The 53057-nt window shown below is 71.8% G+C and carries 61 protein-coding genes and 1 pseudogene (2 of these 62 cut by a window edge); 28 read left to right on the top strand and 34 right to left on the bottom strand.

The annotated features are described in order from the left end of the window. Positions 1–15 carry the start of a hydrolase gene (locus tag H8B08_RS05715; RefSeq protein WP_187449241.1) on the bottom strand. It extends 1263 nt beyond the left edge of the window, so the window shows 15 of its 1278 coding nt (coding positions 1–15); its start codon is at positions 13–15; the stop codon falls past the left edge of the window. A gap of 351 nt (positions 16–366) precedes the next feature. Between H8B08_RS05715 and H8B08_RS05720 the strand changes: the two genes are divergently transcribed. Beyond that, positions 367–984 carry a hypothetical protein gene (locus H8B08_RS05720; RefSeq protein ID WP_187449242.1) on the top strand — a complete coding sequence of 206 codons (618 nt, stop codon included), beginning with the start codon at positions 367–369 and terminating at the stop codon, positions 982–984. A gap of 188 nt (positions 985–1172) precedes the next feature. Here the strand turns inward: H8B08_RS05720 and H8B08_RS05725 are convergent, their stop codons facing one another. Beyond that, positions 1173–1625 (bottom strand): chemotaxis protein CheW, encoded by a 453-nt coding sequence (locus tag H8B08_RS05725; RefSeq protein WP_187449243.1) that lies wholly within the window; start codon positions 1623–1625, stop codon positions 1173–1175. Positions 1626–1804: 179 nt separating this feature from the next. After that, positions 1805–2230, bottom strand: a complete 426-nt coding sequence (locus H8B08_RS05730; protein WP_187449244.1) for a hypothetical protein — start codon at positions 2228–2230, stop codon at positions 1805–1807. Positions 2231–2336: 106 nt separating this feature from the next. Between H8B08_RS05730 and H8B08_RS05735 the strand changes: the two genes are divergently transcribed. The 3 genes from H8B08_RS05735 to H8B08_RS05745 all read left to right on the top strand — a co-directional run bounded on the left by H8B08_RS05735 (position 2337) and on the right by H8B08_RS05745 (position 3693). Then, positions 2337–2636: a putative quinol monooxygenase gene (locus tag H8B08_RS05735; RefSeq protein WP_187449245.1), complete on the top strand. Its 300-nt coding sequence runs from the start codon at positions 2337–2339 to the stop codon at positions 2634–2636. A 506-nt stretch (positions 2637–3142) separates the two neighbouring features. Continuing rightward, positions 3143–3529, top strand: coding sequence for a GreA/GreB family elongation factor (locus H8B08_RS05740; RefSeq protein ID WP_187449246.1), 387 nt, complete (start codon positions 3143–3145; stop codon positions 3527–3529). Then, positions 3526–3693: a hypothetical protein gene (locus H8B08_RS05745; protein ID WP_187449247.1), complete on the top strand. Its 168-nt coding sequence runs from the start codon at positions 3526–3528 to the stop codon at positions 3691–3693. The genes H8B08_RS05740 and H8B08_RS05745 overlap by 4 nt, the downstream gene beginning before the upstream one ends. Before the next feature lie 163 nt (positions 3694–3856). Here H8B08_RS05745 and H8B08_RS19090 read toward each other — a convergent pair whose 3' ends face one another. From H8B08_RS19090 to H8B08_RS05760, 4 genes are all read right to left on the bottom strand, one after another. Then, a complete protein-coding gene (locus H8B08_RS19090; RefSeq protein WP_255500693.1) occupies positions 3857–3979 on the bottom strand; it encodes a hypothetical protein in 123 nt (40 codons plus the stop codon). A 189-nt stretch (positions 3980–4168) separates the two neighbouring features. Further along, positions 4169–4528, bottom strand: a complete 360-nt coding sequence (locus H8B08_RS05750) for a hypothetical protein (RefSeq protein WP_187449248.1) — start codon at positions 4526–4528, stop codon at positions 4169–4171. A 93-nt stretch (positions 4529–4621) separates the two neighbouring features. After that, a complete protein-coding gene (locus H8B08_RS05755) occupies positions 4622–8806 on the bottom strand; it encodes a translocation/assembly module TamB domain-containing protein (RefSeq protein WP_187449249.1) in 4185 nt (1394 codons plus the stop codon). A 133-nt stretch (positions 8807–8939) separates the two neighbouring features. Beyond that, positions 8940–10724, bottom strand: coding sequence for an autotransporter assembly complex family protein (locus H8B08_RS05760; protein WP_187449250.1), 1785 nt, complete (start codon positions 10722–10724; stop codon positions 8940–8942). 217 nt (positions 10725–10941) lie between these two features. Between H8B08_RS05760 and H8B08_RS05765 the strand changes: the two genes are divergently transcribed. Continuing rightward, on the top strand, positions 10942–11502 hold the full coding sequence (locus H8B08_RS05765) for a YSC84-related protein (protein WP_187449251.1): 561 nt from the start codon (positions 10942–10944) through the stop codon (positions 11500–11502). A 195-nt stretch (positions 11503–11697) separates the two neighbouring features. After that, on the top strand, positions 11698–12099 hold the full coding sequence (locus tag H8B08_RS05770; protein WP_187449252.1) for a hypothetical protein: 402 nt from the start codon (positions 11698–11700) through the stop codon (positions 12097–12099). A 30-nt stretch (positions 12100–12129) separates the two neighbouring features. On the opposite strand, the gene arsC is transcribed toward H8B08_RS05770, so the two are convergent. The 6 genes from arsC to H8B08_RS05800 all read right to left on the bottom strand — a co-directional run bounded on the left by arsC (position 12130) and on the right by H8B08_RS05800 (position 15234). Beyond that, positions 12130–12546 carry an arsenate reductase (glutaredoxin) gene (gene arsC, locus H8B08_RS05775; RefSeq protein WP_187449253.1) on the bottom strand — a complete coding sequence of 139 codons (417 nt, stop codon included), beginning with the start codon at positions 12544–12546 and terminating at the stop codon, positions 12130–12132. A gap of 3 nt (positions 12547–12549) precedes the next feature. Beyond that, positions 12550–13245, bottom strand: a complete 696-nt coding sequence (locus tag H8B08_RS05780; RefSeq protein ID WP_187449254.1) for an MIP/aquaporin family protein — start codon at positions 13243–13245, stop codon at positions 12550–12552. Between the two features lie 11 nt (positions 13246–13256). Beyond that, positions 13257–13595, bottom strand: a complete 339-nt coding sequence (locus H8B08_RS05785; RefSeq protein ID WP_187449255.1) for a helix-turn-helix transcriptional regulator — start codon at positions 13593–13595, stop codon at positions 13257–13259. A gap of 52 nt (positions 13596–13647) precedes the next feature. After that, entirely contained in the window at positions 13648–14106 is a 459-nt protein-coding gene (locus H8B08_RS05790; RefSeq protein ID WP_187449256.1) for an ArsI/CadI family heavy metal resistance metalloenzyme, read from the bottom strand. Positions 14107–14163: 57 nt separating this feature from the next. Further along, positions 14164–14448, bottom strand: a complete 285-nt coding sequence (locus H8B08_RS05795; protein ID WP_187449257.1) for a helix-turn-helix transcriptional regulator — start codon at positions 14446–14448, stop codon at positions 14164–14166. Positions 14449–14619: 171 nt separating this feature from the next. Beyond that, on the bottom strand, positions 14620–15234 hold the full coding sequence (locus H8B08_RS05800; RefSeq protein ID WP_187449258.1) for an FMN-dependent NADH-azoreductase: 615 nt from the start codon (positions 15232–15234) through the stop codon (positions 14620–14622). A gap of 130 nt (positions 15235–15364) precedes the next feature. On the opposite strand from H8B08_RS05800, the gene H8B08_RS05805 reads away from it, so the two are divergent. Then, positions 15365–16276: a LysR family transcriptional regulator gene (locus H8B08_RS05805; RefSeq protein WP_187449259.1), complete on the top strand. Its 912-nt coding sequence runs from the start codon at positions 15365–15367 to the stop codon at positions 16274–16276. A gap of 109 nt (positions 16277–16385) precedes the next feature. Further along, complete coding sequence (locus H8B08_RS05810) at positions 16386–17015, top strand: exopolysaccharide biosynthesis protein (protein ID WP_222934337.1); 630 nt, start codon at positions 16386–16388, stop codon at positions 17013–17015. A gap of 26 nt (positions 17016–17041) precedes the next feature. Here the strand turns inward: H8B08_RS05810 and H8B08_RS05815 are convergent, their stop codons facing one another. Then, on the bottom strand, positions 17042–17374 hold the full coding sequence (locus H8B08_RS05815) for a hypothetical protein (RefSeq protein ID WP_187449261.1): 333 nt from the start codon (positions 17372–17374) through the stop codon (positions 17042–17044). Between the two features lie 129 nt (positions 17375–17503). Between H8B08_RS05815 and H8B08_RS05820 the strand changes: the two genes are divergently transcribed. Next, on the top strand, positions 17504–17830 hold the full coding sequence (locus H8B08_RS05820; protein WP_222934338.1) for a hypothetical protein: 327 nt from the start codon (positions 17504–17506) through the stop codon (positions 17828–17830). 117 nt (positions 17831–17947) lie between these two features. Continuing rightward, on the top strand, positions 17948–19063 hold the full coding sequence (locus tag H8B08_RS05825) for a sterol desaturase family protein (protein ID WP_187449262.1): 1116 nt from the start codon (positions 17948–17950) through the stop codon (positions 19061–19063). Positions 19064–19067: 4 nt separating this feature from the next. Here the strand turns inward: H8B08_RS05825 and H8B08_RS05830 are convergent, their stop codons facing one another. Next, positions 19068–21386 carry a PAS domain-containing sensor histidine kinase gene (locus tag H8B08_RS05830; protein ID WP_187449263.1) on the bottom strand — a complete coding sequence of 773 codons (2319 nt, stop codon included), beginning with the start codon at positions 21384–21386 and terminating at the stop codon, positions 19068–19070. A gap of 70 nt (positions 21387–21456) precedes the next feature. Then, positions 21457–22419, bottom strand: coding sequence for a YafY family protein (locus H8B08_RS05835; protein ID WP_187449264.1), 963 nt, complete (start codon positions 22417–22419; stop codon positions 21457–21459). Positions 22420–22522: 103 nt separating this feature from the next. On the opposite strand from H8B08_RS05835, the gene H8B08_RS05840 reads away from it, so the two are divergent. Next, positions 22523–22987, top strand: a complete 465-nt coding sequence (locus H8B08_RS05840) for a hypothetical protein (RefSeq protein WP_187449265.1) — start codon at positions 22523–22525, stop codon at positions 22985–22987. A gap of 71 nt (positions 22988–23058) precedes the next feature. Next, positions 23059–23697 carry an NIPSNAP family protein gene (locus tag H8B08_RS05845; RefSeq protein ID WP_187449266.1) on the top strand — a complete coding sequence of 213 codons (639 nt, stop codon included), beginning with the start codon at positions 23059–23061 and terminating at the stop codon, positions 23695–23697. Positions 23698–23732: 35 nt separating this feature from the next. On the opposite strand, the gene fixJ is transcribed toward H8B08_RS05845, so the two are convergent. Both fixJ and H8B08_RS05855 read right to left on the bottom strand, forming a co-directional pair. Further along, positions 23733–24335: a response regulator FixJ gene (gene fixJ / locus H8B08_RS05850; RefSeq protein ID WP_187449267.1), complete on the bottom strand. Its 603-nt coding sequence runs from the start codon at positions 24333–24335 to the stop codon at positions 23733–23735. After that, entirely contained in the window at positions 24328–25839 is a 1512-nt protein-coding gene (locus tag H8B08_RS05855; RefSeq protein ID WP_187449268.1) for a sensor histidine kinase, read from the bottom strand. Before H8B08_RS05855 ends, fixJ begins: the two co-directional genes overlap by 8 nt. Before the next feature lie 188 nt (positions 25840–26027). On the opposite strand from H8B08_RS05855, the gene H8B08_RS05860 reads away from it, so the two are divergent. After that, positions 26028–26732 carry an alternative oxidase gene (locus H8B08_RS05860; protein ID WP_187449269.1) on the top strand — a complete coding sequence of 235 codons (705 nt, stop codon included), beginning with the start codon at positions 26028–26030 and terminating at the stop codon, positions 26730–26732. A 193-nt stretch (positions 26733–26925) separates the two neighbouring features. Here H8B08_RS05860 and H8B08_RS05865 read toward each other — a convergent pair whose 3' ends face one another. Beyond that, entirely contained in the window at positions 26926–27108 is a 183-nt protein-coding gene (locus tag H8B08_RS05865; RefSeq protein WP_187449270.1) for a hypothetical protein, read from the bottom strand. Positions 27109–27373: 265 nt separating this feature from the next. On the opposite strand from H8B08_RS05865, the gene H8B08_RS05870 reads away from it, so the two are divergent. Continuing rightward, positions 27374–29209 carry a potassium transporter Kup gene (locus H8B08_RS05870; RefSeq protein WP_187449443.1) on the top strand — a complete coding sequence of 612 codons (1836 nt, stop codon included), beginning with the start codon at positions 27374–27376 and terminating at the stop codon, positions 29207–29209. A gap of 207 nt (positions 29210–29416) precedes the next feature. Here the strand turns inward: H8B08_RS05870 and H8B08_RS05875 are convergent, their stop codons facing one another. From H8B08_RS05875 to H8B08_RS05895, 5 genes are all read right to left on the bottom strand, one after another. Beyond that, on the bottom strand, positions 29417–30109 hold the full coding sequence (locus tag H8B08_RS05875) for a response regulator (RefSeq protein WP_187449271.1): 693 nt from the start codon (positions 30107–30109) through the stop codon (positions 29417–29419). Next, a complete protein-coding gene (locus tag H8B08_RS05880) occupies positions 30109–31635 on the bottom strand; it encodes a DUF4118 domain-containing protein (protein WP_187449272.1) in 1527 nt (508 codons plus the stop codon). The genes H8B08_RS05875 and H8B08_RS05880 overlap by 1 nt, the downstream gene beginning before the upstream one ends. 50 nt (positions 31636–31685) lie before the next feature. Next, the gene (locus tag H8B08_RS05885; RefSeq protein WP_187449273.1) at positions 31686–32429 is read right to left on the bottom strand and encodes an autoinducer binding domain-containing protein; all 744 of its coding nucleotides are present in this window, start codon (positions 32427–32429) and stop codon (positions 31686–31688) included. A gap of 118 nt (positions 32430–32547) precedes the next feature. Next, positions 32548–33045, bottom strand: a complete 498-nt coding sequence (locus H8B08_RS05890) for an MltR family transcriptional regulator (RefSeq protein WP_187449274.1) — start codon at positions 33043–33045, stop codon at positions 32548–32550. Positions 33046–33226: 181 nt separating this feature from the next. Then, the gene (locus H8B08_RS05895; protein WP_187449275.1) at positions 33227–33586 is read right to left on the bottom strand and encodes a GFA family protein; all 360 of its coding nucleotides are present in this window, start codon (positions 33584–33586) and stop codon (positions 33227–33229) included. A gap of 64 nt (positions 33587–33650) precedes the next feature. Here H8B08_RS05895 and H8B08_RS05900 point away from each other — a divergent pair, with 64 nt between their 5' ends. After that, entirely contained in the window at positions 33651–33902 is a 252-nt protein-coding gene (locus H8B08_RS05900) for a DUF2164 domain-containing protein (RefSeq protein ID WP_187449276.1), read from the top strand. Between the two features lie 4 nt (positions 33903–33906). Here H8B08_RS05900 and rraA read toward each other — a convergent pair whose 3' ends face one another. From rraA to H8B08_RS05915, 3 genes are all read right to left on the bottom strand, one after another. Further along, a complete protein-coding gene (gene rraA / locus H8B08_RS05905) occupies positions 33907–34380 on the bottom strand; it encodes a ribonuclease E activity regulator RraA (RefSeq protein ID WP_187449277.1) in 474 nt (157 codons plus the stop codon). Further along, a complete protein-coding gene (locus tag H8B08_RS05910) occupies positions 34380–36479 on the bottom strand; it encodes a M13 family metallopeptidase (RefSeq protein WP_187449278.1) in 2100 nt (699 codons plus the stop codon). The genes rraA and H8B08_RS05910 overlap by 1 nt, the downstream gene beginning before the upstream one ends. A 134-nt stretch (positions 36480–36613) precedes the next feature. Continuing rightward, the gene (locus H8B08_RS05915; RefSeq protein WP_187449279.1) at positions 36614–37417 is read right to left on the bottom strand and encodes a TrmB family transcriptional regulator; all 804 of its coding nucleotides are present in this window, start codon (positions 37415–37417) and stop codon (positions 36614–36616) included. A gap of 169 nt (positions 37418–37586) precedes the next feature. On the opposite strand from H8B08_RS05915, the gene H8B08_RS05920 reads away from it, so the two are divergent. The 6 genes from H8B08_RS05920 (at position 37587) to H8B08_RS05945 (ending at position 43293) form a co-directional block, all read left to right on the top strand. Beyond that, positions 37587–39977 carry a hypothetical protein gene (locus H8B08_RS05920; protein WP_187449280.1) on the top strand — a complete coding sequence of 797 codons (2391 nt, stop codon included), beginning with the start codon at positions 37587–37589 and terminating at the stop codon, positions 39975–39977. A 99-nt stretch (positions 39978–40076) separates the two neighbouring features. Continuing rightward, positions 40077–40412, top strand: a complete 336-nt coding sequence (locus H8B08_RS05925) for a GFA family protein (RefSeq protein ID WP_370545409.1) — start codon at positions 40077–40079, stop codon at positions 40410–40412. A 17-nt stretch (positions 40413–40429) separates the two neighbouring features. Further along, positions 40430–40732 (top strand): hypothetical protein, encoded by a 303-nt coding sequence (locus tag H8B08_RS05930; protein ID WP_187449282.1) that lies wholly within the window; start codon positions 40430–40432, stop codon positions 40730–40732. 404 nt (positions 40733–41136) lie between these two features. After that, positions 41137–41679: a DUF1579 family protein gene (locus H8B08_RS05935; RefSeq protein ID WP_187449283.1), complete on the top strand. Its 543-nt coding sequence runs from the start codon at positions 41137–41139 to the stop codon at positions 41677–41679. A 197-nt stretch (positions 41680–41876) separates the two neighbouring features. Further along, positions 41877–42644 (top strand): SDR family NAD(P)-dependent oxidoreductase, encoded by a 768-nt coding sequence (locus H8B08_RS05940; RefSeq protein ID WP_187449284.1) that lies wholly within the window; start codon positions 41877–41879, stop codon positions 42642–42644. Between the two features lie 13 nt (positions 42645–42657). Then, entirely contained in the window at positions 42658–43293 is a 636-nt protein-coding gene (locus H8B08_RS05945) for a GNAT family N-acetyltransferase (protein ID WP_187449285.1), read from the top strand. 9 nt (positions 43294–43302) lie between these two features. On the opposite strand, the gene H8B08_RS05950 is transcribed toward H8B08_RS05945, so the two are convergent. After that, positions 43303–44295, bottom strand: coding sequence for a hypothetical protein (locus tag H8B08_RS05950; RefSeq protein ID WP_187449286.1), 993 nt, complete (start codon positions 44293–44295; stop codon positions 43303–43305). A gap of 173 nt (positions 44296–44468) precedes the next feature. Between H8B08_RS05950 and H8B08_RS05955 the strand changes: the two genes are divergently transcribed. From H8B08_RS05955 to H8B08_RS05965, 3 genes are read left to right on the top strand one after another with little or no spacing between them, the layout of a single operon-like run. Beyond that, positions 44469–45302 (top strand): alpha/beta fold hydrolase, encoded by an 834-nt coding sequence (locus H8B08_RS05955; RefSeq protein WP_187449287.1) that lies wholly within the window; start codon positions 44469–44471, stop codon positions 45300–45302. A 57-nt stretch (positions 45303–45359) separates the two neighbouring features. After that, entirely contained in the window at positions 45360–45656 is a 297-nt protein-coding gene (locus H8B08_RS05960; protein ID WP_187449288.1) for a hypothetical protein, read from the top strand. Between the two features lie 60 nt (positions 45657–45716). Beyond that, a complete protein-coding gene (locus H8B08_RS05965; RefSeq protein WP_187449289.1) occupies positions 45717–47429 on the top strand; it encodes a DUF2334 domain-containing protein in 1713 nt (570 codons plus the stop codon). A 10-nt stretch (positions 47430–47439) separates the two neighbouring features. On the opposite strand, the gene H8B08_RS05970 is transcribed toward H8B08_RS05965, so the two are convergent. Continuing rightward, positions 47440–47640, bottom strand: a complete 201-nt coding sequence (locus H8B08_RS05970; RefSeq protein ID WP_187449290.1) for a hypothetical protein — start codon at positions 47638–47640, stop codon at positions 47440–47442. Between the two features lie 168 nt (positions 47641–47808). On the opposite strand from H8B08_RS05970, the gene H8B08_RS05975 reads away from it, so the two are divergent. The 4 genes and pseudogenes from H8B08_RS05975 (at position 47809) to H8B08_RS05985 (ending at position 50047) form a co-directional block, all read left to right on the top strand. After that, positions 47809–48261 (top strand): PA2169 family four-helix-bundle protein, encoded by a 453-nt coding sequence (locus H8B08_RS05975; protein ID WP_187449291.1) that lies wholly within the window; start codon positions 47809–47811, stop codon positions 48259–48261. 15 nt (positions 48262–48276) lie between these two features. After that, positions 48277–48366: pseudogene (locus tag H8B08_RS19095) on the top strand (hypothetical protein); the annotation flags it as partial. Positions 48367–48378: 12 nt separating this feature from the next. Then, the gene (locus H8B08_RS05980; protein WP_187449292.1) at positions 48379–48864 is read left to right on the top strand and encodes an ATP-binding protein; all 486 of its coding nucleotides are present in this window, start codon (positions 48379–48381) and stop codon (positions 48862–48864) included. Between the two features lie 226 nt (positions 48865–49090). Beyond that, on the top strand, positions 49091–50047 hold the full coding sequence (locus H8B08_RS05985; protein WP_187449293.1) for a DUF1353 domain-containing protein: 957 nt from the start codon (positions 49091–49093) through the stop codon (positions 50045–50047). Positions 50048–50072: 25 nt separating this feature from the next. On the opposite strand, the gene H8B08_RS05990 is transcribed toward H8B08_RS05985, so the two are convergent. From H8B08_RS05990 to H8B08_RS06010, 5 genes are all read right to left on the bottom strand, one after another. After that, entirely contained in the window at positions 50073–50570 is a 498-nt protein-coding gene (locus tag H8B08_RS05990; protein ID WP_187449294.1) for a response regulator, read from the bottom strand. A 321-nt stretch (positions 50571–50891) separates the two neighbouring features. After that, positions 50892–51617 carry a type 1 glutamine amidotransferase domain-containing protein gene (locus H8B08_RS05995; protein ID WP_187449295.1) on the bottom strand — a complete coding sequence of 242 codons (726 nt, stop codon included), beginning with the start codon at positions 51615–51617 and terminating at the stop codon, positions 50892–50894. Positions 51618–51738: 121 nt separating this feature from the next. Continuing rightward, complete coding sequence (locus H8B08_RS06000) at positions 51739–52458, bottom strand: hypothetical protein (protein ID WP_187449296.1); 720 nt, start codon at positions 52456–52458, stop codon at positions 51739–51741. 131 nt (positions 52459–52589) lie between these two features. Then, positions 52590–52859, bottom strand: a complete 270-nt coding sequence (locus tag H8B08_RS06005) for a hypothetical protein (RefSeq protein ID WP_187449451.1) — start codon at positions 52857–52859, stop codon at positions 52590–52592. A gap of 131 nt (positions 52860–52990) precedes the next feature. Beyond that, positions 52991–53057: the 3' portion of an aspartate aminotransferase family protein gene (locus H8B08_RS06010; RefSeq protein ID WP_222934339.1), read on the bottom strand. The gene runs 1523 nt beyond the window's last position; only the last 67 of its 1590 coding nucleotides appear in the window; the start codon falls outside the window, past its right edge; its stop codon occupies positions 52991–52993.

Genomic DNA, 53057 nt, shown 5'->3' on the forward strand with positions numbered 1-53057 from the left:
AGGGAGAATCCGCATGCGGGCTGGACACTAGCCGGAACGACGTTCGCGGTTCAACGCGCGGGCGCTTCCTTATTGGAAGCGGCGGGGTGTTCGGGCGCCTCCTTGACTGGGCGCATCCGAACAAGGGCCGCCAGGTGTTCGGATGAATTCCGCCTCGCCCCTACGCCTTTTTGGGTAGGCGGGCGCGCGGGGCCTGAGGAACTGGCAGGTACAGGGTCGGGTTGTGGGGCGCGGTTCGGGTGCGCGCTGAGCGGGGTTTCCCGCGACGGGGGCCGGGCGCGCCGAGGGAATACTTCTCCGGTTAGGGTTTGGCGGCCGATGCGGTCGCTCGCGCCGCGACGTTTCGTGTTCAGCAGGAGTATCGAGATGATGGAGACCCACACCGGTTTCGGCGGCTGGCAGGGCGCGCCGCAAGGCTTCGGCGGCCAGGGCTTAGGCGGCCAGCCGTTCGGCGGCACTGCGCCCGGCGCGCGGCTGGCCGAGTTCGCCGGCCAGGGCGGCGAGATCGCCGAGCTGGTGCGCACCCTGGTCGCCCAGCGCCTGCAGGCGAACGGCGGCCGTTCTCTGAATTTCGACATCGGCGACCTGGTGCGCGCGATCGTGGCGGTGCGGATGCAGACCGGCGAGCCGCTGCTCGGCGGGCCGGGTCCGGACATCGGCGACATCGTGCGCATGATCGTCGGCGCGCGTATGCGCACCGGCGGCATGGGCGGCCAGGGCGGTGACGTCGGCGACCTGGTGCGCGGCGTGATCGGTGCCCGGATCCAGGCCGGCGGCCCGCTGCTGGGCGGCGAAAGCGACGTCGGCGACCTGGTGCGCGCGGTGGTCGGCGCGCGGCTGCAGTCCGGCGGCCCGCTGCTGGACATCGGCGACCTGGTGAAGGCGATCGTGCTGACCCACGCCATTCAGGCGCGCACGGGCGGCGGCCAGGCGTTCGGCCAGGGCTTCGGCCAGCACATGGGCGGCTTCGGCTATACCCACTGAGGCTTCGCGGCGGGTTCCGGCCGGGCGCTCCGGCCGGGATCCGCCCCACCTCGTCACCTCGGGCTTGTCCCGAGGGCCCAGGGCGTCCCTGGGCGCGAACGGCGGCCGATTTCGTCGCGCCAAATCGGGTGGCGCGGTGCGATCGGAACGCTGGGCCCTCGGGACAAGCCCGAGGGTGACGATCTTGATCACGCCGCCCGGGCGATCTCCACGTCGGGGACCACGCGCTCCAGACTGAGCAGGCCGGCCATCCAGCCGTCCATGGCCAGCACCCCGTCGATCAGGTCCTCGCCGGCGCGGGCGATGTCGGGCGTCGGCTGCAACTGTTCGGCCGTCACGGTCAGGATGTCGGAGACGGCGTCGACCAGGAGGCCCAGCGCGCGGCCGTGAATCTCGCAGACCACCACCGCGCTGCGCGCGCCCGGCTCGTCGGCGGGCAGGCCCAGGCGCACGCGCAGGTCCACGATCGGCAGCACCAGCCCGCGCAGGTTGATCACGCCCTTGATGTAGTCCGGCGCGCCGGGGATCGGCGTGGCCGGCGTCCAGCCGCGGATCTCGCGCACGGCGGCGACCGAAACGCAGTAGTCCTGGCCGCCGACCCCGATGCGGATCAGCTCGCGGCCGGCCGAGACGATGTCCATCGGCGAATTCTCCTGCTCGTTCTGAGCGATGCGGTCAGGATGGCAGGCAACCGTTAGGTCCGGGTGAACAGGTGAGGGGCCGAAAATCCTCGTCCTCGACAAGCTCAGGATGAGGATTTCTACGCCGGCCTCCCGGTAGCCCTCATCCTGAGCCTGTCGAAGGACGAGGGCGGCTCCGCTCACTCCCCCGCCGTCCGCGGCAGGGTCGCCAGGTCCATGCCCAGTTCGGCGCAGCGGGCGGCGTACTGCTTGGCGCGTTCGGCCAGATAGGGGGTGTTGCGCGGCGTCGCGCCCTCTGCGGCGGCCACCTGGGGCGGGGCGGTCTCGCCCGGCGCGAAGGGCTGGTTCAGCTCGATCAGGAAAGGAATGTCCTCGTCGCCGCCGACCCGCAGCAGGCCGCAGGCGGTCTTGTGGTCGGGGGTCTCGGCCACGGCGACCACGCGGGCCTGGCGGCCGTCCGGCGCGCGGGCCAGGGCGGCGGCGGCGGCGTAGTCGGCCAGCGTGGCCGGCCCCTGGTCCGCGCCGCTCTCCGGGCGCTTCGAACACGCCGGCGCGGCCAGCAGCGCGACGGCGGCGGCCAGCCGGGCCAGCTTCAGCGTCTCCATGGCGATCCCCTGCGAGGCTCCGACGCATAAAGCTTTTCGAACCCGTGACGGTTGCGGCGGGGGCGGTTTTGCGGGAGGAGGCGGCCTCGGCTAACGGAGATCCGCGATGACCACCAAGGCGCTCTACGCCCGCCTGGAAGCCAAGCCCGGCAAGGAGGCCGCGGTCGAGGCCCTGCTGCGCGACGCCCTCGCCCTGGCCCGGGCGGAGCCGCAGACCACCGCCTGGTTCGCCATCCGCATGGGTCCGACCTCGTTCGGGATCTTCGACGCATTCCCGGACGAAGAGGGCCGGCAGGCCCACCTGGACGGCGAGATCGCCAAGATCCTGATGGCCCGCGCCGACGAGCTGTTCGAGCACCCGCCGGCCATCGCCGAGTTCGACGTGCTGGCGGCCAAGCTGCCGTAACGCTCAAGAATTCCGTCATCCCGGCCGCAGCGGAGCGAAGCGCAGCGGAGAGCCGGGACTCAGCAGGCGCGGGGCTCGTTGCAGGGCGTCGCGCAGTGTCGCTTTCGCGCTCGCCGGGGCCCGGATAAGCGCTGCGCGCTTTCCGGAATGACGGACGTGTGAGGGGCCGCAGCTTGACACCCCCGTCCTCGCGGGCCACGCTCAAGTCGTCATGCGCAAACGTATCGCCTTCGCGCGTAAATCGCATCATGCGGGCCGCCTGCTCGAAGGCGCTCCACCCCGGGCCTGAGCGTTTCAGACCCGGGGACGACTTCCCGTTGCTTTCATCATAGCTGACCATGGCCTGGACTGATCTGTCCGGGCTGCGAGAGCGCATGTCTTACACCTGCCGCGCGCGGCCGGCGTTCTGTCCGTTCTGCGGACGGTCTTCGCTGTCTCGCGCCTGTTTGCTTTGCGGGGCGCTTCCAGCCGAGCCCCGCCGCCGACCCGCCGCCAGAGGAACTCCGATGACCGAGCGTCCGCCCCTCCACCTCGCCGAAGCCGACTTCGACGCGCTCAGCGTGCTCGTCGGCGACCATCCCTCGACCGACGCGCCGGGGCCGGCCCTGCTGGCCGAGGAACTGGCGCGGGCGAAGGTGGTGGCCGAGGCCGACCTGCCGGCCGGGGCCGTGCGGCTGGGATCGGAAGTGGCCTATTTCGACAGCCGCTCGAAGATGATCCGCCGCGTCGTGCTGGTCGCCCCGGCCGAGGCCGACCTGACCGCGCGGCGCGTGTCGGTGCTGACCCCGGTCGGCGCGGCGCTGATCGGCCTGTCGGCCGGCGACGCCTTCTGCGACGACAGCGGCCGTGAGCTGCGGGTGATCGAGGTGGTCGCGCCGGGAGCGCTGGTGTGAGGGGACGTACCGCCCGGCGTATCCTGGCCGACGAGACCGGCGCGCCGCGCCCGCCGGTCTACCTGCGTACCTTCCCGGCGCGCCGGCGCGCGCGCTTCCCCTGGCTGGGCGTCCTGCTGCTGCTGATCGCCATCGGCGCCATCGCGGCGACGGCGTTCGTGTAAGGTTTTTGGCGCCGCGTTGCGGAGGTGGTTTCCGCACCCTTTCGCGGCCCCATCTCATCCGTGTGCCCCGGCGAAAGCCGGGGTCCAGGTGAAACCCGCTAAGCGTCGAGGCTGAATCTGGGTCCCGGCTTCCGCCGGGACAGACGGAGAAAGTCGGGGAGCTCTAGGTCTGAGAGCAGGCCGAACCTGCGAACAGCTCGGCGCAGGTCAGCACGCCGTCGCGATCCACGTCATCGGCGGCGAAGTCGGCGCGGAACAGGGCCGACAACCGACGGCTAAGCTTCACAGTTCCGCCACAGTGACGGGGAACCTTCGCCGTCTGCGCTTGGTTGGGCGCAGGATTCGAGGAAGCGCCAAGCTGGCGGCGCGGTTCGATGGCCGAGACGTCGGCCCTCCGTCGACCGCGTCGGCGTTTCCACCCCAACTCGGATCAGGCGCGCGCCGGGGCCGCTTCCGGGGCCGCGCCGCCTCCCTCTCAGCTCAGCGCGTGCACGAACGGCGCGGCCAGGCGCACGGCCGCGGCGGCGACGTCGATCAGGCGCGCGGCCGGCAGGCCCGCGCCGAGCACCGCCGGCACGAAGGCGGCGACGGCCAGGGCCAGGCCGATGGTCTGGCGGGTGCGCCGGGCGTCCCGCTCCGGGGCGGGGTCCAGCGCGCCGGTCTTGCCCAGCGCCTGGAAGGCGATGACCGAGCCGATCAGGCCGGCCAGCACCACCGCCACACCGGCCGAGACCGCGGCGCTGTCCGCCTCGCCCATGGCCGTGAAGGCCGCGCCGACGCCGACCAGGGCGTTGGCGCCGATGTAGACCGCCTTGGCGTCGTCCCGAGAAATCATGCCGCCCCCGCTGTGCCGCGAGGTTGCTGCTACGCCCGGCTCGGGAGTCGCGCCACGCGCCCGGGCGTCGCAGGGGAGGGGCTCGGGAAGGGGCTAGCGCGACTCCTTCCGCCACCGCACCGAGAGGGTCGCGGCGCCGGTGGCGGCGATGCGGGAGACGATCGACAGGTTGCGCCGGGCGCGCCATTCGGCCTCGACCGCCGAGCCTTCGACGCCGCCGCCGATGATCTCCAGATAGATGTCCTCGGTGACGTACTTGCCGCCGGCCACGGTCATGCCGGACTCGTCGCCGCCGCCGAAGGTCAGCCGGTCGAGGCCCGCGAACTCGCGCAGGTTGCCGAACACGTCCAGGCCGCCGCCGCCGGCCATCGACGCCAGCGCCGAGGCCAGCTGGGCGGCTTCCAGCGGCGACAGCTGCGAGGCCGAGCGGCCGAACAGCACCTGGGACAGGATCTCGTCCTGGGGCAGGGCCGGCTCGGAGGTCAGCTTGACCTCGGGCTCGGCCGCCGTGCCGCGGATCTCGACGATGGCGGTCAGCGACGGGTCTTCGCGCACCGCGCGCAGGTTCAGGTCGATGGCCGCCAGATTGGTGCTCAGGCCCACCGTGCCGCCCTCGTCGAACACGAAGCGGGCGCCGGCGAACTCCCAGTCGCCGCGCACGACGGTGGCTAGGCCCTTGAGTTCCGGCTGGGCGACCGTGCCGCCGACGTGGGCGTCCAGGGCCAGCTCCACGTCCAGGCCCCGGCCCCGCACGAACACGCGGTTGTCGGCCTTCAGGGTGACGTCCAGCGCCACCGACGGCCCGGCGCCGCGCGGCTGGATCATCTGCTGCTCGCCGACCGGCTTGTTGATCTCGATCACGTCCATCTTCACGACGCCGCCGCCGCGGCCGCCGATCCGGGTGGCCGAGATCTCGGCCTCCTGGACGGCCAGGTCGCCGACCAGGGCCAGCTTGCCGTCGGCGGCGCGGGTGACGGTCAGCGGGCCAGTGGCGCGGGCCTCGGCCAGGTCGTTGTCGATGATCCGGAAGTTGCGCAGCGAGACGGTGAAGCTGGAGGCGCCGCCGGCGCGCAGGTCCAGCCGGCCTTCGCCGGTGACCGTGCCGCGGCCGCCGTCGGCGGCGGTGAAGCTCTCCACCACCGCGCCGCCCTGGTCGAACCGGGTCTTCATGTCCAGCGCGGTCAGCTTCAGGCCGGTGGCGAAGTCCTCGAAGCGGCCGCCCTCCAGGTTGGCGTAGCCCTGCACCTTGGGCGCGTTCAGCGTGCCGGCCAGCGAGCCCTCGGCCGAGATCTGCCCCGACAGCCGCCGGTCGCCGCCCAGCAGCAGGTCCCAGATCGGCTGGATCTCGCCGGCCGCGGAGAAGCGGCCGTTCATCGGCTTGTCGCGCACGATAGCCAGGCGCAGCGGGCGGGCCGAGGCTTCCACGGGCAGCACCAGCGAGGTGTCGGCGCGCACGCCGCCCTCGTCGAAGGCGGACGCGTCGATCGCCAGGCTGCGGTCGGTGAGCCTGGCCTTCACGGTGGCGTCGACCGCCAGGCGGCGCGGGCCGTCGAGGCTGCGGGCGTCCTCCAGCTTGGCGTCCAGCGAGCCGCCCAGCTGGTCGCCGCGGCCGTGCAGGTCGACGCTGCCGGTGACCTTGCCCTCGAACCGGTCGCTCAGCGCGTTGAGCCGCACGCCGTCGACCTCGGCGCGGGCGTCGACGTTCTCGCCGGCCTGGCTGGCGTCGGCGGTCAGCCGCCCGCCGCCCACGCCGACGTCCAGCTTCAGGCTGCGGCCGTCCGGATCCAGGGTGACCACGGCCGGGGCCAGGGTGTTGAACTTGACGCCGCGCAGGGCGCCGTCGCCGGTCAGGCTGACGGTCTGGCGCTGGCCGGCGCGTGAATACAGGCCAGTGCCGTTGAACCGGCCGGGGTTCGGGCCGGCCACGTCGGCGGTGACGGTGAAGGGCAGGCGGGCCAGCGTGCCCGTGCCCTTCAGGCTGAGCGTCCGAAGCGCCCAGGTCGCGCCGCGCGGGCGCACGTCGGTCCCGGTGACGTCCAGCACGGCGGCGGCGGAGCCCGGCCCGTCGGTCAGGCGGACCGTCCCGCCCAGCTTGCCGGAGGTCAGGAACACGCCGGGGCCGGCGGCGAAGGTCAGGTCGGCGGCCGAGGGCGCGCTGTTGCGCAGCGCCAGGCTGCCCTTGGCCTGCACGCCTGCGCCGTCGACGTTCAGGTCCCGCAGGGTCACGCCGCCGGGCACGAACTGGAAGGCTGACGCCGCGCGCACCGGACCGTAGGCCGAGCCGCCGACCACGCCGACGCGCCCGTCCGAGCCGCGCGGGTCGCTCTGGAAGGTCAGGTCGACCATGGCGCCGGTAAGGGTGATGACCGGGGTGTCGATCTGCTGCAGCCGCGCCTTCAGGTCGATGCGGGGGGCGCCGAGATTGCCGGTCAGGTTTCCGGTCCCCTTGGCCTGGCCGGCGATTTCCACCGGGCCGGCCTGGAACGGGCCCTTGGCCGACCAGTCCAGCGCCAGGTTCAGGCTGCCGTTCAGGCCCATGCTGCCCTTGCCGTCGGCCTGGGCCGCCTTGCCCTCGAGCCGGGCGCGGTCGATCTCGATCACGTTCCGGACCAAGGCGCCGGTCGCGCGCAGGCGCGGCTCGGTCCCCATCAGCCGGTCGAACTGCGACAGGCCGGTGGCGAAGCGCCGGCCGCGCGCGTCGGCCGTGACGTTCCAGCGGTTCACGCCGTGGGGGCGGTTGCCTTTGAAGTCGGCGACGATCTCGCCCTTCGCGCCTTTGCGGATGGCCGACGGGTCGGTCAGGGTCGCCTGGCCCTGGAAGGTCAGGGTCCCGGTCAGGCCGCGCGCGCCCGAACCCTTGATCTTCAGGCCGGCGCCGGTCGCGTCCACGCGGGTCAGCAGGAAGCGCCCGTCCTTCAGGCGCGCCAGCTCGATGTCGGCGCGCGGACGCGGCCCGAACAGGCGGGGGAGCACGCCGGCGCCCGTGCCGCCGGTCCCGGTCAGCCTGGTCTTGATGTCCCAGCGTCCCGCCTTCCAGGCGACCTCGATCGGCCCGGCCGCCTTGCCCAGCCGGTAGCCGACCGCGGTGAACTGCTCGACGCTGGTGTCGCCGGTGAAGCGCCAGGCCTTCGGGTCGCCGTTCCAGACGCCCTTGATCCGCCCGGCCCCGGCCAGGTCGTGGCCGATCAGCCGGGAGATCGAGCCGGTGGCAACGTCCAGGCGCACGCCGTCGGGCGCGGTGCGGCCCTTGGGCTCGAACACGCCGAAGGAGCGGGCGGTCAGGTTGGGGGCCCGGGCTTCCCAGGCGACGGCGAAGCGGTCGGCCGCGCGGCGCTGGCCGGCCAGACCGAACTTGACCTCGTCGCCCAGCCGCCGGCCGAAGGGGGCGAACAGGTCGGAGCCGGCGAACACCATCCGCCCGCCGATCAGCGCGCCGCCGTCGTCCCAGCGGCCGTCGACCAGCAGGGGGGTGAAGGAGCCCGACTTCAGCAGGGCCTCGACCCGGCCGTCCTTGGTCGCGCCGCCGACCCTGACCTTCAGGGTGAAGGGCAGGTCGGGCGAGTAGCCGAGCGAGCCGGCGATGGGGCCGCCTTTCGATTCAATAGCTTGAACGTCGACCTTGAGCGTATTTTTCAGGTCGCCGCGCCCGCCGATCGACACGTCCGCGGTCACGAAGTCGCCCGGCCGCGAGACGCTCTTGGCGTCCAGCTTCACGGCCTTGGCGCCCAGGCGGTCGACGTCGGCCTCGCCGGCCACGGTCCAGCGGCCGTACTCCTTGGAGAAGTCCGGCAGCAGTTCGATCTGGCCCTCGAACCGGTCGATGTCGATCGACAGCGGCATGGGGGAGGGCGGCTCCAGCTGCGGCTCCAGCTCCGGACGGCGGATCAGGCGCAGCACCTCGGCGCTGATCAGCTCGGCGTGGAAGCGGCGGCCGATCAGCGGCGTCCAGCTCCAGTCGACGCGGACGTTTTTGGCCTCCAGCCACACGCCCTTGGCGTCGGCCACGGTCACCCGCTCCAGGGTGAAGTCGTTCCACAGGTCGCCCTTCAGGCCGTAAACGCTGAGCGTTCCGAAGCGGCCGACCTTCTTGCCCTGCACCAGGGTCAGGATCAGTTCGCGCCCCGGCTTGGAGACCAGGCCGTAGCGGCCGACCGCGAACACGCCGATCGCGAGCGCGGCCAGCACGGCCGCGGCGACGGCCAGCCACCACGCGGCGGTCCGGCGTCGCGTTTCGCGCTTTTTGGCGTCGCGCTCCGGGGCGGGGGTCTGGTCGGTCAAAGCGCCTGCCCCCGGCTACTGTGGAGCTTCCACGGTAAAGCTGCGGCGTACGGACAAGGTTCCGCCGCGGGGCGGACGCGTGAGCTTTCCTTCTCCCGAGAGGGGAGAAGGGAGATGGCGGCGCGAATCCCGCTCAAAACGCCTGCCCGATGCTGATGTAGATCTGGAAGTTCGGGTCGCCCTCGTCGGGGTTGACCGGCACGGCGACGTCGGCGCGGATCGGGCCGAACGGCAGGAAGTAGCGCACGCCCACGCCCAGCGAGAACTTGGCCCCGTCGAAGCTGGGCGACGGCTCCAGGCCCACCGCGCCGACGTCGCTGAACAGCACGTAGCCCCAGTTCTCGAAAATGCGCCGGCGCAGCTCCAGCGAGCCTTCGGCCAGCGACAGGCCGCCGCTGGGAGTGTTGTCGGGGAAGCGGGGGCCGACGCCCTGGTAGGCGTAGCCGCGCACCGAACCGCCGCCGCCGGCGAAGAAGCGTTCGGCCGTCGGCACTTCGGGCAGGGTCCCGCCGATCAGCGAGCCCAGCCGCAGGCGTCCGGCCACCACCGTGCGGCCCTGGTTGAACGGCACGTAGTAGGTGCCCTGGGCGTCGACCCGGGCGTAGGTCAGCTCCTCGTCGCCCAGCACCTGGGTGGGCTCCAGCCGGCCGTTGACCCGCCAGCCGCGCGTGGGGTTCAGAGGATTGTCGGAGCGGTCCAGCGAAAGGCCGCCGATCGCCCGCAAGGTGACCAGGTCGCGTTCGACCGTCGGGCTCAGGCCCGTGGCCGGATCGAACTCCGGCTCTTCGTTGTGGCTGGCCTCGACCTTCACGCCGTAGGTGATGAAGGAGGTCTTGCCCAGCCGGTGGGTGAGGGCGGCCTCGGCGCCCACGCCGGAGCGCACGTAGGCCTCGGTGTCCTGGTAGAACAGGCCGCCGGCCAGCCGCAGGGTGCGGCCGGGCTTTCGCCAGTGGGGCAGGCTGAGCGCGCCGCCGATGCGGCTCTCCAGCTCCGCCAGGCGCACCTCGGCGCTGAGGGTGTCGGCCCGGTGCAGACGGTTGTACCAGCTCCACTGGGTGTCCAGGCCGAAGCCCTCGGCGGTCGACCAGCCGAAGCCGGCCTCCAGCACGCGTCGCGGCCGGTCGGCCAGGCTGACCACCACCGGGCGTAGGCCCTGGGCGTCGGACTCCGGCGCCAGGGCCACGGTGACCGAGGTGTAGACCCCGGTGTCCAGCAGCCGCCGCTCCAGCTCGGCCACGTCGTCGGGATCGTAGACGTCGCCGCTCTTCCACGGCGCCAGGGCGACCACCCAGGCGGGGTTGGTCCGCCCCACGGTCTCCACCCGCACGCCGTCCAGGTGCACCAGCTCGCCCGCGGAGATGCGGAAGGTCGGCTGCACGGTCTCGGCGGCGTGGTCGACGATCACCTCGCGCGGCTCGGCCACGGCGTCGGCGTAGCCGTTCTGGTTCAGGGCCGAGATCACCCGGCCTTCGCCGGCGATCACGTCGGCGGCCCGGCCGGGCTCGCCGGGGCGCAGCTTGACGGCCGCGACGGCCGCGTCGGCGCTTTCCGGGTCGGGCGGCGGGGCCACCCAGGTCACCCGCGGGTCGGCCAGGCGGAACCGCGGGCCGGGATCGACGCGCACGACGGGCTTGGGCGGATCGCTGTCGGTCAGCGTCGGTTCGACCTCGTAGGCGTAGTAGCCTTCCGAGCGCAGGGCGGCGACGGCGTCCTCGGCCGCCTCGTTGGCGCGCTGGCGGGCCTGGAAGCGGCTGTCGGCGGGACGCTCGACCTCGCCGATCGAGCGTTCGATCCGCTTGCGCAGGTCGTCGTTGGTCACGCCCTCGACCGAAGCCTTGGGCGTGTCGGCGCGCGCCGGGGATCCGACGGCCGCCAACCCGAGCAGGGCCGAAGCCGCCGCCGCTTGCCCAAATCGCATCAACAAACTCGTTCCGCCCTGCCGCGCCGCCGCGCTTGTGCGAGCGGCTACGCTTCAAACCACGGTCTAGCTGGACAGTTCCATAACGGCGCGGCGCGAGTCGCAGAACCTCGGCGTCAGAGAATCCCCCGCATCGGGTCAGGTATGTACCCGATGGTCCCGCCGCTCCGGTCAGGGATGATCGCGCGCTTGCGGGGTTGGGCTCAGGAGAGAGTTCATGACCGAGGGACCATCGAACACGACCCGGCGCGCCGTCCTCGTGACGGGCGGCGCGATGCTGGCCTTGAGCGCCTGCGCCTCGGACGGCGGTCCCAATCCCAAGCTCCAGACTGAGGCGCACCAGGCCCTGCAGGAGCTGGAGAGCAAGAACCCCGCCGCCCGGGCGATCGCCGGCCAGTCGCGTGCGGTGCTGGTGTTCCCGCGCATCACCCGCGCCGCCTTCGTGTTCGGCGGGCAGGGCGGCCGCGGCGTGCTGTTCGAAGGCGGCCGGCCGGCGGGCGACTACCAGTTCACCGGCGTGACCTGGGGCTTCTCGGCCGGGGTGCAGGCGTTCTCCTACGCCCTGTACTTCATGAACGACCGGGCGCTGGCCTCGCTGAAGGACGCCAAGGGCTGGGAATTCGGGGTCGGGCCGACCGTGGTGGTGGTCGACGCCGGCAAGGCCGCCCAGCTGAGCACCACCACCGCCCGCGACGACGTCTACGCCTTCGTCTGGGGCCAGCAGGGCCTGATGGCCGGGGTGGACCTGCAGGGCTCGAAGATCAGCAAGGTGAAGTGAGGCTCCGGAGGAGGGGAGCGCGCGTTCGTACGCCTCCGCTCCTCCTCCCTTCGGCCTAGGGGCCGCACCTTTTCGGACGTACGCACGTTCATTGGAGCGTAAAAGGCGCCCCGACCACGCCTGGGCCGAAGACGGCGACGGGGGCTAGCACGCGTGGCTTTCGGCCCGGGATCGACGGGGACGGAGTATGTCCCGATGATCCTGCGTTCCTTGCTCGCGACTTCGACCCTTCTGGCCGCGACGGCCGCGCTCGGCGCCTGCGCCGGCGGACCGATGGAGCCGCCCAATCCGGTCCAGGTTTCCGAGGCCAGCTACGTCTGCGACAGCGGCGAGCGGCTGACCGCCCGGTTCGAATACGGCTCGCAGCGGACCCTGTTCCTGGGGACCGCCGACCTCGACGGGCGGGTGCTGAGCGCGCCGAAGAACGCGGTCGTGGTCATCGCCGACGACAGCCCGCCGGTGCGCATGGAGCAGGGGCCGTCGTGGACCGACACCGGCTTCGACTATCACGCCGACGGCGGCTACCGCTTCACCGGCGAGGCCGGCCGCGTGATCCTGACCACGCCGGCCGGCACGCAGTTCTGCCGGACGGGCTGAGGCGGCCAGCGGAGCTGGGGCGGTGAGCCGCTACTGCGGCGCCAGCTCCACCACTTCCCCGTCTTCCTTCACGAACCGATCGGGTCGGCGCTCCAGCACGTCGAACACGCGCTCGGAGGGGCGGGCCAGGACGACACCCTTCGGCGTCACCACGAAGGGGCGGTTCACCAGCACCGGGTGGGCGACCATCGCGTCGAGAACCTGATCGTCCGACGCCGCAGGATCGAGCAGGCCGAGGTCCGCCGCCGGCGTGCCCTTCTCGCGCATGGCCTCGCGGGCCGACAGGCCGGCCTCGCTGAACAGCTCGACCAGCTGTTCACGATCCCAGCCGTCCTGCAGGTATTCGATGACGGTCGGCTCGTATCCGGCCGCCCGGATCATGGCCACGGCGTTGCGGGACGTGCCGCAGGCCGGGTTATGGAAGACGATCACCGGAAAGGGGCTCATGGTTCACTCTGCAGGCTGGGACTGTTGAACGGGGGCGGGGTGGGGCCCGAGCAACCACCCGAACACGCCGACGGCGGCCAGGGCGCCCACCAGCTGGGCGAGGATGAAGCCGGCGACCGAGGCCGGAGCGATGCCGGCGAAGCTGTCGCTGAGCGCGCGCGCCACGGTGACGGCCGGATTGGCGAAGCTGGTCGATGCGGTGAACCAGTAGGCCGAGGTGATGTAGAGGCCGACCAGGGCGGGCACGGCCGACGGCCGGAAGCGCAGGCCGCCGAGAATGGTGGCGAGCAGGCCGAAGGTGGCCACCGCTTCGGCGAAGTCCAGCGCCAGGCCTTCGCGGGCCTTGGTCGAGACCTGCAGTACGGGCTCGGCGAACATCAGGTGCGCGGCCCAGACGCCGCCGATCGCGCCGACGAGTTGGGCCGCCACGTAGGCCAGGGCGATCTTCCAGCCCAGTTCGCGGCGGACCAGGAAGGCCAGCGTCACCGCCGGATTGAACTGGGCGCCCGAGACGGGCCCGAACACGGTGATCAGCACGACCAGGGCCGCCCCGGTCGCGAGCGTGTTGCCGAGCAGGGCCAGGGCGACGTTCCCGCCGGACAGTTGCTCGGCCATGATGCCCGAGCCGATCACGACGCAGAGCAGGGTGGCCGTGCCGAGCGCCTCGGCCGCGAGGCGGCGGGAAAGGCTGTACTGCATCGCGCGGCGCCTCAGCAGCAGGCCGCGCGGGCGGCGGTTTCGGACAGCGGGGCGCAGATCTCGGGCCGGCCGGCGCAGCAGTCCTCGACCAGGAAGGCCAGCAGGGCGCCCATGCGCGTGTAGTCCGCGCTGTAGATGATCGAGCGGCCCTCGCGGCGGGACTGAACCAGGCTCGCGCCCGCCAGGATGTTGAGGTTGGTCGACAGCGTGTTGGGCAGCGAGCCCGTGGCGCGCGCGATGTCGCCGGCGGCCATGCCGTCGGCGCCGGCACGGACCAGCAGTCGGAAAACCTCCAGGCGTCCCGGGTGGGCGAGGGCGGACAAGGCGGTGACGGCCACAGTAGATTCCATAATTCTGGATCTATCGAATTAATGGTCGGCCGTCACCCCTGGTCAGGTGTGCTCAGGCCGTCGCGCCGCAGCAGGCCTTCGCTTCAGCTTCCGCTTCGGGCGTGGCGAGCAGGTCCAGCGCCTCGGCGCGATCGTCGCCGTAGACGGCGATCTGGCGCATCGAGCGGAAGGTCTCCCACACCAGGCCGTCGGGGTCGGTGGCCCAGTGCTTGTCGCTCTCGGCGTAGCAGCACTTCGCGCAGGTCTCGTCGTGGGTGCTGATGTTGGCGGCGCCCAGCGCGGCGTACAGCGCCTCCAGTTCGCCGTCCTCCTCGGCCTGGACGCCCAGGTGGTTCAGGCCCGGCTTGCGGTCGCCCTTTTCCGAGATGGCGAAGTTCACGCGCGGGTCTTCCAGCATCCACTTGGCGTAGTCGGGCTTGTTCACCGTCGGCTCGGCCTGGAACAGGGCGCTGTAGAAGCCGATCGACTTCTGCAGGTTGCTGACGCTGACGTGGACGTGCAGGCGCTTCATGATTGTTCTCCTATAGAACCGGTTTTGTGGTGATGTTTGGGTAAAAAAGGGGGAGGGTCACGAACACCCTCCGAACCCTTCGCAGCAGCGCTCGATCAGGAACGTCCCGAGCGACTGGACGGCGTGGAAGTCGACCCGCGAACGGACCTCGCGTCCGACCTTCTCCTGGACCACCAGCCCCGAGCGCACGAGGGCGTTCAGGTGATGGGCCTGGGTGGAGAGGGCCAGGCCGGAATGCTTCTGCAGCTCCCCGACCGTCAGGCCCTCGGCGCCGGCCCGCACCAGCAGCCGCAGCAACTGCACCCGCGCCGGCGCGCCGAGGGCGGCGAACCGGTCGGCCATCTGAACTTCGAGAGCGGCGTCGTCACGGACCATAACATCCATATAACCGGGAATATCGTTTTGTCTAGTCCCTGCTGCTCGCAAAAGGAAAGGGCGCCGGCTCGAGGCCGACGCCCTTGGTCAGTTCCGCCGGCGCAGGGAGGGGGGAGGCGCCGGCGACGGGAGTGGCGGTCAGGCCGCCAGGGCGACGTCCGCGATGCTGCGGTGGGCGGCCTCGATGGCGTCGCGCTTGTGGTCGGGGCCCAGGTTGACGCCTTCGGCGCGGACGAACTCGACGTCGGTGACGCCCAGGAAGCCGAACACCGAGCGCAGGTAGCGCTCCTGGTGGTCGATCGCCTCCAGCGGGGTGCCGTTGTAGACCCCGCCGCGCGAGGACACGATGATCACCTTCTTGCCGCCGGCCAGGCCTTCCGGGCCGGCCTCGGTGTAGCGGAAGGTCTTGCCGGCCACCGCCACGCGGTCGATCCAGGCCTTCAGCTGGCTGGGGATCGAGAAGTTGTACATGGGCGCGCCGATGACCACGACGTCGGCGGCCAGGAACTGGTCCAGGGTCGCGTCGCTGGCGACCACGTCGCGCTGCTGGTCGGCGCTGCGCTGGTCTTCCGACACGGCGCGGGCGGCGAACAGGGAGGACGACAGGTGATCCAGCGGCTCGGCCGCCAGGTCGCGATAGGTCGTTTGCGCGTCCGGCGCGCGGCGGAGCTGCTCGGCCACGACCGCGGCGGTGAGGGCGCGGCTCACGGAGTCGCCGCCCATGATGCTGGAGTCCACGTGCAGGATGTTCATGCGCCACCTCTGAAAAACGTTCGCGACGGGGCGTCGCGGTGTGGCGTACATCTATTGCAACAGCATCAGATACATTAGATGGGGATATAAGAACTGAACGTTCCCCCGGTGGAACGATGCGTGGGGCCTCATGCGCGACCTGAACGACCTGTCCTTCTTCGTGGCGGTGGTGACCCACCGCGGCTTCGCGCCGGCGGCCCGCGCCCTGAACGTGCCGAAGTCGTCGCTGAGCCGACGGGTGGCGCGGCTGGAGGAGCGGCTGGGCGTGCGCCTGCTGGAACGCTCCACCCGCCGTTTCGCGGTGACCGAGGTCGGCCAGGAGTTCTACCGGCGCAGCCGCCAGGTGCTGGAGGATGCCGACGCGGCCGAGGAGGCGGTGGCGCGCGTCCGGGCCGAGCCGCAGGGGCTGGTGCGGGCCAGCGTGCCGATCAGCTTCGGGCCGCCGCTGGCGCGCGCCCTGCCGACCTTCATGGAGGCCCACCCGCGCCTGCGCTTGCAGATCGTGCAGACCAACCGTCGGGTCGACCTGATCGAGGAGGGCGTGGACGTCGCGCTGCGCGTGCGCGACCGGCTGGACACCGACGCCGCCTTCCAGCTGAAGCAGCTGGGCCGGAGCCGCAGCTTCCTGGTCGCCAGCCGCGACTTCCTGGACCGCCACGGCCGGCCCTCCAGCGTGGCCGACCTCGCCGGCCTGCCGACGCTGGGCCAGAACGAGGGGCCGGGGCCGGCGACCTGGGCGCTCAGCGGGCCGGACGGGGCGCTGCAGACGCTGAGCCACGAGCCGCGGCTGTCCTGCGGCGACTTCGCCGTGCTGCACCAGGCGGCGCTGGACGGCCTGGGCCTGGCCCTGGTGCCGGACATCGTCGCCTGCGCCGATCTGCGCGACGGCCGCCTCGAGCAGGTGCTGCCGGACTGGTCGGGCCGGGAAGGGATCGTCCACCTGGTCTTCCCCTCGCGCCGCGGCCTGCTGCCCGGCGTGCGCGCCTTCATCGACTTCCTGGCCGAGACCGTGCAGGCGGCGATGGGCGAGGGGCGGTGTTGAGGGGGCATCTGGGGGGACACAAACAGCGAGATTTCGACGCAAGGGCCTAGCGTAACCGCCGCCGCGGGCGCATATGCGGCCCCGCTGCACAGCGCGCCTTGGTGACCCCTTGAACAAAGCCGTCCATCCGCACCCCCAGGTCTCCGACCTGCTGGAGGGGCTCGCCCACCACGAGGGCGGGACCCTGACCGTGCGGGACATCCTCGACCATTTCGGCGAGCGGGCGTTCGGGGCCCTGATGCTGGTGTTCGCGGCGCCGCTGGTGCTGCCCATGCCGCCGGGCCTGTCGGCCATCCTGGGCGCGCCTTTGGTGTTCATCACCGCCCAGCTGGCCATGGGCCGGCCGCGCCTGTGGCTGCCGCGCATCCTGGCCGACCGCGAGTTCCGCACCGCCGACTACGCCGCCCTGGTCGACCGCATCCTGCCCTACCTGCGCAAGCTGGAGGGACGGCTGCGGCCGCGCATGACCTTCCTGCTGGGTTTCCTGGCCGAGCGGTTCGTGGGCCTGGTCGCGCTGATCCTGGCCATCATCGTCTTCCTGCCGGTGCCGTTCGGAAACATGCTGCCGGCGCTGGCCATCGCCGTGTTGGGCCTGGGCCTGGTCGAGCGCGACGGCCTGGCCACCCTGATCGGCTGGCTGGTGGCGGTGGCGAGCCTGCTGCTGCTGGCTTTCCTGGCCAAGGCCTTCGCCGCGGCCCTGGCGGCCTTCTTCCTCACGCTGGCGACCGACCCGATCTAACAATCGTCGCCCTCGGGCTTTGGGGCTCAGCCTCCGCCGCGCTTGCCCATGGGGTCGCTGATGCAGGCCTTGCGCACCTGGTCGTTCAGCTTTTCGCGTTCGTCGTCCTGGGCGGCGTCCATGGCCAGCGCGGCGGCCGTGCCGGCGAAGGGCGCGGCGAGGTTGCCTAGAAGGCCGACCACGCCGCGCTCCTTGCCCTTGTCGTCGTAACGAGCGACCGCCTTACGCGCGGCCACGCACTCGCGCGACGTCCATCGCTTGTCGGTGGTGTCGAGGTTGAGCACCGTCTCCTTGGGCGATGATACGCAGGCTCCCAGGCTCAGGCCCAGGAGGGCCACTGTGAACGCGTACTGCTTCAACACGCTACTCCGACGCCACTGTAACGCCGGTATCTAAATCGCGTCCGCGGTGGAGGTTCCGGCGCGCCCCTAAGGGAACGGCTCGGCCGTGCGCCCGTTACGATCGCCGTAGCGTTACGGAGTAGAGTAATGGCGACCGAACGAGTGACCGAGCGCAACGACGGTTCGACCCGCGAGCGGGTCATCGAGCGCAACGAGAATTCCGGAACCACGGTGGTCGAGCGCGGCGGCGGCGGAAGCGGCCTGGGCGCGGTCGTGGCCATCGTGCTCGGCCTGATCGTCATCGCCGTCGCGGCCTATTTCCTGAGCGGCTTCTATCAGCAGGAGACGGTCAAGACCGCCGCGGTCAGCGACGCGGCCGAAAGCGTCGGCCAGGCCGCCGACAACGTGGGCCAGGCCGCCCGCGACGCGGCCGACAGCATTCCGGCCCCGGCCGTCCCGGCCCCGTCCAAGTAGGTCTGAGCTCAGCCCGCCCCCGCGTGACGCCGGGGCGGGCCGCCTTGGGCGACAGGTCCCGTTAACCCCGACCGCCTAGAGCTGGGCGTCCGCAATCGCGGAAGGGGAGCGGCGGCCATGGTTCAATCAAAGCGTTCCTGGATCGCCTGCATCGCCTGCGGGCTGGGCCTGATGTCCCTGCTGGGCGTCCTCGCCTTCCATTTCCCGGCCCTGCTGACCAGCCAGCAGTTCCGCGCCGTCTACACCGAGCACTTCGCGCGCACCCTGCTGCTGACCGGCCTCGTGGCCGCCTTCGGCTTAGGCACCTTCGCCGTGTTGACCGGCCGCGACCGCAAGATCGCCCTGACCGGCGTGCTGAGCGCCGGCCTGGCCGTGCTGCTGGGCGGGGCCACGGTGCGCTTCGGCCCGATCGCGCAGACCCCGTTCTCGCTGGGCCTCGACTGGTTCCTGATCAGCCTGGTGATCTCCGCGATCGTCTTCATCCCGATCGAGCGGATGATGGCGGTCCGCCCCATGTCGCCTCTACGCCCCGAATGGCGCACGGACATGGGCTACTTCTTCATGAGCCACATGCTCATCCAGTTCATCTTCATCACCGTGACCGCGTCCACGGCGACGGTGGCCGCCTTCGCCGCCTTCCCGGCGGTCAAGGCCTTCCTGCAGGGCCTGCCGGTGTGGGTGCAGTTCCTGATGTGCGTGTTCTTCGCCGACCTGTTCCAGGCCGGCCTGCACCGCGCCTATCACAAGCTGGGCTTCCTCTGGCGCTTCCACGCCGTGCACCATTCCAGCCGCCACATGGACTGGCTGGCGGGCAGCCGGGTGCACCTGGTCGAGATCGTCCTGACCCGCTGTGCGGTGCTGCTGCCTCTGGTGGTGCTGGGCTTCTCGGCCGAGGCGGTGAACGCCTACGTGGTGCTGGCCGGCGTCCAGGCGGTGGTGGCCCACGCCAACCTGAAGCTCGACTTCGGCTGGCTGGAATACGTGGTCTGCTGCCCGCGCTACCATCACTGGCACCACGCGCGCGACGAGGCCTATGTCGACGCCAACTACGCCATCCACCTGCCGCTGATCGACATGCTGATGGGCACCTTCCGCCGCCCGCCGGCCGGGACCTGGCCGGAGGAATACGGCGTCATGGAGCTGGAGAGCGTGCCGTCCGGCTTCGTGGCCCAGCACGCCATGCCGTTCGGCAAGCAGCAGACCTTCGAGCGCTACGTGGGCGGCGAGGCTTAAAGGCTCAGCTCAACGCCCGCCGCGCCGCCTGGGTCAGCTCCTCGGCGCGGTAGGGCTTGCGCAGCACCTCCCATTCGCCTTCAGACGGGTCCAGCCGGTTGCTGGCGTAGCCGGTGGAGAGCAGGATCCTGAGGTGTGGGTATAGCCGGCGCGCCTCGCGGGCCAGTTCGACCCCGCTCATGCCCGGCATGACCACGTCGCTGAGCAGCAGCCGGACCTTCGGGTCGGCCTTCAGCGCCTCGAGCGCCGACGGACCGTCCGAAGCGGTCAGCACCACGCAGTCCATGTCCTCGAGCAGGCTCTGGACGATGCCCCGAACAGCCGGGTCGTCGTCGACCAGCAGCACGTGGCAGCGCCGCTCGAGCGGCTTGTCGATCGGCCGCGCGGCCGGGGCGGCGGCCTGAAGCGGCGCCTCGGCGGCGGGCAAGTAGAGGCTGACCGTCGTGCCCTGGCCGGGGGCGCTACGGATCTCGGCCCCGCCGCCCGACTGGCGGGCGAAGCCGTAGACCTGAGCCAGGCCCAGGCCCGACCCCTTGCCGACCTCCTTGGTGGTGAAGAACGGCTCGAAGGCGTGGGCGGCGACCTCCGGCGCCATGCCGGCGCCGTCGTCGCTCACCGACACACGGGCGTAGTCCCCCGCCGGCGCCTCGGGCAGGGCGTTCGCGGCCAGACGCACCCGTTCCGCCCGGATCCGGATCGAGCCCCCCGGGCCCAGGGCGTCGTTGGCGTTGACCGCCAGATTCAGCAGGGCCGCCTCGAACTGCACCGGGTCCAGCCGCGCGCCGCCGACGTCGGGTTCGATCTCGAGCGTCAGCGGCGTCGCCTCGCCGACCGCGCCGCGCAGCAGCGGCTCGAAGCCGTGGATCAGTCGTCCGAGGTCGACGGTCTCGGTGCGCAGGTCCTGGCGTCGCGAGAAGCCGAGCAGCTGGCGCGCCAGGCGCTCGCCGCGTCGGGCCGCCTCCATGGCCGCCTGCCCCAGGCGGTTGATGCGGTCGGTCTGATCGGGGCGGCGCAGGATCATGTCCAGCGCGCCGATGATGACCGTCAGCAGGTTGTTGAAGTCGTGCGCCACGCCGCCGGTCAGCCGCCCGACGGTTTCCAGCCGTTGCGCCTGGGCCAGGGCGGCCTCGGCGGCGCGGCGCTGCTCCAGGCTCGTCTCCAGCTCGCGCGTGCGCTCGGCCACCCGCCGCTCCAGGTCTTCGCGGGCCTCGACCAACTCGGTGATGTCCGTGGTCAGGGAGCCCACCCAACGCAGCCGGCCCTCGTCGTCCTTCAGCGGGAACTTGGCCGAGCGGACCGTGCGCCACTCGCCGTCCGGGCTGTGGCGAACGTGCCAGACGACCTCGGTCCGCTGGCCCTTCGCCGCCGCCTCGATCGCTCGGTCGACGCGGTCCTCGTCCTGCGGCGCGGACAGCTTGCGCCAGGCGCCGGGATCGCCCAGGCAGTCGGTGATCTTCCGACCGGTGACGCGCTCGAAGGCGGGGTTGAGGTACTCCAGGCGCTGGGTCTCGATGTCCATCAGCGCCACGACCTCTTCGGCGTGTTCGGCGAAGCGGCGGAAGCGCTGCTCGGAATAACGGCGCGCCGTCTGGGCCCGTCGCCGGGCCGTCACGTCGCGCAGCCGCCCGCCGATCCAGCGCAATCGCCCGTGCTCGTCGTGGACTGGAAAGCCGGTGAGATCGAAAATCCGCTCCTCGCCGTCGGGACGCAGATGGCGGTACTCCAGCTCGACCGGCTCGCCCCGGCGCATGGCGGCCCAGGCGGTGCGGACCTCGTCGGCGTCCGCGGGTCGCGCGGCGTGTCCGGCGAACAGCGGGTCGTCGAACAGGGCGGGACGGGCCAGGCCGAACACCTCCTCGAAGCGGCCGTTGACGTAGACCAAGCGGCCGTCGTCCGGATCGGCCATCCAGACCACGTCGCCGGTCGCCTCGGCCATGGCGTGGAAGCGCGCCTCGCTGTCGCGCACGGCCTCGCTCGATGCGCGCTGTTCTGTGACGTCGATCGCCGCGCCCGCGTGGCCGAGGTAGCGGCCGTGGTCGTCCTGGCGCGGCTCGGCGCTGTCGAGGACCCAGCGCCAGGTCCCGTCGCGCCGGCGCACCCGGTACTGCTGCACCAGCGGCGCGTGTTCGCGCATCGCCCGGGAAAAGCTCCGGACGTAGGCCTCGAGGTCGTCGGGGTGGATGTTGGAGGCCCAGGGCGGCTGCACGCCGGAAGTCCCGGCGCAGAAGTCCGCCCAGCGACGATTGCTCCACACGACGGCGCCGTGCGCGTCGGTTTCCCACATCATCGCCGGGGTCACGTCCGCCGCTCGGCCGGGGCGCATGGGGGCTCTCCCGCTCCCCTAGGTAACTGCTTGTACGGGCGATGGTTTCGACGTTGCCGGCGGGTATTGGTCACCGGTCCGCGTAGAGGCCGGCCAGCCTGCGGGCGGTGGCCGCCAACTCGGCGCGCAGTTCCGGCGGGTCCAAGACCTCGGCCTCCGGGCCCAGACGCAGGATCTCGCCGGCCGCGTGACGGACCGACTCAATTGGGATCGTGACGAGCCGCAGGCCCTGCGCGTCGGGCGGGCCGGCGAGCGCGCGTTCGGCCACGACGCGACCCAGCTGCGAGAGCCGGCGCAGGCCGGTTTCAGTGACCCGCAGAACCGCCTCGCCGGCGTAGATCTCCTGTTCGAAGGCGTGTGTCCGCTCGCTCCACCAGGCGCCGAGGTCGAACCCGGCCGGCCGGGCGAACCCTTCGTCGGTCCGGATCAACGCCAGAATGCTGGCGACGCGGTAGGTGCGCACGCTCTCGCCCGCGCGGGCGACCAGGTACCAGAGCCCCGCCTTCAGCACGAGGCCGAGCGGGTCGAGCGTGCGGCGCACCGGTCCCTTCCAGCTTTCGTAGTCGACCTCGATCCGCGTTTCGGCCCACAGCGCCTCGGCCACCGCCGTCAGGTGCTCGACCCGGTCGCCCTGCGCGTACCAGCCGACCGGGTCGAGGTGGACGCGCGCGCCCTTGCGCGAGGCCTTGTCGCGCCAGTCGGCGGGCAGGGCGGCGGTCAGCTTCAGCTGGGCGGCGGCGATCGCCGCCTGCAGGCCCAGCGCCTCGGCCGGACCGGGCAGGCCGGAGAGGAACAGCGCCTCGGCCTCGGCCAGGGTGAGGCCGGTCAGCTTGGCCCCGTAGCCGTCCAGCAGACGCACTCCGCCGTTGCGGCCGCGGTCGGCGTAGACCGGCACGCCCGCGGCGCTCAATTCGTCGAGGTCGCGGTAGACGGTGCGCACCGACACCTCCATCGCCGCGGCCAGGGCGCCGGCGGTGGTCGCGCCGCGGGCCTGCAGCAGCATCAGGATCGAGAGGAGGCGGCTGGCGCGCATTTTTCGATCCTAGCCCAGAAAAGCTGACATCCCCTGTCAGATTATCAGTCGTAGGCAGTCACCACGCCGGCCGCTTCGGTCCGGTGGAGAGGGAGACCGCCTGATGTCCGCGTCCGATTTCGACTTTCTCACCGGTTCCTGGGCCGTGCGGAACCGCCGCCTGAAAGAGCGCCACGTCGGCTCGGACGACTGGGACGAGTTTCCGGGCGTGCTGTCGTGCCGGCCGCTGCTGGGCGGGGTCGCCAACGTCGAGGAGATCGTCTTCCCGACCAAGGGTTTCTGCGGCGCGACCGTGCGCACCTTCGATCGCGCCGAGCGGCGCTGGTCGCTGTACTGGATCAACAGCGGCGAGGGCGGCCTCTATCCGCCGGTGCACGGCCGCTTCGTGGACGGACGCGGCGAGTTCCACGGCGACGACGCGGACGAAGGGCGCCCCGTGAAGGTGCGCTTTGTCTGGTCGGACGTGACGCCGGTCTCGGCGCGCTGGGAGCAGGCCTTCTCGACCGACGGCGGGCGCAGCTGGGAGGTGAACTGGAGCATGGAGTTCAGCCGCACGGGGTTCCAGTGAACCGCCGCGCCGTTCTCGCCGCCGCCGGCCTGGCGCTGGCGCCGTCCTCAGTCCTCGCTGGAGTCCTTTCCGTGCAAACCTGTCCGCCGGTCGTCGAACTGCGCCGCTACACCCTCAAGCCCGGCCGCCGGGACAATCTGATCGCGCTGTTCGAGCGCGAGTTCGTCGAGACCCAGGAGGCGGCCGGCATGACCCTGCTGGGCCAGTTCCGCGACGTCGACGCGCCGGACCGCTTCGTCTGGATGCGCGGCTTCCCCGACATGGAGCGCCGGCGCGAGGCGCTGAGCGCCTTCTACGGCGGGCCGGCGTGGAAGGCGCACCGCGAGGCGGCCAACGACACCATGATCGACTCCGACGACGTGCTGTTGCTGCGCCCGGCGGGCGCGCCTATGGCGGTCCCGGAACGTGCGACGGCGAGCGGGGAGGGGGCGATCACGGCCACCGTGCTCTACCTGGCGGAACCGGCCGACGCCGATCTGAAGGCGTGGTTCGAGGCGGACGTCCGGCCGGCTGTGGACGTGCTCGGCGCGTTCGTGACCGAGCCCGCGGCGAACAACTTCCAAGCCTTGCCGGTGCGCGAAGGCGAGGATGTGTTCGTCTGGCTGGCCCGCGGTGCGGAGCCGGAGCTTCCGATGTGGCTGAAACAACGGCTGGTGCGTCCGCCGGAGGTGATGCGGCTGGCCCCGACCGCGCGCTCGAGGGTGAGGTGAATTCTCCTTCTCCCGCAAGGGGAGAAGGAATTTGGCTACCCCGCCGCCAACGCCATCCGCACCAGCTCCGACAGGCTGCCGGCCTGCATCTTCGACATCACATGGGCGCGGTAGATCTCCACCGTGCGCGGGCTGATGCCCAGGTCGAAGGCGATCACCTTGTTGGCCTTGCCGGCGACCAGGCCGTCCAGCACCTGGCGTTCGCGCCCCGACAGGGCGGCCAGGCGCTCGCGCACGGCGGCCCGCTCGGCGTCCTGGCGCTCCAGGCCCTCGCGCTGGGTCAGGGCGGCGCGCACGGCGGCCAGCAGCAGCTCGTCGTCGAACGGCTTTTCGATGAAGTCGGCGACCCCGGCCTTCATGGCCTCGACCGCCAGCGGCACGTCGGCGTGGCCGGTGATCATCACGATGGGATGCGGCGCGCCCAGCGCCTTCAGCCGGCGCACCAGCTCAACCCCGTTCATCTGCGGCATGCGCACGTCGGTGACCACGCAGCCCGGCTCCAGCTCTTCATAGGCGTCGAGCAGGGCGGTGGCGGCGTCCCAGGTGCGCGCCTTCAGCCCGGCGCTCTCCAGCAGGAAGGCGATGGAGTCGCGCACCGCCGCGTCGTCGTCCACCACGTGCACCACCGGCTCAGTCATCGGCGTCCTCGTCGAATTGATCCGGGCCGACCGCCCGAAGGGTGAAGTTGAAGACCGTGCCGCCGCCGGGGTTCGGCTCGGCCCAGATGCGCCCGCCGTGGCTTTCCACGATGGTGCGCGAGATCGACAGGCCCACCCCCATGCCCTCGGCCTTGGTGGTGAAGAACGGCGTGAACAGCTGGGCGGCGGCCTCCGGGGCCAGGCCGGAGCCGGTGTCGGCCACGCTGACCTGGACCATGTTGTCGGGGGCGGGGACGGCGCGGATCTCCAGCACCCGCGTGGGCGCCTCGTCCATGGCCTCCAGGCCGTTGCGGATCAGGTTCAGCAGCACTTGCTGGATCTGCACCTTGTCGGCCAGCACCTGATCCACCTGCGGGTCCAGGGCGAAGCGCACGTGCACGCCGCGCTCGCGCGCCCCGACCAGGGCCAGGGCCGAGGCTTCCTCGATCAGGCGCGGCAGGTTCTCCACCCGCCGCTCGGTCTCGCCGCGGGCCACGAAGTCGCGCAGGCGGCGGATGATGTCGCCGGCGCGCAGGGCCTGCTCGCCGGCCTTGTCGACGGCGTCGGCGACGCGCTCGAACGGCGGGGGATCGGCCTTCAGCAGCCGGCTGGTGCCCTTCAGGTAATTGGTCACCGCCGCTAGCGGCTGGTTCAGCTCGTGGGCCAGGGCCGAGGCCATCTCGCCCATGGCGGTCAGGCGCGAGATGTGGACCAGCTCCGACTGCATCTGCTGCAGCCGCGCCTCGGTGTTGTGGCGGTCGGTCAGGTCGCGCACGAAGCCGGTGAAGAACCGCTGGCCGCCCGAGTTCATCTCGCCGACCGCCAGCTCCATGGGGAAGGTCGAACCGTCGCGCCGTTCGCCCACCACCACCCGGCCCAGGCCGATGATCCGCCGCTCGCCGGTGGTGAGATAGCGGGTCAGATAGCCGTCGTGCGCCTCGCGGTGAGGGGAGGGCATCAGCATGGAGACGTTGCGGCCGAGCACCTCGGCCTCGCTCCAGCCGAACAGGCGCTCGGCCGCCGGGCTGAAGGTGACGATCAGACCGGCTTCGTCGATCACCACCATGGCGTCGGGCACGGTGTCCAGGATGGAGCGCAGGTGCGCCTCGCGCGCGGCCAGGTCGCGTCGGTGGTCGTCGGCCCGGTCGCGGGCGCGCTGGTACCACTCGCCGCCGACCCCGAGCGAAGCGCCGAGCGCCACGAAGATCACCACGCTCAGCGCGTCGCCTAGATCGAGCGGGTTGGACAGCACCAGGCCCGCCGCCGCGCCCAGCACGGTCGCCGCCGCTCCGGTTCGCCAGCCGCCGAACGAGGCGGCCACCACCACGCCCGGCACGAAGAACAGGAACACCTCCCGGTCGTCCAGCAGCGGCGTCAGCGCCCAGCGCACGACCAGGGCCGCGGCCGCGAACAGCACCGCCAGCGCCAGGGCGACATAGCTCCGCCGGCCGGGACTCCAGGAGGTCGGGTCGAACCAGGACAGTTTAGGCAGTTCCCTCAGCATCGACGTCCCGACACGCGCGCGCGGTTCGGGACCGCGCCAATCTAGAGAAAACCCAACGCGCACGGAGACTAAGGGATTCCCCGTATGGCGAAGACCTGAATGTCGCCGTTCGGCGGCCAGGCGTACCTCTTCGCCAACACCGGCGCCGAGCCGGACCGGCCCTTCGGCGCCATCAGAGAGGTGCTCTCATGACCGCTCCCCTTGTCGACCTTTCGGTTCACCATCGGGCCCACGGCGCTTCGGACCGCGTGGCCTTCGGCTTCGTGAAGGCGCTGCGCTTCTTCGCCGACACCTTCTTCGCCAAGCGTTACGGCCACCGCGCGGTGGTGCTGGAGACGGTGGCGGCGGTGCCGGGCATGGTCGGCGCCACCTTCAGCCACCTGAAGGCCCTGCGCCGGATGCGCGACGACCGCGGCTGGATCAAGACGCTGATGGACGAAGCCGAGAACGAGCGCATGCACCTGATGACCTTCATCGAGGTGTGCAAGCCGACCCTGTTCGAGCGCGCGGTGATCCTGCTGGCCCAGGGCGTGTTCTACAACTTCTTCTTCCTGCTCTACCTGATGTCGCCCAAGACCGCCCACCGGGTGGTCGGCTACTTCGAGGAAGAGGCGGTGATCAGCTACACCCACTACCTCGCCGAGATCGACGAGGGCCGCTCGGCCAACGTGGCGGCGCCCGAGATCGCCAAGCGCTACTGGAATCTCCCCGACACCGCGACCCTGCGCGACGTGGTGCTGGTGGTCCGCGCCGACGAGGCCCACCACCGCGACGTCAACCACGACTTCGCCAACCAGTTGGCCGGCCTGCCGCAGGTCGCCATCGCCGAGTGCCCCCCGCACGCGGAGCTGACCCCCAACTGGAAGGCCGCGGCCTGGCCCAAGGCGGCCTGAGGTTCCAGGGCCGAGGGCTCCTCCAAAACTGAAAAGCGCGGGTCCCCCGTCCCGCGCTTCTTTTTTCGCCCCAAGCGAGGGCTCCAGCAGGAGGCCCGCTTTCGCGCCAAAGGGGGCGGCGCTTCGGCGGTGTCGTGCTGGAGCCCTCGTGCCGCCCGGGGTGGGCGGCGGCTCCCCGAGGGAGTTCCTGAAATCAGGGGCAGGGCGCGGCGATCCGGGCGCGCACGGGCGTCGCGCGCATCCGTCGGGCCACCGCCGTCAGGTCCGTGACGCCGGCGATCCGCACGCACTTCAGGTCGCCGTGCCGGTCGTCGACGACCAGTCCCTCAGCGGCGAGCGCCGCGTGCAGCGCGCGGGCGAAGGTTTCGGCGTCCATGTCAGGATCCTCGACGAGCGCCAGAATCCCGCTTTCTGGCGCGCGGGGCCAGTCCGTAGCTTTGCGGACGCCGGGTCGATCTTTATGCGGCCTTTATGCGGCGCGTCCCGGTTCGCCATCGAAACCCGCAGACGCCGGGCGCTAGAGCCCCCTTCGCCCGCAGTCGGGCGAAGGGGATACGTCCGTGGCCGTCGCCGTCGATCAATCAGATGCCGTAAATTCCGCCGTGCCGACCCATCCGCCCGGCCACGGGCTGTTCGCCCTGATGATCGGCGCGGTGGGCGTGGTGTTCGGCGACATCGGCACCAGCCCGCTCTACGCCATGCGCGAGGCGCTGAGCCACGTGCGCGGCGGCGCGGCCGAGCCGGCCGTGCTGGGCGTGGTGTCGCTGATCGTCTGGGCCCTGATCCTGATCGTCACGGTCAAGTACGTGATCTTCGTGCTGCGGGCGGACAACCGGGGCGAGGGCGGCACCCTGGCCCTGATGGCCCTGGCCCAGCGCGCGCTCGGCTATCGCTCGGTGTTCATCTTCGTGCTGGGCGTGTTCGGGGCGGCGCTGTTCTACGGCGACGGGGTGATCACCCCCGCCATCTCGGTGCTCTCGGCGGTGGAGGGGCTGCGCGACGCGCCGGGCCTCGGCCACGCCGTCGATCCGTTCGTATTGCCGGGCGCCGCCGCCGTGCTGGTCGCCCTGTTCCTGGTCCAGTCGCGCGGCACCGCCCACGTGGGGGCCCTGTTCGGGCCGATCATGGTGGTCTGGTTCCTGGCCATCGCGGGGCTGGGCCTGATGCACGTTCTGCAAAACCCGGGCGTGCTGCTGGCCCTGAGCCCGCACTGGGGCGTGCGGCTGCTGCTCGAGAACGGCGTGCTGGGCTTCGTGATCCTGGGCAGCGTGTTCCTGGCGGTCACCGGGGCGGAGGCGCTCTACGCCGACATCGGCCACTTCGGGAAGGCCCCGATCCGCGCGGCCTGGCTGGTCCTAGCCTTCCCGTGCCTGGTGCTGAACTATCTGGGGCAGGGGGCCGCCGTGCTGGCCGAGCCGAGCGCCCAGGCCAACCCGTTCTTCCGGATGATCCCGGAGGTCGCCTACTGGCCGATGCTGCTGCTGGCCACCGCCGCCACCGTGATCGCCAGCCAGGCGGTCATCACCGGGGCCTTCTCAGTCACCCAGCAGGCGGTGCAACTGGGCCTGCTGCCGCGCATCGACATCAAGCGCACCAGCGAGACCGTGGCGGGCCAGATCTTCGTGCCGCAGGTCAACGTGTTCCTGCTGGTCGGCGTGCTGTTCCTGCTGATCACCTTCCGGACCTCCTCGGCCATGGCCTCGGCCTACGGCATCGCCGTCACCGCCACCATGGTGATCACCGTGCTGCTGCTGTTCGTGATCGCGCGGCGCTGCTGGAAGTGGCCGCTGGCCGGGACCCTGGCCCTGGTGGCGCCGCTGCTGGCGCTGGACGTCACCTTCCTGGGCGCCAACTCGCTGAAGATCCACGAGGGCGGCTGGTTCCCGCTGGCCCTGGGCGGCGGCCTGGTGCTCCTGATGTGGACCTGGTCGAAGGGCACGCGGATCCTCGCCGCCAAGACCCGGCGGGACTCCCTGCCTCTGGCCGACCTGATCGAGTCGCTCAGCGCGCGCCCGCCGCGCCGGGTGAGCGGCACGGCGGTGTTCCTGACCTCCGACCCCACGGTCGCCCCGGTCGCCCTGATGCACAACCTCAAGCACAACAAGGTGCTGCACGAGAAGAACGTCATCCTGACCGTCGTCGTCTCGGACGCGCCGCGCGTGCCGGAAGCCGATCGCGTCGCCATCGAACCGCTGACCGCCGACTTCAAGCGGGTGAGGCTGACCTACGGCTTCATGGAGAACCCGAACGTGCCCAAGGCGCTGAGCTTGTGCCGGCGGCAGGGCCTGAAGTTCGACATCATGTCGACCTCGTTCTTCCTGGGACGCCGCTCGGTGGTCGCCTCGGCCAAGGAAGGCATGCCGCCCTGGCAGGACAAGCTCTTCATCTTCCTGCTGAGAAACGCAGCCAACCCTACGGACTTCTACCGGATCCCGCCGGGACGCGTGGTGGAGATGGGAACGCAGGTGACGATCTGAGGCGAGGGGGAAGGGGAGCCATCCGGCTCTCTTTCTCTCGTAAGGCCCCCCGAGCTTTGCTTTGCGCGCGAAACCCGTATGTCCCGACGCAAGTCGGGACCCAGGCACATCTGCAACGGTAGTGGGTTTCATCTGGGCCCCGACTTTCGTCGGGGCGTACGGAGTTTGGCGGCCGGCCTAGCGCAGCAGGGCCGCAAGGGGAGAGGGCTACTCGCTGACGAACCGGTAGCCCACCCCCGGCTCGGTGAGGATGCGCCGGGGCGCGGCGGGATCGGCCTCCAGCTTCTGGCGCAGCTGGCCGACGAACACCCGCAGGTAGGCGACGTCCTCGACGTGGGCCGGGCCCCAGACGGCGGTCAGCAGCTGGCGGTGGGTGGTCACCTTGCCGCCGCCCTCCACCAGCCGGGCCAGCAGGTCGTATTCCTTGGGCGACAGCCGCACGACCTGACCGGCGCGGACGACGCGGCGGCCGACCAGGTCGATCTCCAGGTCGCCGGCCCGCACGACCGGGCTCACGCCCTCGCGCTGCACGCGGTGGCGCAGCGCCACGCGCAGGCGCGCCAGCAGCTCGCCGATCCCGAACGGCTTCTCGACATAGTCGTCGGCCCCGAGGTCCAGGGCGTCGATCTTCTCGGTCTCGCGGTCGCGGGCCGACAGGATCAGGATCGGGCCGTCGTAGAAGGCCCGCGCCTTGGCCAGCGCCTCCTTGCCGTCCATGTCCGGCAGGCCGAGGTCCAGCACCACCGCGTCGGGCGCCTTGCGGGCCAGCTCGCGCAGGCCGGCCGCGCCGTCGTCAGCACGGACAACCTCGTAACCGGCCGCGTCCAGGGCCGGGCCCAGGAAGCGGTGGATCTGCGGTTCGTCGTCGACGACCAGCACGCGCGGCCGATGGGCGGACATCAGAGCAGCTCCTTGGCGGTCGGCACGGCCTTGGGCAGGGCGATCAGAAAGCGGGAGCCGCGCCCGTCCGCCACCGGGCTGGCGACGGCGATCCGGCCGCCCATGGCCTCGATGAAGCCCCGCGCGATGGACAGGCCCAGGCCCAGGCCCTCGCCGCGGTCGCTGGGCGCCTGCAGCCGCCGGAACTTGTCGAACACCCGGTCCAGCGCGTCGGCCGGAATGCCGGGGCCCTCGTCCTCGATGGTGATCAGCACGTTTGCGAGGTCCTCGTGGGCGGCGATCTCGATGCGCGAGCCCTCGGGCGCGTAGGCGGCGGCGTTGTCGAGGATGTTGAGCAGGGCCTGCTCCAGCAGGACCGGATCGGTGCGCACCTTCGACAGGTCGCGGGCGAAGTCGCGCACGATCTTGCGCCGGCCAAGCCGCTCCCCCAGGCGCTCGACCGCGGCGTTCAGCACCTCGCGCGCGTCGGTCCAGCTGCGGCGCGGCCTCAGCGCCCCGGCCTCCAGCCGGCCCATGTCCAGCAGCTCGCCGACATAGCGGTTCAGCCGGCGGGCGTCCTCGGCGATGCTCTCCAGCAGGTCGCGGCGGACCGCCGGTTTCAGGTCGGTCCCGAACTCGAGCAGGGTGGTGGCCGAGCCCAGCACGCTGGACAGCGGCGTGCGGAAGTCGTGGCTGATCGAGTTGAGCAGGGCCGAGCGCAACTGGTCGGCCCGGCGCAGGGCCTCGTTCTCGGCCGCCGCCGAGGCCAGCTGCGCGCGCTCCAGCGCCACCGCGCCCTGCTCGAGCAGGGCTGAGACCCGGCCCTCCGCGTCGGGGGCGAGGCCGCGCAGGCCGACCACGCCGACCCGCTCGCGCAGGCCCTGCAGCGCCCGGAACGTCCAGCCGGTCTCCGCATCCGAGGTCTCGCCGCTTTCCCAGACGCGCCTGGCCGCCGCCGCGCCGTCGGGGCTCAGCTTCTCCAGGCCGGTCGGGCCGCCGGCGATGCGCAGGCCGTCCTCGGCCGGAAGCAGCACGATGGTGATCGCCCCGGCGGCGGCGGTCGCCTGGGCGGCCAGGGCCTGGGCGGCCTGGTCGGGGGTGGCGGCGGCCGAAAGCGTGCGGCTGGCCTCCAGCAGGGCGCCGACCGTGTCCGCCTGGCGGGCCGACACGCGGGCGTTGTCGCGCACCCGACCGGCCAGCCAGCCGGTGGCGAGCGCTACGGCGAAGAACATCGAGAAGGTCAGCAGGTCGGCCGGATGGCCGATCTCGAAGCTGTAGCGCGGCGACAGGAAGGCGAAGTTGTAGACCACCGCCGCGGCCAGGGCGGCGAGCAGGGCGGGCCCCAGGCCGAAGCCGACCGCGCTGACCAGCACGGCGACCTGGAACACCATCGCCAGGTTGCCGCCGTCCAGCACCGGTTCGAGCGCGCGGGCGGCGGCCGTCGCCAGCGCGACGAGGGCCAGGGCGGCGACATAGCCGCCGATGGCGCGCGCGCCCGGCCGGCGGCGGTCGGCGGCGGTTTGCAGCAGGCGGACGGGCGTGGGCATAGCAGCCCCGCTTAGCACTGTTCGCGCCAAGACGCGCCTACAGCGCGCGCCTACAGGTCGAGCAGGCCCTGCAGGGCGGCCTCGGCGACCGCCTGCACGCGCGTCTTCACCGCCAGGCGGCGGCAGGCGCGCTCGACGTGCTCGTCCACCGTGCGGGCGGAGATGCCGAGGATCTCGCTGATGTCGGCCGAGCTCTTGCCGTCGCGCACCCACTTCAGGCACTCGATCTGGCGGACGCTGAGCGTCTTCCCGGCGGGCGGCGCGCCGGCGGCCTCGCGCCACAGCCTCATGCCGGCCAGGCCGAAGTGGATCGCGAGCAGGTGGGTGGCGGCGCGCTGGTACGGATCCTCGCAGTCGGCCCGTTCGGCCGCCATTGAGGTGGCGAAGGCGCCTTCCTGGCCGCGGTCGACGGTGACGATGTAGCCGTCGTGCAGGCCGAAGTCGGCCAGCTCGTCGAACACCAGCTGCTCGCGCGGGGCCAGCGGTTGCGCCTTCAGCTGGGTCCAGAAGGTCGGGGCGGCGGTGGCGTGGCGGGTGATCGGGCAGTGCTCGGCGTGGCCGCGTTCCCCATAGTGGACCACCCAGGGATGGTCGACGTTGCCGAACAGCATGTCGACGCTGCGCACGCCGGCCCGTCTGGCCATGCGGACGCCGATGACGATCTCGTAGCCGAAGGACTTGAGCTCCCGCCCGACCACTTCGTCCAGTTGCGCCAGCGAGGTGGCCTTCTCGGCGGCGGCGACGGCGTCGAACGCGCGTCGCGCGATATCGGAATCGAACTTGGAGGCTCCCATTTCGGGAACACAACCATAAGCCGATGCCGAGTCCAGCCCTCGCGGTCGGACAAAATGACCTAAGGTCAGGTTTTTGGGCGTTTTTTGTGCCGCCGTGACCTCGACGAAGCGGTGCGGTTCAGGGGCTGTCGGGAGATTCCCGGACAGGCCGTACCCGGACGATCTGGTCGGGGCGGTCGATCATCCGGGCGACCAGCCGCACGCAGGCCAGTTCGACCACCTCGGCCGGTTCGCGCCGGTCGCGCGGGGTCAGGCCGGCGGCGCGGCGCAGGCGCGGCGCGAAGGCGCGCACCTCCGGGTGCTCGTAGTCGACCTCGACCTGGTGGGCGAAGATGTTGCGCAGGTCGCCCAGCGCCAGCACGTCCTGCAGCTCCGCCTTGCTGATCAGCCCCAGCACGTAGGCGGCGCGCGCCCGCGCGGCGTAGGAGCTGAGCGGCGCGCCATGCTCCTCGACCAGTTCGCGGGCGGTGTCGCCCTGGAGGAAGTAGGCCAGCAGCAGCCGGCGCAGCACCTCGTCCAGGAGGCTGCAGGCCACCAGCAGCCGTCCGCGCGGGCTCTCCTGCTCGAGCACGGCCAGCGCGCGGGCGTATTCGTCCTGGTGGGCGTCGCCGGTCATCGGAAGGGGGAACGTTCGGGGGCGCGCGAAGGACGACGTGCGCTACGCATCCCCAGGATCGTCACCCTCGGGCTTGTCCCGAGGGCCCAGGGCGCCGGTTCGCAAAGGCGTCAGGACAGAGTGCGAGCTGAACGCTGGGCCCTCGGGACAAGCCCGAGGGTGACGATGAGGGGGCCGCGCCTCACTTGCTCCGTCCGTCGAACGGGGTCAGCTCCAGGTCGCCGGGATCCACCCCGTCCAGGCAGCGGACGTTCAGCGCCACCATGTCGGAGCCGTCCTTGTGCTTGCCGCGGGCGAAGGACTCCACTCCGCAGGTGTCGCAGAACAGGTGTTCGATGCGGTGGGTGTTGAAGCGGTAGTCCTTAAGGGCCTCGGCGCCCTTGTGAAGGTCGAAGTCCTCAGCTGGGATGAAGTTCAGCAGCAGGCCCTTGCGGCCGCAGTGCGAGCAGTTGCACTCGATCACCGTGCCCAGGTCCGCCTCGGCCTTGTAGCGGACGTTGCCGCAATGGCAGCCGCCCTCGTAGCTCTGCTTCTCGGCCATGGCGTCTCGCCTCCGCTTCGTGCATGAGCGCGTCGAGCTTCCGCCGGTTCCCGGGAGGGCATGGATGTCCAGGATCGAGTTCGACCCCGCCCAGCGCGCGCTGCTGACCCGCAAGCTCAGCGCCTATCTGGCGCGCGAGCTGGACGTCGAGGTCGGCGGGCTGGCGGCCGGCCTGATGCTGGACTTCCTGGCCGAGGAGCTGGGCCCGCACTTCTACAACCAGGGCCTGCACGACGCGCAGGCCCTGTTCCGGGACAAGTGGGAGCAGGTGGTCGAAGCGGTCTACGAGATCGAGAAGCCGGTGAAGGACCGGTAGACTGTTACGGCGCGACGGCCACGACCCCGTCCTCGTCGCTGTACAGGGTCCACCCCGGTGTGAAGGTGGCGCCGCAGAAGCTCACCGGCACGTTCATTTCGCCCGCACCCAGGCGGCTGCCGCGGCGGGGCACGGCGCCCAGGGCCTTCACGCCGATGTCCATGCCGGCCAGGGCGGCGGTGTCGCGCACCGCCCCGTAGATCACCACTCCGGCCCAGCCGTTCTCGATCGCCAGCTGGGCCATCTGGTCGCCCAGCAGCGCGAAGCGCTGCGAGCCGCCGGCGTCCACCACCAGCACGCAGCCCGCGCCCTGCCCGGAGAGCAGGGCGCGGGCCAGGCCGTTGTCGTCCTGGCAGAGCACGGTGCGGATGACGCCGTGGAAGCGCTTTCGCCCGCCGAAATCGCGGAAGGGCGCGGCGCAGATCTCCACGGCGTCGCCGTGTTCGTCGCACAGGTCGGCGGTCGCCGGCTGCTCCATCACCAGACCCTCACCCGCTCGTCAGGGGCCAGATACAGCGTCTCGCCCGGCTTCACGTCGAAGGCGCCGTACCAGGCGTCGAGGTTGCGCACCGTGTCGGCGCGGGTCTCGCCCGGGGCGTGCACGTTGGTCAGCAGCAGCCGGCGCAGCGCCGCCTCGCGGTACTTGGAGCGGTAGTTCTGGGCCCAGCCCAGGAAGAACCGCTGGTCGCCGGTGAAGCCGTCGATCACCGGCGCCTCCTGGCCGCCCAGCGACAGGCGGTAGGCGTCGTAGGCGGCCGACAGGCCGGCCACGTCGGCGATGTTCTCGCCCAGGGTCAGGCGGCCGTTGACCGCCTGGTCGGGCAGGGGGCGGTAGCCGTCGTACTGGGCCGCGAGCGCGTCGCCGGCGGCGTCGAAGCGTTTGAAGTCGGCCTCGGTCCACCAGTTGTGCAGGCCGCCCTGGGCGTCGAACAGCGCGCCCAGGTTGTCGAAGCTGTGGCTGATCTCGTGGCCGATCACGCCGCCGATGGCGCCGTAGTTCACCGCCGCGTCGGCGTGGGCGTCGAAGAACGGCGGCTCCAGGATGGCGGCCGGGAAGACGATGGAGTTCTGCAGCGGCGAGTTCAGCGCGTTGACCTCCTGCGGCAGCAGGTGCCAGGCGTTGCGGTCGACCGGGCCGTGCAGCTTCTGCAGCTGGTAGGCGTACTCGAACAGGCCCGCGCGCTGGGCGTTGCCGAGCGCGTCGCCGCGCACGACCTCCAGCCCCGAATAGTCGCGCCACTTGTCCGGATAGCCGACGCCCACGGTCAGCGTGCCCAGCTTCTCCTTGGCCTTGGCCTTGGTCTGCGGCGACATCCAGTCGAGGTTGTCGATGCGCGTGCCGAAGGCCTTGATGATGTTGGCCACCATCGCCTCGGCCTCGGCCTTGGCCTGCGGCGGGAAGTATTCCTTCACGTAGAGTTTGCCGACCGCTTCGCCCAGCGCGCTGTTGGTCTGGTTGACCGCGCGCTTCCAGCGCTCCTGCTGCTGGGGCGTGCCGGACAGGGCGGTGCCGTTGAAGGCGAAGGCCTCGTCGGCGAATTTCTTGGGCAGGTAGGGCGCGGCCCGAGCGATGGCGTGGAAGGTCAGATAGTCCTTCCAGGTCTCCAGCGGCTGGGAGCCGACCAGGGCGGCGATGCCGGTGGTGGGCGCCGGGTGCCAGACCTTCATGGTCTGCTGGTCGGAAAGGCCCGCGGCCGCGAACCAGGCGTCCCAGTCGATGCCCGGGGCCTTGGCCTTGAAGTCGGCCCGGGTCCAGGTGTTGTTCGCCTTGGTGACGTCGTTGGTGTCGACCTGGCTGGCGTGGACCTTCGCGATCTCGGTCTCCAGCGCCAGGATGCGCGCGGCCTTGGCGTCGGCGTCGGCGATCCCGGCGTTCTTCAGCTGGGCGGCGACGTGGGCCTGGTACTTGGCGCGCAGCTCCGCGAACTTCGGGCTCTGGTCCAGGTAGTAGTCGCGGTCGGGCATGCCCAGGCCGCCCTGCATCAGATAGGCGGCGTAGCGGGTGGGCTGGTCGAAGTCCTCGCCGATCCAGACGCCGAACAGCCGGTCGGTGTAGGTGTTGGACGCGTTCAGCGGGTCGACGTCGGCGCGCAGGCTCTTGCCCAGCGCCTTGGAGAGCGCGGTCTTGTCCTTGATCGCGGCCAGCTCGGCCAGCTGCGGCTGAAGCGGCGTCAGGCCCTTCGCCTCGATCTGCGCCTCGTCCATGAAGCTGGCGTAGTAGTCGCCGATTTTCTTGGTGTCGGCGTCGCCGGCCGGGTTGGCGGCGGCGTCCTGGATGATCTTGCGGGTGCGTCCGGCGGCCTTCTCGGTCAGCACGCCGAAGGTGGTCCAGTTCGACCGGTCGGCGGGGATCTGGGTGCGCTCCATCCAGGCGCCGTTGGCGAACTTGTAGAAGTCGTCGCCCGGCTTCACCGCCCGGTCCATGCCGGTCGTGTCGAAGCCGAAGGTCCCGAACTCCGGCTTGCCGGCCGGCTGCGAAGCCGGGGCGGGGGCGGCGGCCATGACGCCGGTCGGCAGGGCGCCGGCCAGCAAAGCGGCGGCCGAGGCGGCCCCCAGCAGGCGTTTCCAGGTGGTCATCGCGTCTTCCTTCGTCTCCTCGGGGCCGTTCGGCCTGTTTGTTGTCGCTCGGCCTGCGGAGCCGGCCGGATGAAAGCTGTCAGCGGCGCAGTTTCAAGCGGCGGGTTTCCGACTTTGCTCCGACCGGCCCATGGTCATTCCTCAACGCACAGCAACTCGCGCAGGCCCGGCGGCAGGCGCCCGGCCAGGGTCATCTCGGGCAGGAAGGCCGGCTCGTCCTTGGCCAGGGCGTGCAGGCGCACCTCGGCGGCCAGGGCGTAGTGCTGCAGGCACGACAGGTAGAGGCTGTCGGACCAGATGGCGTGGCGCACCGCGCCCTGGCTCAGCAGCGAGACCAGGTATTCGCGCGAGTCCGCGACCACGGTCAGCTGCTCGCCCGGCCAGCGCTGGATCACCAGGTCGGAGGTCCTGGAGCGGCTGACCTCGAACGGCGGGGCGGGCTCGGCCGCCTGATACCAGACGCCTGCCACGGTCACGCCGCGCGCGTGCGCCTGCGCCAGCGCCGGGGCCAGCTCGGCGAACGGGCCGGGGAACAGGTCGAACAGCACCACCTCGCGCGCGCCGGCGATCATGGCGCGGGCGCGCTCATAGACCTGGGCGGCATTGCGCAGCTGGTAGATGCGGTCCTCGGGCGCCGGCGCGCCCAGGCTCTCCAGCGCCGCCTGGGCGGACTTCGCGCGGTCGCTGAAGCCCTTCTGCAGGGCGCCCACCAGCTCGGCCGGGGGCAGGGCGCGGAAGCTCTTCGGCTCGCCCTCGTCGGCCAGCACCGCGCCCTTCTGCACCAGGGTGGACAGCGCCTTGTAGGTGTTGGCCTGCGCCTTGCCGATGGCCTGGGCCAGCCGATAGCCGGTGGCCGCGCCGGCGCGCAGCAGCTCGCAATAGACCAGGGCTTCCGTATCGGTGAAGCCGAGCGCGGACAGGCTCTCTTCGGGACTCATGGGCGGCGACGCTAGTAGCGGGCGCTGCTAGCGGGAAGTGAAGGTTCTGTAAGGTGGGGGGCGGAGCGTCGGCCGCCCGACGGTTGGCGAACGTCGATTGTCGAGTCGGTCGCCGCCATGCAACCTTGGCGGTAATGGGCGCCGTCGCCCACCGTCGAGAGTGTTCGTCATGCGCGTCCTGTTGCTCGCCGCCGCCGCCGGCGCGGCCCTGCTGTCCGCCGCTCCCGCCTTGGCCGCGCCACCGACTGAGGCGCAGTGGACGGGGTTTCTCAAGGACAGCTACGAGGAACAGCACGACAAGGACGATCCGGTCACCTGGGAGACGCGGCTCTACCGGGCGGGGCTAGCCCACGCCGACCGTCAGCAGGCGCTGGCCGTGTTCGCGGGCGAGATCGGCGTGCCGGTGGAGACGGCGGAGGCCTACGCCGAGATGATCATGGCGGTCGTGATCGCCCGCGATGCGGGGTGCGAGGCGCCGGAGACGGGGTGCGCCTTGGCTCCGGGCTTAGCCGTGCGGGACCTCGTCGAACGGGTGGCCCTGGCCGAGCCGACGGGCGAACTGCTCAGGATCGCGGGGTTCAGCGTGGGGACGCGCGAGGGTAGCCAGACGGCGGCCTTTGTGGAGCTGGCGCAGCGACACCCCCGCGGAGGCGAGACGCTGGCGGCGTTGTTCGATTACGCCGAGGACCCGATCGTACTTGGCGCGCTGGCGCTTCGGGCGCCGACCGCGCCGACCACGGTGGAGGCGCTTTGGCGGGTTCCGCTGGACGTCAGCGGCGGGCCGGAGAAGTGGGGCGGCTGGCAGGAGGCGGTGCTGGAGAACGCCGAGGCGCGGGCCCTGGCGGGCGGGGCCTCGGTCGAGGTGCAGGCGGCCTACGCCCAGGCGCGCCTGCTGCGCACCTTGGCGCTGGGCCTGTCCGACGACGCGGTCGCCCTTTGGACGGCCTATCCGGAGGCAGTGCGGGCGCGTCTGCCGCTGGCCGCGGCCGTTTGCGGCAAGGTCGAGCCGCGCCCCTGCGAGCAGGCGTCGGACGCGAGCTACCGCCTCGCCGACGACCTAGCCGCGGCCCTGTGGGCGGCCGGCCGGACCGACGAGGCGCGTGCCGTGCTGGCCCGCGCCAAGACCTTCGCCGGCCCGCGCAGCTATGCGCAGCGCCAGCGCCTGTCGGCCCTGACCGAAGCGATGACCCCGACCCTGGCCGACGCCGACCTGTTCACTCCCTTCATCGAAGGCGGAAAGGCCGATGGCAAGCTAGAGCGGCACGAGGTCCCGCGCGGCTGGCTGTTCAGCCTCGACACCCCGGCGGTGCGCAGGCTGGTCGCCGCGCGGCTGGAGAAGGCGGGCTACGCCGGCATGGTGCGGTTCCTGACCCGCGACGGCCCCTATGGCCGCTGGGAGACCGACCCGGCGGAGCTGAACGTCATGGACGCCCTGTTGGACGCCGATACCAAGGCGCTGCGTCTGCGCTGGGCCGCGCGCATCGACGCGGCCTGGGCGAAGGCGGGCGCGCCGGCCAGCCGAATCCAGTCCCGGCTGGGCTCGCCGGAGCGGGCCTTCACCTGGCGCGAGACGCGCCTGCCCGACGGCGTCGGCGCATGGGGCGAGAAGGACGCGCCGGAGTTGCCTAAGGACCTGAAACTGCCCGTGCCGCTCGAGACCGTCGGCCGCTACGAGCGGACCGGGTCGGAGCAGGCGGTGCTGTTCGCCTCGTCCGATTACGACCTGCCGGGCGAGATCCCGGCTTTCGGCATGTGGCTGGCGCGTACGGAGAACGGCGCGTGGAAGCCGCCGGTCTATCTCGGCCTCCAGCAGAGCTTCCCCTACGTGGTCACCCCCGGCTCGGCCGTTCCCCTGCTCGAGGGTGACCGGGTGCGGATCGAAGTGAACGTGCGCGAGATCGACCCCGCCTCCATCAGTTTTCCGCCGGTGGGCCTGACCATCAAGCGCCACGAGGAGGGCGTGGTTCTGGAGGCCAGTCTCGCGGAGCTGGAGCGCGACGGCGACGCCGACGGCCTGACCGACGCGGCCGAGCGGCGCCTGGGCCTGGACCCGGCGAACCCCGACAGCGACGGCGACGGGCTGAAGGACGGGGCCGACCCGATCCCGGCGGTGGCGCGCAAGCCGGCCGGTCCGGGGGGCGACGGCCTGGCCGCGGCGGTAGTCAAGGCGGTGTTTCACCACGACGCCGGGGCGATCATGGTCGCCCCACGCGGGGGCGCCGACGAGGACGACAACCCGCTGGCGGGCGTCGCCGGGGGCGGGCCGCAGGCGCCGCGCATGAACACGGTGTTCCTGGTCGCCCCGGCCCCCTCGGTGTTCGCCGGCCTCGACCTGCCGTTCCGGCTGATGGTCTACACGCCCGAGCAGGCTGCGGCCCTGCCGACCGGCGGCGCGCCGTTCTTCCCGCCGCAGGTGACCGAGGTGCTGTCCTCGCTGGACGGCCGTCGCCACTACGTCGTGTGGTCGGCCGGCTGGGTCGGCGGCAGCTTCCTGGCCACCTGCCCGGCCAAGGGCAACAAGCCGTGCAAGGTGAAGGAGGTCGAGGGCTGGATCTCGTGAGCCCCTGTTGGCCTGTCGATCCGGCCCAGCCATACTGACGTTATGCGAACCGCCTCCTGCCGCTGTGGCCAGCTGAAGATCCGTTGCGTCGGCGAGCCCGTGCGCATCTCCGTCTGCCATTGCCTGGCGTGTCAGCAGCGCACCGGCGGCCCTTTCTCCGCCCAGGCGCGCTGGCCGGACGCGCAGGTGACGCTGGACGGCGAGTGGAAGACCTTCGAGGCGGCCGGCGACAGCGGGGCCCGGGCGACCTTCCGGTTCTGCCCGGTCTGCGGTTCGACCGTGGCCTTCGCCGGCGAGGGGATGCCCGGCATGACGGCCGTCCCGGTCGGCGCCTTCGCGGACCCGTCGTTCCCGGCGCCGACGGTGTCCGTCTACGAGACGCGCCGGCATCCGTGGACGGCGGTCCTGGGGGACGACGTCGAGCGCTGGGACTGAGCGGGGGCGGCCGCCGAATGAATGAAGCAGGCGACGCAGCTCAGATCGAGGCCCACCTGCGCGTGGTCTGGGAGACGCTCCTGCGAGAGCGTCAGCGCAATCTCGCGCGGTGTGTCGAGGGCGTGCTGGCCGAGATTATCGACAATGCTCGGGACGCATCAGGTCGTGTCGAGGCGGCGGCGCGGGCCTGGCGAGCCTTGTTCGTGAACCCGCGCGGGCTGACCGATTTCGGCATCTGGCGTGAGGATGGAGCGGAACGCATTCGGCTCAACACTGAATTCGACCGGCATCTGAACGCCTTGCACAATCTGTTGCGCTAAAAGGCCCGCCTGATGAGCGCCAAGGCGAAGGCCGGCAAGCAGGCGGGCGCGTTCCGCTAATCCCTTCTCCCGGCGGGAGAAGGACGGAGCCCGCGCACCGGAGCGCGGCACGCGCGCAGGTCAGCGCGGGAGGATGAGGGGTTACGGACGGGGGCGGCCTTGGAGCCAGTTCTGCATGCTCCCGTGTCCCTCACCCTCCCACGCCGCTGCGCGGCGCGGGCCCCTCCCTCTCCCGACCGGGAGAGGGGACGTCTCCCCTAAACGAGGGAGGCGGCCGGCTTGGGCGGGCGCTAGCTGGCGGACAGGCCGGTCGCTGCGGCGACGGCTTTCGTCGCAAGCGCGCTGGCGCGGCGCGGGCCGGCCGGGGAGCGTCGCGCTCGCTGAACCTGGAGGGGGTACTGACGATGTTGCGCGTGTTCTGCCTGTCGAGCGTGCTGGCGCTGACCGCCGCCGGGGCCGCCCTGGCCGCCGATCCCAAGCCCGAGCTGGAGCCGCTGGCGCTGGAAGCCGGCGTCTGGGACGCCCAGATCACCTTCCCGAGCGGCAAGGACGACGTGCCGCCGACCCTGGCCAAGGGCGTGCAGGTCAACCGGCTGCGCTCGGACGGCATGTGGATGCTGAACGAGTTCCACGTCGAGGGCACGCCTTACGAGGGCACCGGCACGTGGGGCTGGGACGCCGCCACCAAGCGCTACATCGGCGTCTGGGTCGACAACAACGCCCACCGCATGCGCCAGGACGTCGGCTACTGGGACGCCAAGACCAAGACCATGCACTGGCGCAACGACATGGTCGGCCCCGACGGCACCGTGCTGCCGATGCGCATGACCGAGGTGTTCATGGGCGACAAGCGCACCTTCGAGATCGCCCAGGTCGGCCCGCGCACCGGCAAGGAAGTGGTGCTGGTGCGCATGGAGTTCACCCGCCGGCCCGAAGCCAAGCAGTAGAGGCGCTTCCTTCTCCCGGCGGGAGAAGGACTGCCCGCGCGGGAGGAGGAGGGGTTACGGACGGACGCGGCCTTGGCGCCAGGTCCTGCACGCTCCCGTGACCCTCACCCTCCCACGCGGCTGACGCCGCGCGGGCCCCTCCCTCTCCCGACCGGGAGAGGGGTGGCTAATCGCGCGAACCGCCCTACGGTCGGACCATGACCCTCGCTCACCCGCTTCCGTCCTATCGGCTCGACGGCAAGAAGGCCCTGATCACCGGCGCGGGGCGCGGCATCGGCGCGGCCGCGGCCGCCGTCTTCGCCCAGGCCGGGGCGGCGGTGAGCCTTTGCGCGCGCACCTCAGCCGAGGTCGAGGCCCTGGCCCAGGATATCCGCGACGCCGGCTTCCAGGCCGACGCCTTCACGCTCGACGTCACCGACATCGCCGCCGTGCGCCGCGAGATCGAGGCGCGCGGGCCGTTCGACATCCTGCTCAACAACGCCGGCGCCAACCGCATCCGCCCGATCACCGAGGTGACCGAGGAGGACTTCGACGCGGTGCTGGACCTGAACCTGAAGGCCGCCCTGTTCGTGGCCCAAGCGGTGGCCAAGGGCCTGCTGGCGGCCGGCAAGCCCGGCTCGATCATCAACGTCTCCTCGCAGATGGGCCACGTCGGCGGCCCTGGCCGTTCGCTCTACAGCGCCTCGAAGTTCGCGCTGGAGGGCCTGACCAAGTGCATGGCCATCGACCTGGCCCCGCATGGCGTCCGGGTGAACACCATCTGCCCGACCTTCATCGAGACCGCCCTGACCCGCCCGATCCTGGACACGCCCGGCACCCGCGAGCACGTGCTCAGCCGCATCAAGTTCGGCCGGCTGGGCCAGATGGACGAGCTGAGCGGGCCGCTGCTGCTGCTGGCGTCCGACGCCTCCAGCCTGATGACCGGCAGCGCGGTCATGGTCGACGGCGGCTGGACGGCCGGCTAGGCCGGTTCGGGCCATGAGCGTCGATCCCGATCTCGTCGCCGCCTGGGTGAAGGGCTGGGCCCTGGCGCGCGGCACGCCCGCGCCGGTCGCCGAGGCCGACGGCTGGCGGGTGGACGTCGGCTGGCCGGACCAGCAGGCGCGCTACGTCTTCGCGGGCCTGTCGGAGCGTCTGGCGGGCCTGGCTGCGGAGATCGACCGGCCCTTCGTGCTGCTGAAGGCCTGCGCGGCGCCCGAGGCGGTGGCCGCGGTGCTGCCGCCGGGCTGGTCGGTGCGGCCGCCTGGCTTCTTCATGAGCTGCGACGGTCCGCAGACCGGAGCGGGCGTCGCGCCCGACGGCTATGCGCTGGAGCAGGCGCAGGAGGGGCCGGTCGCGGTGGTTCGCCTGCGCGCGCCGGACGGGACGGAAGCCGCTATCGGCCGGATGGTCGTGGCCGACGGACGGGCGATCTACGACCGCATCGTCACGCAGCAGGCCCACCGGCGGCGCGGCTGCGGGCGGGCGGTGATGGCGGCGCTGCGGGCCGAGGCGGACGCGCGCGGCGCGGCCCAGGGCGTGCTGGTCGCCACCGCCGAGGGCCGGTGGCTGTACGAGGCGCTCGGCTGGCGCCTGCACACGCCGTACAGCACAGCGGAAGTCGTGGCGGCCTAGGCGCGGGTCTCAGTGCCGGGCCGGCCCCAGGCACACCTGGTAAAGCCAGAACAGTTCGCCGGTCTCGCCCGGCTTGTCCGCCACCGCCTGCAGGCTCAGCGTGTCGGCCGGCTCAGTCAGGTGGAGCTTCAGGGGGTAACGGTCCTGGGCGACGGTGTCCGTCTGGCGCTCGGCCTGGATCTGGTCGCCCCGGCCGATCGACACCTTCAGCTTCGCCGGCGCGCCTTCGCCCGCCACGTCCGCGGCCACCCAGTAGTCGCCCGGCGCCAGCGCCAGCCCGGACTGGGTCAGGCGCGCGCCCGGCGAGGCGCCGGAAAAGGCGACGATCTTGTTCCCGTTGAACTCGACCAGCCGCGCGGTCCCGCCGGTCAGCGACCAGCCGGGGATCTGGGCCGGGGGCAGAGGGCCGGGCGCGCCGGCCCTCGAAAAATCTCCGTCGGCGAGCAGGTTCTTGTCGCAGGCCGCGCTCAGCGCGACCGGGTCGCCGTAGGCCGCCTCGAAGGCGGCGTCGGCGGCGACTTCGGCCGCGTGGGCCGCCTCGACGCCGTCCACCGCCAGGCCTTCGTAGGGATGGTCGCCGCAGACGAGGTCGTAGGCGGCGCCGTCGACCGTGTGCGGGATGATCGGCTCGAAGCCGGCCCGGCCCTTTTCCTGAACGGGCGGGGCGCCGGACCGGAAGCGCTCGGTCCCGATCGGACGGGCGCGGCCGTTGCGGCAGTCGTAGCGGACGGTCGCGACCGCCCGTTGGCCGGCGCGCTCGCCGCGTCCGAACGTCAGGACGTGCGCGGTCTTCAACGGGCGCTTGTCGGCCTGCGCCTTTTCGACGTCGCCGATCAGGATCCAGGCGTCCACGCCCCGCTGCGGCCCGGGGACCGGCTCGTAGAGGCGCACCAGGCCCCAGCGCGCCGTGTCGTAGGGCGTCGGGGCCTGCGCCCACGCGGCCGGACCGAGGGCCAGCATGGCGGCGAGCAGGGCGGCGGCACGGAGCGGCTGTCGGGACATGGGCGGCTTCGAAGGGCGGTTGCGATCAGCGCCAGCTTACACGCCGCGCCCGGCGCTTTCGTCTGCAATGTTGCATAGGCCGGCGGCCTGAGAGCCGCCTCCGGAATCCCCGCAAGGATCGAAGCGCCTGCGCCGCCGGTTCGCCCCGAGCCGGAATTTCCAGGAGCAGGACCATGAGCACGGGCTTCGCCACCGCCAAGGACGGCGCGCAGATCTATTACAACGACATGGGGCAGGGACAGCCGATCGTCTTCCACCACGGCTGGCCGCTGAGTGGCGACGACTGGGACGCCCAGATGATGTTCTTCCTGAACCAGGGCTTCAGGGTGATCGCCCACGACCGGCGCGGCCACGGCCGCTCGACCCAGACCTTCGACGGTAACGAGATGGACACCTACGCCGCCGACGTCGCGGCGGTGGTCGACCACCTGGGGATCAAGGGCGCCTATCACGTCGGCCACTCGACCGGCGGCGGCGAGGCGACCCGCTATGTCGCCAGGCACGGCGGCGGGGGCAGGGCGGCCAAGCTGGTGCTGATCGGCGCGGTGCCGCCCGTGATGGTCAAGTCCGACAAGAACCCCGGCGGCACCCCGATCGAGGCGTTCGACGGCTACCGCTCGGCGCTGGCGGCCAACCGCGCCCAGCTCTACGTCGATATCCCGGCCGGGCCGTTCTACGGCTTCAACCGCCCCGGCGCGAAGCCGATCCAGGGCGTGATCGACAACTGGTGGCGCCAGGGGATGATGGGCGGGCTGAAGGCCCACTACGACTGCATCAAGGCCTTCTCCGAGACCGACTTCACCGACGACCTGAAGTCGATCGACCAGCCGGCCCTGGTCATGCACGGCACCGACGACCAGATCGTGCCCTACGCCGACGCCGGGCCGCTGTCGGCCAAGCTGCTGAAGAACGGCACGCTGAAGAGCTACGACGGCTTCCCGCACGGCATGGCCACCACGCACGCCGACGTCATCAACGCGGACCTGCTGGCCTTCTTCAAGAGCTGAGACTTCAGAAGCGGAACGGGGGGAACGCTCCGCGCCGTCCCCCGTTTCGCGGGCATGATGAACCTGGAAGAACGTCAGGCCTACGAGGCCGACCTGCAGGCCGTGCTGGACTATCTCGACCATCCCCCGGCGCCCGGCTCCGGCGAGGACCGGGACTTCGCCGAACGGATGGCGCGGGTCCAGGAGCTGGAGAGCCAGTACACCGCCGAGCCGGAGGCGCCGCCGCCGGCCATGGCCGACCAGGTCCGAAAGCGGCTGGACGCGCTCAGGGCCGCGAGCGAGCCGCCCGAGCGCCACGGCCTGACCGAGGGCCACGGCCTGGGCCCGACGCTGGGCATGGACGTGTCGCACTAGCCCGCTTGAGCTGATTTGCCGCGCCAACGGCGCCGGTGGACCTGCGGTAGAACGCCGGTCATGCAACCGCGTCGTTCGATCGTGGCGCTCCTGGCGCGCCTGCTGGTGGCGCTCGGCCTCGGGCTGGCCGGGCTGGCGCCGGCCCAGGCACAGGCGCCGGCCCCCGTCCGAGGGGCGGCCAAGCCGTTCCTGGTGGTCTACGACGACGGCGGCGCCCGGCCCGAGCTCGGCGAGGTCTACGGCGTGTTCACCGCCAACCTGCTGGGCCGCTATGGCCCGGCCGAGATACGCCCGCTGAGCGGCTACCGGGCCGGCGAGCTGCAGAACTATCGCGCCCTGGCCTATGTGGGGTCGGAGTACGACGCGGAGCCGTCGCCGACCTTCCTGGCCGACGTCGCCGCCAGCGAGCATCCGGTGCTGTGGCTGCAGCACGGGATCCACCAGCTGGCCGCCGCCACCCCCGGCTTCGCCCAGCGGTTCGGCTGGCGTCCCGGGGCCTACGACACCCGGGCGCGCACGCAGGTCGCCTATCGCGGCCGCGACTTCACCCGCCGGGCGGAGTCCGCCGCCGGCCTGCCCGGCGTCGAGGTTACTGACCCGGCCAAGGCCGAGGTGCTGGCCACCGCCGAGGGGGAAGCCGCCGCGCCCGTCCCCTGGGCCGTGCGCTCCGGCGACTTCGTCTACGTGGCCGAGACGCCCTACGCCTACCTGTCCGAGGACGATCGCTACGTCGCCTTCGCCGCCCTGGTGCAGCGCTGGGCCGATCCGGGCGGGCCCGAGCGCCACCGGGCGCTGGTGCGCATCGAGGACGTCGGCCCCGAGGCCGATCCCGACCGCCTGCGCCGCATCGCCGACCTGCTGTTCGCCGAGGGCGTGCCGTTCCAGGTGGCGGTCTACGACACCTACCGCGACCCCATGGGCAGGTTCTCCGGCGGGCGGCCGACGAGCTTCACTTTGAAGGACCGGCCGCTGGTGGTGCAGGCCTTGCGCTACATGGTGGCCAGCGGCGGGACCCTGGTCATGCACGGCCACACCCACCAGACCGACGTGCGGCCCAACCCGTTCGGCGAGGTCAGCGGCGGCGACTACGAGTTCTACGGCGCGACCGCCGACGCCGGCGGGCGCATGACGCTGGACGGGCCGCTGCCGGACGACGACGAGAGCGCCTGGCAGGCGCGGCTGGACGAGGGGCTGGAGGTCTGGCGCCGGGCGGGCCTGGCCCGGCCGCGCATCTTCACCACCCCGCACTATGCGGCTTCGCCGGCGGCCTATGCCGCGATCGGGTCGCGCTTGCCGGTGCAGTACGAGCAGGTGAACTACTTCCCCGGCGAGCGGGCCGGGCGGCCGGACCTGCGCCGGCCGTTCCACCAGTTCGTGCCCTATCCGGTGCGTGACATCCGCGGCGCGGTGGTCGTGCCGGAGAACCTGGGCCGGCCGGCCCCCGACCAGGCCGCCGCCGGCGGGCGCACGGTCGAGGCGGTGATCGGCTCGGCCGAGCGCAACCTGGCGGTCCGCGACGGCTTCGCCAGCTTCTACCACCACTGGTATCGCGACCCGGCGGAGCTGATGGCGACCGTGCGGGGCGTCCGCGCGCTGGGCTACGAGTTCGTTCCGGCCGAGGACGCGGTCGCCGACCTCGGCCCGCTGCCGGCCGCGCCGGCGCCGGAAGAGGCGGGCGAGGGGATGTCGCTGACGGGCTTCCTGGCGGCGCTGGCGGGGCTGTTCGTCGGCGCGATCGGCCTGGGCGTGTTCGCGGCGCGGCGGCGGCGCTAGCGCCCGGGGCTCAGACCTTGCGCCGCCGCAGCCGCTTCTCCACCTCGCGATACAGCTTGGCGCGGCGGCTGCCGCGGGCCGTGTGCTCCTCGACCTTGAGCACCGCCTCGGCGAGCGCGGCGCGGCCGTGGCGGACGATCAGATAGCCGACGATCTGGTCGACCTCGGCGTCGAACAGCTTCCGCTTGCGCGTACGTAAGAACCCAAACACGCGACGCCCCCCGACGCCCACTCTACGGTCAAGCTATGTGTTTGGCGGAAAAAGGCAAATTCGATTCCCTCGCGACGGTCCCGTCGCCTCCCGTGCGAGGCGACTCCAAGGGGAACGGTGGTTGCGTCCGCGTGTTCACCACCGCGCCACCACCACAGGAGCGTTCCCATGCAGGCCAGCGAACACCACGCCGTGAAAGTGCTGAACGGGCTGATCGAGACGACCCTCGACAGCGCCGAGGGTTACAAGGAGGCGGCCGAGCACACCAAGAATCCCGAGTACAAGCGCATGTTCGCCGAGCGCGCCCAGCGCCGCCGCGAGCTGATGCGCAAGCTGCAGGACGAGGTGCGCAGCTTCGGGGCCAAGCCCGAGGACGACCAGTCGATGATCGGCAAGCTGCACAACAAGTTCGTGGGCTTGCGCGAGAAGCTGGCCGGCGGCAGCGACAAGGCGGTGATCGACGAGGTCGAGCGCGGCGAAGACGTCATGAAGGCCAAGTACCGCCACGCCGCCGACGACAACGACCTGCCCCAGCGCGTGCGCCAGATGCTCACCGCCTGCGCCGCCGAGGTGAAGGCCGAGCACGACGAGATCAGCAAGATCAAGCATTCGCTGCACTGAGGCGGCGGGGCCGAAATCCTCGTCCTTCGACAAGCTCAGGATGCGGATTTCTAGTGCGCTGTCAGTGGCCCTCATCCTGAGCTTGTCGAAGGACGAGGGCGGCTCCGCGCGCGCCTGATGCGCCCCCGCGCCATCTTCCTGATCGGCCTGCCGGGCTCCGGCAAGACCACCTGGGTCGAGCGCTATCGCCCTGCGCCCGATCAGCCGTTCGCGGTGATCAGCACCGACCGGCTGATCGAGCGCGAGGCGGCGCGGCTGGGGATCGCCTACGACGAAGCCTACCGGCAGCTGCCCTCGAAGAAGCTGGCCGCCGAGGCGCGGCGGCTGACCCGTCAGGCGGTCGAGCGCGGCTGGGACGTGGTGATCGACCGCACCAACCTGCGCGCCCCGACCCGCGCGACGTTCCTGCGCCTGTTTCCGCCCGCCTACGTCCGCGCGGCGATCGTGTTCGCCGTCCCCTGGGCCGAGCTCGAGCGCCGGCTGACCGCCCGCGCCGAGGCCGGCGGCCACCGGGTGGGCCCGCGCGCCCTGGCCGAGATGGCCGCGATCTACGACCCGCCCGGGGAGGGGGAGTTCGACCTGGTGACTTTCCACCAGGGATGAGTGGCGTGACTTCTCCCGTGGTCGTCACCCTCGGGCTTGTCCCGAGGGCCCAGTCGTCCGTCGCACCACGCTCGGTCCGTTCGCAGCCGCGCGCCGTACGATCCGATCCCCAAGGTTCGTGCGCGCCGAACCCTGGGCCCTCGGGACAAGCCCGAGGGTGACGAAGCTCGGGAAGCGGGAACTTACCTCCCGGCCCGCGCCGTTACCGCCGCGGCGGAGGTGTCCGATGACGGCGCGTGCCAGCGTGACGCTGTATCTGGTGTTGGCGTTGGTCGGGTTCGTCGCCGTCACCGGCGTCGACTGGCCGGATTACTGGACCGCCCAGGTCGGGCGCGCCGCCCTGAGCCCGCGCGAGCACTTCGGCTACGCCGTCTTCACCACCGCCTTCTTCGCGGCGCTGGCGACCATCGGCTGCCGCTGGATGGTGGCCGGCTGGATCGGCTCGCGGATCATCCTGGGCCACTGGCTGGCGCGGTTGCGGCTGCGGCCCAGAGCGGCCACGGCGGCGGGCGTCCTGCTGGTCGCAGGCCTGGCGGCGGTCGCGCCTCGCGCCGGTCAGGCCCGATCGCTGTCTCCGGCGCAGTCGTTGCTGGCGACGCCGCCGGACGAGGGCGGTCCGCACCACCAGCTGACCCTGACCCTGCTGCCCGACGCGGGCGCCGAAGGCCGGCGGCTGCTGGTCGTCGCGCGGCCCTGGTACTACTGCTACGCGCCGACCGCCGAGGTGTTCCGGGTGCCGCCGGGCTACGTCACCGACCTGGCCTCGGTGCCGGCGGCGGTGCAGCCGCTGGTGCCTACCTTCGGCAGCTACGCCGAGGCCTCGGTGCTGCACGACTGGCTGTACGCCGTGCGCTTCGCCGGCGGCCGCAAGCAGGCCGACCACGTCATGCTGTTCGCCATGCGCGACTTCCGCAACGAGAGCGCGCGCACCAACTCTTACCAGGCCTGGCTGATCTACAAGGCGGTGCGGCTGTTCGGCTGGCGGGCCTACTACTTCGGCGGCGATCGCGAGTGGACCAGCCGCTGGGCCGGGGCGGGGCCGGAGCCGACGCGGCTGGCGCTGGCCTGGCGCGGCAAGTCGCCCAGCCGCTGCGCCCGCTTCAAGGAAGAGCTCGACCGCGACATCTACGAGGCGCAGTTCGTCAAGCGGCTGGCCGCCCTGCACGCGGCGGAGGCGGGGTAGTTGGAAGGACTGAGCGCGGCGTGCGCTACACCATCACCGCATCGCTCGCCCGGCGCCGCGGCGCGCCCTCGGGCGCCTCACGGGCCCGCCGGCGGCACGGGCCGAAATAGCCGTTCGCGCGCACGAACGGGCGCGGGCGCATGACCATGGCCTCGATCCGGGACAGGAAGGCCTTGGGCGTGAACGGCTTGACCACGAACTCGGTGACGCCGGCGTCGCGCGCCTCGCGCACCCAGGTCAGCTCGGCGTGGCCGGTCATCATCAGGATCGGCAGGTAGGGATCGGGACTGTGCCGGTCGGCCCGGATCAGCCGGGTGAAGCCCAGGCCGTCCAGCGGCTTCATGTTGAGGTCCACGATCACCAGGTCGGCGCGCTGGGCGCGCAGCTGGGTCATGGCGTCCCAGCCGTCGACCGCCTGGCGGACCTTGGTGATCCCCGCCGACATCAGCAGGGTGACGACGATCTTGCGCATGTTGGCGCTGTCGTCGGCGACGATGACGTCCAGCGTCTGAAGGCTCGGCATGAAGTCTTCCTCCCCCAAGGAAGCGGCCGCGCGCCGGGGCGACCGTCAGAGGGCGGAACATAGACCACGGGTATTAAGGCTGAGCTGACGGAAAGGGTGAATCGGGAGAGGGCAAACGGTTGAACCGTCGACGCTTTTCCTTCTCCCCTTGCGGGAGAAGGTGGCCGGCGGAGCCGGCCGGATGAGGGGTGCCGGCGCCTCGATGTCAGGAACGGGCGCCAAGTGAACGCGCGCCGGACGGTTCGGGCGTCGCGCCGACACCCCTCATCCGGCGCGCGCTGCGCGCCACCTTCTCCCGCAAGGGGAGAAGGGACGTTTTTGCTACACCCGCCGTTCGTCCCCGCGCTCCGGCCGGCTGGCGCGCTCGGCCTGGCGCAGGCGGGTGATCAGGGCCTGGGCGGCGGGCGCGGAGGAGGCGGGGTTCTGGCCGGTGACCAGGTCGCCGTCGACCTCCACGTGCGGGGCCCAGTCGGGGCCTTCGACGAACTTCGCGCCGCGCGCCTTGAGCCGGTCCTCCAGCAGGAAGGGCACCACCGACTCCAGGTGCACGGCCCGCTCCTCGGAATTGGTGAAGGCGGTGACCTTCTTCCCCTTGATCAGGTACTCGCCGTCCGGCCGGCGCACGTCCGCCAGGGCGACGGGGCCGTGGCAGACCGCCGCCACCGGCTTGCCCTCGGCCACGAAGCCTTCGGCCAGCGCGATGGAGTGGCGGTCCTCGGCCAGGTCCCACATCGGCCCGTGCCCGCCCGGATAGAACAGGGCGTCGAACCCGTCGGGCGCGACCTCGGTCAGCCGCTTGGTCGAGCCCAGCTGCGCCATGGCTTCCTTGTCGGCGCGGAAGCGCCTGGTCATCTCGGTCTGGTTCTCAGGCTCGTCGCTCTTGGGATCCAGCGGCGGCTGGCCGCCGGCCGGGGTGGCCAGGGTCACCCGGGCGCCGGCGTCCTTGAAGGCGTAGTAGGGCGCGGCCAGTTCCTCGAGCCAGAAGCCGGTTTTCTTGCCGGTGTCGCCCAGCCGGTCGTGCGAGGTGAGGATGAGGAGGACGTGCATGCGCGGTCTCCCTGAGCGCTCTGGGAGAGAACGCGGCCCCCGGGCGATGGGTCCGTGGCGTGAAGCGCGTCGATCCGCGGCTTAAGGCCCGCCCCGCTTTCGCGTGGAGCGGTTCAGGCGGTCAGCGATAAAGCCCGCCGACCGTGTGCACGCGCCCGCCGGCGGCCTCGAACTCCTCGACGCTCAGTTCGCCGACCACGCGGCTTTCCCCGTCGCAGCGGACGCAGGCGAACACCGAGGCGCCGGCGGCCGGACGGGCGCGGCGCAGGCTGACGCCGCCCGCCCGCCCATCGGCCGGGCGTTCGCGCCGGCGCTGCACGCGCAGGTCGGGGCGGCCGTACTCCGCGGCCAGACGCCGGGCGAAGCGCAGGTCGCCGCCGGCCTGCCAGGCGATCTGCTCCTCCGGCTCCGGCTCCGCCAGCACCAGCTCGTCGGCCTCGCGGCTGGCGGCGCAGGCCAGGCCGTCGGCCTCCGGCTCGGCCTGATCGGCGAAGGCGAAGCCGGGAAAGTCGGCGGCGCAGCGCCCGCAGTGCAGACGCATCACCGTGCCCTCGACCCGCCGCAGCGGCGGGATCGGCGCGTCGATCGGGAAGGGGGCGCACATGAACAGCAGTTCGTCGCGCAGGGCCTCGAACTCGGCGTCCGGGCGGTCCAGCGCCACCCGGTCCAGCCCGCCGGTCCCGCCGTACCAGGACCGGATCGCCGCCGCCGCCGCCAGGGCGTCGCGCGAAAGCTCGCCACGGCGCTGGTCCAGCGCCTCGGCCCAGCCGCCATGGCCGCTCCGGCGAAGGAGGGCGGCCATGCGCAGCAGCACCGCCCGCATCCGCTTCACGTCGGTCATGACGCGCACCTCGGTGAAGGCCGGGCCCCAACGCCCGGCGGCTTGGGGACAACGACGCGCGCCGACGGGCGTTCCGGGCCGGGGCGGGACCTGAGGCGCCCCTAGGGGCGGGCGGCCCCGCGCGCCGGGCCTCAGGTCGAGAGCCAGTCGCCGTGGGGCAGGTGGTCGCGCAGCTCGGCCAGGCGTTCCTGCAGCTCGGCGCGCGCGTCGGCCAGGGCCTCGCGGATGGTGTCGCGCACGTCGTCCAGTCGTTCCCCCAGGTCGAGCTGAGGCGGCGCGGGCAGGTCGGGAAGCTCGGGCAGGCCGGGGACGTCCGGAAGCTCAGGCAGTGCGGGCAGGTCCGGAAGCTGCGGGAGGCCGTCGATGTGGAGGGTGAAGAGGCCGTCGAGTTCGAACTCCATGGCGGGATGCTCCTAAGCCGTGAACAGGCCGCCCGCCGGACGGCGCGCGACCCGCCACGACCCGCCGCGGCGCCCGCAGGTTCTGGCCCCGCTGCCTGACGAAGGCGTGAGGGGCGGGGCCGTTAGGGGGCTCAGGCCCCGGCGCGCTCGGCGCGCCAGGCGGAGATGATCGCCTCGGCGGAGACGTCGATGTCGCGC

The organism is Caulobacter sp. 17J80-11, assembly GCF_014349105.1.
Classification (GTDB): Bacteria; Pseudomonadota; Alphaproteobacteria; order Caulobacterales; family Caulobacteraceae; genus 17J80-11.

What these genes read in the sequence shown, in the direction of transcription:
- H8B08_RS05720 (WP_187449242.1), top strand. Translation starts at nt 367, where the DNA reads ATGATGGAGACCCACACCGGTTTCGGCGGCTGGCAGGGCGCGCCGCAA.
- H8B08_RS05725 (WP_187449243.1), bottom strand. Translation starts at nt 1,625, where the DNA reads ATGGACATCGTCTCGGCCGGCCGCGAGCTGATCCGCATCGGGGTCGGC.
- H8B08_RS05730 (WP_187449244.1), bottom strand. Translation starts at nt 2,230, where the DNA reads ATGGAGACGCTGAAGCTGGCCCGGCTGGCCGCCGCCGTCGCGCTGCTG.
- H8B08_RS05735 (WP_187449245.1), top strand. Translation starts at nt 2,337, where the DNA reads ATGACCACCAAGGCGCTCTACGCCCGCCTGGAAGCCAAGCCCGGCAAG.
- H8B08_RS05740 (WP_187449246.1), top strand. Translation starts at nt 3,143, where the DNA reads ATGACCGAGCGTCCGCCCCTCCACCTCGCCGAAGCCGACTTCGACGCG.
- H8B08_RS05750 (WP_187449248.1), bottom strand. Translation starts at nt 4,528, where the DNA reads ATGATTTCTCGGGACGACGCCAAGGCGGTCTACATCGGCGCCAACGCC.
- H8B08_RS05760 (WP_187449250.1), bottom strand. Translation starts at nt 10,724, where the DNA reads ATGCGATTTGGGCAAGCGGCGGCGGCTTCGGCCCTGCTCGGGTTGGCG.
- H8B08_RS05765 (WP_187449251.1), top strand. Translation starts at nt 10,942, where the DNA reads ATGACCGAGGGACCATCGAACACGACCCGGCGCGCCGTCCTCGTGACG.
- H8B08_RS05770 (WP_187449252.1), top strand. Translation starts at nt 11,698, where the DNA reads ATGATCCTGCGTTCCTTGCTCGCGACTTCGACCCTTCTGGCCGCGACG.
- arsC (WP_187449253.1), bottom strand. Translation starts at nt 12,546, where the DNA reads ATGAGCCCCTTTCCGGTGATCGTCTTCCATAACCCGGCCTGCGGCACG.
- H8B08_RS05780 (WP_187449254.1), bottom strand. Translation starts at nt 13,245, where the DNA reads ATGCAGTACAGCCTTTCCCGCCGCCTCGCGGCCGAGGCGCTCGGCACG.
- H8B08_RS05785 (WP_187449255.1), bottom strand. Translation starts at nt 13,595, where the DNA reads ATGGAATCTACTGTGGCCGTCACCGCCTTGTCCGCCCTCGCCCACCCG.
- H8B08_RS05790 (WP_187449256.1), bottom strand. Translation starts at nt 14,106, where the DNA reads ATGAAGCGCCTGCACGTCCACGTCAGCGTCAGCAACCTGCAGAAGTCG.
- H8B08_RS05795 (WP_187449257.1), bottom strand. Translation starts at nt 14,448, where the DNA reads ATGGCCGACCGGTTCGCCGCCCTCGGCGCGCCGGCGCGGGTGCAGTTG.
- H8B08_RS05800 (WP_187449258.1), bottom strand. Translation starts at nt 15,234, where the DNA reads ATGAACATCCTGCACGTGGACTCCAGCATCATGGGCGGCGACTCCGTG.
- H8B08_RS05805 (WP_187449259.1), top strand. Translation starts at nt 15,365, where the DNA reads ATGCGCGACCTGAACGACCTGTCCTTCTTCGTGGCGGTGGTGACCCAC.
- H8B08_RS05820 (WP_222934338.1), top strand. Translation starts at nt 17,504, where the DNA reads ATGGCGACCGAACGAGTGACCGAGCGCAACGACGGTTCGACCCGCGAG.
- H8B08_RS05825 (WP_187449262.1), top strand. Translation starts at nt 17,948, where the DNA reads ATGGTTCAATCAAAGCGTTCCTGGATCGCCTGCATCGCCTGCGGGCTG.
- H8B08_RS05830 (WP_187449263.1), bottom strand. Translation starts at nt 21,386, where the DNA reads ATGCGCCCCGGCCGAGCGGCGGACGTGACCCCGGCGATGATGTGGGAA.
- H8B08_RS05835 (WP_187449264.1), bottom strand. Translation starts at nt 22,419, where the DNA reads ATGCGCGCCAGCCGCCTCCTCTCGATCCTGATGCTGCTGCAGGCCCGC.
- H8B08_RS05840 (WP_187449265.1), top strand. Translation starts at nt 22,523, where the DNA reads ATGTCCGCGTCCGATTTCGACTTTCTCACCGGTTCCTGGGCCGTGCGG.
- fixJ (WP_187449267.1), bottom strand. Translation starts at nt 24,335, where the DNA reads ATGACTGAGCCGGTGGTGCACGTGGTGGACGACGACGCGGCGGTGCGC.
- H8B08_RS05855 (WP_187449268.1), bottom strand. Translation starts at nt 25,839, where the DNA reads ATGCTGAGGGAACTGCCTAAACTGTCCTGGTTCGACCCGACCTCCTGG.
- H8B08_RS05860 (WP_187449269.1), top strand. Translation starts at nt 26,028, where the DNA reads ATGACCGCTCCCCTTGTCGACCTTTCGGTTCACCATCGGGCCCACGGC.
- H8B08_RS05865 (WP_187449270.1), bottom strand. Translation starts at nt 27,108, where the DNA reads ATGGACGCCGAAACCTTCGCCCGCGCGCTGCACGCGGCGCTCGCCGCT.
- H8B08_RS05870 (WP_187449443.1), top strand. Translation starts at nt 27,374, where the DNA reads ATGATCGGCGCGGTGGGCGTGGTGTTCGGCGACATCGGCACCAGCCCG.
- H8B08_RS05875 (WP_187449271.1), bottom strand. Translation starts at nt 30,109, where the DNA reads ATGTCCGCCCATCGGCCGCGCGTGCTGGTCGTCGACGACGAACCGCAG.
- H8B08_RS05880 (WP_187449272.1), bottom strand. Translation starts at nt 31,635, where the DNA reads ATGCCCACGCCCGTCCGCCTGCTGCAAACCGCCGCCGACCGCCGCCGG.
- H8B08_RS05885 (WP_187449273.1), bottom strand. Translation starts at nt 32,429, where the DNA reads ATGGGAGCCTCCAAGTTCGATTCCGATATCGCGCGACGCGCGTTCGAC.
- H8B08_RS05890 (WP_187449274.1), bottom strand. Translation starts at nt 33,045, where the DNA reads ATGACCGGCGACGCCCACCAGGACGAATACGCCCGCGCGCTGGCCGTG.
- H8B08_RS05895 (WP_187449275.1), bottom strand. Translation starts at nt 33,586, where the DNA reads ATGGCCGAGAAGCAGAGCTACGAGGGCGGCTGCCATTGCGGCAACGTC.
- H8B08_RS05900 (WP_187449276.1), top strand. Translation starts at nt 33,651, where the DNA reads ATGTCCAGGATCGAGTTCGACCCCGCCCAGCGCGCGCTGCTGACCCGC.
- rraA (WP_187449277.1), bottom strand. Translation starts at nt 34,380, where the DNA reads ATGGAGCAGCCGGCGACCGCCGACCTGTGCGACGAACACGGCGACGCC.
- H8B08_RS05910 (WP_187449278.1), bottom strand. Translation starts at nt 36,479, where the DNA reads ATGACCACCTGGAAACGCCTGCTGGGGGCCGCCTCGGCCGCCGCTTTG.
- H8B08_RS05915 (WP_187449279.1), bottom strand. Translation starts at nt 37,417, where the DNA reads ATGAGTCCCGAAGAGAGCCTGTCCGCGCTCGGCTTCACCGATACGGAA.
- H8B08_RS05920 (WP_187449280.1), top strand. Translation starts at nt 37,587, where the DNA reads ATGCGCGTCCTGTTGCTCGCCGCCGCCGCCGGCGCGGCCCTGCTGTCC.
- H8B08_RS05930 (WP_187449282.1), top strand. Translation starts at nt 40,430, where the DNA reads ATGAATGAAGCAGGCGACGCAGCTCAGATCGAGGCCCACCTGCGCGTG.
- H8B08_RS05935 (WP_187449283.1), top strand. Translation starts at nt 41,137, where the DNA reads ATGTTGCGCGTGTTCTGCCTGTCGAGCGTGCTGGCGCTGACCGCCGCC.
- H8B08_RS05940 (WP_187449284.1), top strand. Translation starts at nt 41,877, where the DNA reads ATGACCCTCGCTCACCCGCTTCCGTCCTATCGGCTCGACGGCAAGAAG.
- H8B08_RS05945 (WP_187449285.1), top strand. Translation starts at nt 42,658, where the DNA reads ATGAGCGTCGATCCCGATCTCGTCGCCGCCTGGGTGAAGGGCTGGGCC.
- H8B08_RS05950 (WP_187449286.1), bottom strand. Translation starts at nt 44,295, where the DNA reads ATGTCCCGACAGCCGCTCCGTGCCGCCGCCCTGCTCGCCGCCATGCTG.
- H8B08_RS05955 (WP_187449287.1), top strand. Translation starts at nt 44,469, where the DNA reads ATGAGCACGGGCTTCGCCACCGCCAAGGACGGCGCGCAGATCTATTAC.
- H8B08_RS05960 (WP_187449288.1), top strand. Translation starts at nt 45,360, where the DNA reads ATGAACCTGGAAGAACGTCAGGCCTACGAGGCCGACCTGCAGGCCGTG.
- H8B08_RS05965 (WP_187449289.1), top strand. Translation starts at nt 45,717, where the DNA reads ATGCAACCGCGTCGTTCGATCGTGGCGCTCCTGGCGCGCCTGCTGGTG.
- H8B08_RS05975 (WP_187449291.1), top strand. Translation starts at nt 47,809, where the DNA reads ATGCAGGCCAGCGAACACCACGCCGTGAAAGTGCTGAACGGGCTGATC.
- H8B08_RS05980 (WP_187449292.1), top strand. Translation starts at nt 48,379, where the DNA reads ATGCGCCCCCGCGCCATCTTCCTGATCGGCCTGCCGGGCTCCGGCAAG.
- H8B08_RS05985 (WP_187449293.1), top strand. Translation starts at nt 49,091, where the DNA reads ATGACGGCGCGTGCCAGCGTGACGCTGTATCTGGTGTTGGCGTTGGTC.
- H8B08_RS05990 (WP_187449294.1), bottom strand. Translation starts at nt 50,570, where the DNA reads ATGCCGAGCCTTCAGACGCTGGACGTCATCGTCGCCGACGACAGCGCC.
- H8B08_RS05995 (WP_187449295.1), bottom strand. Translation starts at nt 51,617, where the DNA reads ATGCACGTCCTCCTCATCCTCACCTCGCACGACCGGCTGGGCGACACC.
- H8B08_RS06000 (WP_187449296.1), bottom strand. Translation starts at nt 52,458, where the DNA reads ATGACCGACGTGAAGCGGATGCGGGCGGTGCTGCTGCGCATGGCCGCC.
- H8B08_RS06005 (WP_187449451.1), bottom strand. Translation starts at nt 52,859, where the DNA reads ATGGAGTTCGAACTCGACGGCCTCTTCACCCTCCACATCGACGGCCTC.